At 38.4% G+C, this 57,671-nt stretch carries 49 protein-coding genes and 1 tRNA gene (2 of these 50 cut by a window edge); 33 read left to right on the top strand and 17 right to left on the bottom strand.

The window, feature by feature from the left end; genetic code table 11:
* Positions 1-664, bottom strand: partial view of a hypothetical protein gene (locus CHU_RS08545; RefSeq protein WP_011585134.1) — the 5' portion only. It extends 89 nt beyond the left edge of the window; 664 of the gene's 753 nt are visible here — the first part of the coding sequence; its start codon is at positions 662-664; its stop codon lies beyond the left edge, outside the window.
* 363 nt (positions 665-1,027) lie between these two features.
* Between CHU_RS08545 and CHU_RS08540 the strand changes: the two genes are divergently transcribed.
* The 7 genes from CHU_RS08540 (at position 1,028) to CHU_RS08515 (ending at position 8,479) form a co-directional block, all read left to right on the top strand.
* On the top strand, positions 1,028-2,068 hold the full coding sequence (locus tag CHU_RS08540) for an acyltransferase family protein (protein WP_011585132.1): 1,041 nt from the start codon (positions 1,028-1,030) through the stop codon (positions 2,066-2,068).
* Between the two features lie 173 nt (positions 2,069-2,241).
* The gene (locus tag CHU_RS19550) at positions 2,242-2,388 is read left to right on the top strand and encodes a hypothetical protein (protein ID WP_177254157.1); all 147 of its coding nucleotides are present in this window, start codon (positions 2,242-2,244) and stop codon (positions 2,386-2,388) included.
* 94 nt (positions 2,389-2,482) lie between these two features.
* The gene (locus CHU_RS08535; protein ID WP_011585130.1) at positions 2,483-2,797 is read left to right on the top strand and encodes an HPF/RaiA family ribosome-associated protein; all 315 of its coding nucleotides are present in this window, start codon (positions 2,483-2,485) and stop codon (positions 2,795-2,797) included.
* 179 nt (positions 2,798-2,976) lie between these two features.
* Complete coding sequence (locus CHU_RS08530) at positions 2,977-3,537, top strand: NADPH-dependent FMN reductase (protein ID WP_011585129.1); 561 nt, start codon at positions 2,977-2,979, stop codon at positions 3,535-3,537.
* A gap of 261 nt (positions 3,538-3,798) precedes the next feature.
* Entirely contained in the window at positions 3,799-4,551 is a 753-nt protein-coding gene (locus CHU_RS08525) for a hypothetical protein (RefSeq protein ID WP_011585128.1), read from the top strand.
* A gap of 174 nt (positions 4,552-4,725) precedes the next feature.
* On the top strand, positions 4,726-7,182 hold the full coding sequence (locus CHU_RS08520; protein WP_041932286.1) for a DUF2339 domain-containing protein: 2,457 nt from the start codon (positions 4,726-4,728) through the stop codon (positions 7,180-7,182).
* A gap of 7 nt (positions 7,183-7,189) precedes the next feature.
* Entirely contained in the window at positions 7,190-8,479 is a 1,290-nt protein-coding gene (locus CHU_RS08515; protein WP_011585126.1) for a hypothetical protein, read from the top strand.
* Between the two features lie 71 nt (positions 8,480-8,550).
* Here CHU_RS08515 and CHU_RS08510 read toward each other — a convergent pair whose 3' ends face one another.
* Together CHU_RS08510 and CHU_RS08505 are read right to left on the bottom strand one after the other, a co-directional pair.
* Entirely contained in the window at positions 8,551-9,465 is a 915-nt protein-coding gene (locus CHU_RS08510) for a glutaminase (RefSeq protein ID WP_011585125.1), read from the bottom strand.
* A gap of 132 nt (positions 9,466-9,597) precedes the next feature.
* Positions 9,598-10,863 carry a hypothetical protein gene (locus CHU_RS08505; protein WP_011585124.1) on the bottom strand — a complete coding sequence of 422 codons (1,266 nt, stop codon included), beginning with the start codon at positions 10,861-10,863 and terminating at the stop codon, positions 9,598-9,600.
* Positions 10,864-11,055: 192 nt separating this feature from the next.
* Between CHU_RS08505 and CHU_RS08500 the strand changes: the two genes are divergently transcribed.
* A complete protein-coding gene (locus CHU_RS08500; RefSeq protein ID WP_011585123.1) occupies positions 11,056-11,850 on the top strand; it encodes a hypothetical protein in 795 nt (264 codons plus the stop codon).
* Positions 11,851-12,116: 266 nt separating this feature from the next.
* Here CHU_RS08500 and CHU_RS08495 read toward each other — a convergent pair whose 3' ends face one another.
* The 3 genes from CHU_RS08495 to CHU_RS08485 form a co-directional block, all read right to left on the bottom strand.
* Positions 12,117-13,853 carry a hypothetical protein gene (locus CHU_RS08495; RefSeq protein ID WP_011585122.1) on the bottom strand — a complete coding sequence of 579 codons (1,737 nt, stop codon included), beginning with the start codon at positions 13,851-13,853 and terminating at the stop codon, positions 12,117-12,119.
* 68 nt (positions 13,854-13,921) lie between these two features.
* The gene (gene mtaB, locus CHU_RS08490) at positions 13,922-15,238 is read right to left on the bottom strand and encodes a tRNA (N(6)-L-threonylcarbamoyladenosine(37)-C(2))-methylthiotransferase MtaB (protein ID WP_011585121.1); all 1,317 of its coding nucleotides are present in this window, start codon (positions 15,236-15,238) and stop codon (positions 13,922-13,924) included.
* A 49-nt stretch (positions 15,239-15,287) separates the two neighbouring features.
* Positions 15,288-17,048 carry an LTA synthase family protein gene (locus tag CHU_RS08485; RefSeq protein ID WP_238379377.1) on the bottom strand — a complete coding sequence of 587 codons (1,761 nt, stop codon included), beginning with the start codon at positions 17,046-17,048 and terminating at the stop codon, positions 15,288-15,290.
* 318 nt (positions 17,049-17,366) lie between these two features.
* On the opposite strand from CHU_RS08485, the gene CHU_RS08480 reads away from it, so the two are divergent.
* From CHU_RS08480 to CHU_RS08445, 8 genes are all read left to right on the top strand, one after another.
* Positions 17,367-19,541 carry a glutamine synthetase III gene (locus CHU_RS08480; protein ID WP_011585119.1) on the top strand — a complete coding sequence of 725 codons (2,175 nt, stop codon included), beginning with the start codon at positions 17,367-17,369 and terminating at the stop codon, positions 19,539-19,541.
* 243 nt (positions 19,542-19,784) lie between these two features.
* Positions 19,785-20,804 (top strand): glutamine synthetase beta-grasp domain-containing protein, encoded by a 1,020-nt coding sequence (locus CHU_RS08475; protein WP_011585118.1) that lies wholly within the window; start codon positions 19,785-19,787, stop codon positions 20,802-20,804.
* 218 nt (positions 20,805-21,022) lie between these two features.
* Positions 21,023-21,397 carry a SnoaL-like domain-containing protein gene (locus CHU_RS08470; RefSeq protein ID WP_011585117.1) on the top strand — a complete coding sequence of 125 codons (375 nt, stop codon included), beginning with the start codon at positions 21,023-21,025 and terminating at the stop codon, positions 21,395-21,397.
* Positions 21,398-21,487: 90 nt separating this feature from the next.
* Positions 21,488-22,213 carry a T9SS type A sorting domain-containing protein gene (locus CHU_RS08465; RefSeq protein WP_011585116.1) on the top strand — a complete coding sequence of 242 codons (726 nt, stop codon included), beginning with the start codon at positions 21,488-21,490 and terminating at the stop codon, positions 22,211-22,213.
* 89 nt (positions 22,214-22,302) lie between these two features.
* The gene (locus CHU_RS08460) at positions 22,303-22,995 is read left to right on the top strand and encodes a helix-turn-helix transcriptional regulator (RefSeq protein ID WP_011585115.1); all 693 of its coding nucleotides are present in this window, start codon (positions 22,303-22,305) and stop codon (positions 22,993-22,995) included.
* A gap of 79 nt (positions 22,996-23,074) precedes the next feature.
* Complete coding sequence (locus tag CHU_RS08455) at positions 23,075-23,491, top strand: DUF1761 domain-containing protein (protein WP_011585114.1); 417 nt, start codon at positions 23,075-23,077, stop codon at positions 23,489-23,491.
* 44 nt (positions 23,492-23,535) lie between these two features.
* Complete coding sequence (locus tag CHU_RS08450) at positions 23,536-24,117, top strand: YdeI/OmpD-associated family protein (RefSeq protein ID WP_011585113.1); 582 nt, start codon at positions 23,536-23,538, stop codon at positions 24,115-24,117.
* Positions 24,118-24,304: 187 nt separating this feature from the next.
* On the top strand, positions 24,305-26,191 hold the full coding sequence (locus CHU_RS08445) for a hypothetical protein (RefSeq protein WP_049755507.1): 1,887 nt from the start codon (positions 24,305-24,307) through the stop codon (positions 26,189-26,191).
* A gap of 140 nt (positions 26,192-26,331) precedes the next feature.
* On the opposite strand, the gene CHU_RS08440 is transcribed toward CHU_RS08445, so the two are convergent.
* Positions 26,332-28,098 carry a cellulase family glycosylhydrolase gene (locus CHU_RS08440; protein WP_011585111.1) on the bottom strand — a complete coding sequence of 589 codons (1,767 nt, stop codon included), beginning with the start codon at positions 28,096-28,098 and terminating at the stop codon, positions 26,332-26,334.
* Between the two features lie 307 nt (positions 28,099-28,405).
* Between CHU_RS08440 and CHU_RS08430 the strand changes: the two genes are divergently transcribed.
* The 5 genes from CHU_RS08430 to CHU_RS08405 all read left to right on the top strand — a co-directional run bounded on the left by CHU_RS08430 (position 28,406) and on the right by CHU_RS08405 (position 31,619).
* Positions 28,406-28,834, top strand: coding sequence for a DUF6157 family protein (locus CHU_RS08430; RefSeq protein WP_011585109.1), 429 nt, complete (start codon positions 28,406-28,408; stop codon positions 28,832-28,834).
* 53 nt (positions 28,835-28,887) lie between these two features.
* Complete coding sequence (locus CHU_RS08425) at positions 28,888-29,238, top strand: hypothetical protein (RefSeq protein WP_011585108.1); 351 nt, start codon at positions 28,888-28,890, stop codon at positions 29,236-29,238.
* 147 nt (positions 29,239-29,385) lie between these two features.
* Positions 29,386-29,760, top strand: a complete 375-nt coding sequence (locus CHU_RS08420) for a hypothetical protein (RefSeq protein ID WP_011585107.1) — start codon at positions 29,386-29,388, stop codon at positions 29,758-29,760.
* A gap of 358 nt (positions 29,761-30,118) precedes the next feature.
* On the top strand, positions 30,119-30,559 hold the full coding sequence (locus tag CHU_RS08410; RefSeq protein WP_011585105.1) for a hypothetical protein: 441 nt from the start codon (positions 30,119-30,121) through the stop codon (positions 30,557-30,559).
* 70 nt (positions 30,560-30,629) lie between these two features.
* Positions 30,630-31,619 carry a hypothetical protein gene (locus tag CHU_RS08405; RefSeq protein WP_011585104.1) on the top strand — a complete coding sequence of 330 codons (990 nt, stop codon included), beginning with the start codon at positions 30,630-30,632 and terminating at the stop codon, positions 31,617-31,619.
* Between the two features lie 53 nt (positions 31,620-31,672).
* On the opposite strand, the gene CHU_RS08400 is transcribed toward CHU_RS08405, so the two are convergent.
* Positions 31,673-34,105, bottom strand: a complete 2,433-nt coding sequence (locus tag CHU_RS08400) for a DUF5686 family protein (protein ID WP_238379376.1) — start codon at positions 34,103-34,105, stop codon at positions 31,673-31,675.
* A gap of 14 nt (positions 34,106-34,119) precedes the next feature.
* Positions 34,120-36,426 carry a patatin-like phospholipase family protein gene (locus CHU_RS08395; RefSeq protein ID WP_011585102.1) on the bottom strand — a complete coding sequence of 769 codons (2,307 nt, stop codon included), beginning with the start codon at positions 36,424-36,426 and terminating at the stop codon, positions 34,120-34,122.
* Between the two features lie 143 nt (positions 36,427-36,569).
* On the opposite strand from CHU_RS08395, the gene lepA reads away from it, so the two are divergent.
* The 3 genes from lepA (at position 36,570) to CHU_RS08380 (ending at position 40,202) form a co-directional block, all read left to right on the top strand.
* The gene (gene lepA / locus CHU_RS08390; protein WP_011585101.1) at positions 36,570-38,360 is read left to right on the top strand and encodes a translation elongation factor 4; all 1,791 of its coding nucleotides are present in this window, start codon (positions 36,570-36,572) and stop codon (positions 38,358-38,360) included.
* Positions 38,361-38,592: 232 nt separating this feature from the next.
* Positions 38,593-39,465, top strand: coding sequence for a bifunctional 5,10-methylenetetrahydrofolate dehydrogenase/5,10-methenyltetrahydrofolate cyclohydrolase (locus tag CHU_RS08385; protein ID WP_011585100.1), 873 nt, complete (start codon positions 38,593-38,595; stop codon positions 39,463-39,465).
* A gap of 155 nt (positions 39,466-39,620) precedes the next feature.
* The gene (locus CHU_RS08380; protein ID WP_049755505.1) at positions 39,621-40,202 is read left to right on the top strand and encodes a 7-carboxy-7-deazaguanine synthase QueE; all 582 of its coding nucleotides are present in this window, start codon (positions 39,621-39,623) and stop codon (positions 40,200-40,202) included.
* Here CHU_RS08380 and CHU_RS08375 read toward each other — a convergent pair.
* A complete protein-coding gene (locus tag CHU_RS08375; protein ID WP_041932284.1) occupies positions 40,199-41,485 on the bottom strand; it encodes a hypothetical protein in 1,287 nt (428 codons plus the stop codon). The genes CHU_RS08380 and CHU_RS08375 overlap by 4 nt on opposite strands.
* Positions 41,486-41,612: 127 nt before the next feature.
* Here CHU_RS08375 and CHU_RS08370 point away from each other — a divergent pair, with 127 nt between their 5' ends.
* Positions 41,613-43,544 (top strand): OmpA family protein, encoded by a 1,932-nt coding sequence (locus CHU_RS08370; protein ID WP_238379375.1) that lies wholly within the window; start codon positions 41,613-41,615, stop codon positions 43,542-43,544.
* Between the two features lie 37 nt (positions 43,545-43,581).
* On the opposite strand, the gene CHU_RS19545 is transcribed toward CHU_RS08370, so the two are convergent.
* The gene (locus CHU_RS19545) at positions 43,582-43,731 is read right to left on the bottom strand and encodes a hypothetical protein (protein ID WP_011585096.1); all 150 of its coding nucleotides are present in this window, start codon (positions 43,729-43,731) and stop codon (positions 43,582-43,584) included.
* Positions 43,732-43,916: 185 nt separating this feature from the next.
* Here CHU_RS19545 and CHU_RS08365 point away from each other — a divergent pair, with 185 nt between their 5' ends.
* Both CHU_RS08365 and CHU_RS08360 read left to right on the top strand, forming a co-directional pair.
* Positions 43,917-44,288 carry a hypothetical protein gene (locus CHU_RS08365; RefSeq protein WP_011585095.1) on the top strand — a complete coding sequence of 124 codons (372 nt, stop codon included), beginning with the start codon at positions 43,917-43,919 and terminating at the stop codon, positions 44,286-44,288.
* 100 nt (positions 44,289-44,388) lie between these two features.
* Positions 44,389-46,311 (top strand): OmpA family protein, encoded by a 1,923-nt coding sequence (locus CHU_RS08360; protein WP_011585094.1) that lies wholly within the window; start codon positions 44,389-44,391, stop codon positions 46,309-46,311.
* Between the two features lie 88 nt (positions 46,312-46,399).
* Here CHU_RS08360 and CHU_RS08355 read toward each other — a convergent pair whose 3' ends face one another.
* The 6 genes from CHU_RS08355 to CHU_RS08330 all read right to left on the bottom strand — a co-directional run bounded on the left by CHU_RS08355 (position 46,400) and on the right by CHU_RS08330 (position 51,725).
* Entirely contained in the window at positions 46,400-46,645 is a 246-nt protein-coding gene (locus tag CHU_RS08355) for a hypothetical protein (RefSeq protein ID WP_143144046.1), read from the bottom strand.
* Positions 46,646-46,754: 109 nt separating this feature from the next.
* Positions 46,755-47,450, bottom strand: coding sequence for a helix-turn-helix transcriptional regulator (locus CHU_RS08350; RefSeq protein WP_011585092.1), 696 nt, complete (start codon positions 47,448-47,450; stop codon positions 46,755-46,757).
* A 622-nt stretch (positions 47,451-48,072) separates the two neighbouring features.
* A complete protein-coding gene (gene clpX, locus CHU_RS08345; RefSeq protein ID WP_011585091.1) occupies positions 48,073-49,308 on the bottom strand; it encodes an ATP-dependent Clp protease ATP-binding subunit ClpX in 1,236 nt (411 codons plus the stop codon).
* Positions 49,309-49,427: 119 nt separating this feature from the next.
* Complete coding sequence (locus CHU_RS08340) at positions 49,428-50,117, bottom strand: ATP-dependent Clp protease proteolytic subunit (protein WP_011585090.1); 690 nt, start codon at positions 50,115-50,117, stop codon at positions 49,428-49,430.
* Positions 50,118-50,213: 96 nt separating this feature from the next.
* Entirely contained in the window at positions 50,214-51,554 is a 1,341-nt protein-coding gene (tig, locus tag CHU_RS08335; RefSeq protein ID WP_011585089.1) for a trigger factor, read from the bottom strand.
* 89 nt (positions 51,555-51,643) lie between these two features.
* Positions 51,644-51,725 (bottom strand) — tRNA-Leu (locus CHU_RS08330).
* Positions 51,726-51,986: 261 nt separating this feature from the next.
* Here CHU_RS08330 and CHU_RS08325 point away from each other — a divergent pair.
* From CHU_RS08325 to CHU_RS08300, 6 genes are all read left to right on the top strand, one after another.
* The gene (locus CHU_RS08325) at positions 51,987-54,185 is read left to right on the top strand and encodes a RelA/SpoT family protein (RefSeq protein ID WP_011585088.1); all 2,199 of its coding nucleotides are present in this window, start codon (positions 51,987-51,989) and stop codon (positions 54,183-54,185) included.
* A 39-nt stretch (positions 54,186-54,224) separates the two neighbouring features.
* Positions 54,225-54,722, top strand: a complete 498-nt coding sequence (locus CHU_RS08320) for a Fur family transcriptional regulator (protein ID WP_011585087.1) — start codon at positions 54,225-54,227, stop codon at positions 54,720-54,722.
* A gap of 67 nt (positions 54,723-54,789) precedes the next feature.
* Entirely contained in the window at positions 54,790-55,131 is a 342-nt protein-coding gene (locus CHU_RS08315; protein ID WP_011585086.1) for an STAS domain-containing protein, read from the top strand.
* A gap of 4 nt (positions 55,132-55,135) precedes the next feature.
* The gene (locus tag CHU_RS08310; RefSeq protein WP_011585085.1) at positions 55,136-56,431 is read left to right on the top strand and encodes an adenylosuccinate synthase; all 1,296 of its coding nucleotides are present in this window, start codon (positions 55,136-55,138) and stop codon (positions 56,429-56,431) included.
* Between the two features lie 173 nt (positions 56,432-56,604).
* Positions 56,605-57,516 (top strand): cation diffusion facilitator family transporter, encoded by a 912-nt coding sequence (locus CHU_RS08305; protein ID WP_011585084.1) that lies wholly within the window; start codon positions 56,605-56,607, stop codon positions 57,514-57,516.
* A gap of 45 nt (positions 57,517-57,561) precedes the next feature.
* Positions 57,562-57,671 carry the 5' portion of a sterol desaturase family protein gene (locus CHU_RS08300; protein WP_041932282.1) on the top strand. The gene runs 601 nt beyond the window's last position, so the window shows 110 of its 711 coding nt (coding positions 1-110); it begins with the start codon at positions 57,562-57,564; the stop codon falls past the right edge of the window.

Below are 57,671 nucleotides of genomic sequence, written 5' to 3'. Positions count from 1 at the left end.
TATTCATGTATTTTTTAAAGTCTATTCCGCCGGCTTTAAATAATTTTTTATGTGCAGACCAAACCAGCAGTGACGTAGAAAAAAAGAAAACCGGGTACATGATGCGGCTGAGACAGCGTGAGAGAACGGACTTTTTATTAAACAGGATTGTCATGCGTTCCGTTTGGAAGTCGATGTGATAGGCTTCATCAATTAAAATGTCTGTACAGATTTGCCTTAGTAGCGTGCATTCGGTTGCATTTTTCAGACACTGATAAAAAACCTGCGCGGCGCTTTCAACCGTTATTACTGCCAGCGTCCAGATCTCCATATTCGTATTGAAATAACGGATTTTTCTAAACAAGCTATCTCCCCAGTCTTTTTTGATTCTTGGTTTATCAATAACATCCAGGTACCGGCCTAAATTATTGCCATGCTTTTGTTCCTCTTTTATAAAAAGTTTTACCGCATCGATGTAATCCAGATCACCAATGTGGCTTGCATATAAGGTGGATGCATGGATCAGATGGGCACCATCTGATGTTTCACCCAATTGCCAGGCTTGCAGAGAAGAAAGGACAGAGGCTGTTTCTGCTTCTGTTATTGCAGGAAACAAGTCCCAGTTTATCCGTTGATGTAAAGCATTCGCTTCAAAATGCGCGATCCATTTTTTACTTGTTTTCATTTTTCAGTCGGTTTTTATAAAATATAAAGTACTTTGTATTTCAAAGTAAATGTATTATTTTTACGATTCAAAGGAACAGGTAAATAAATCTAAAAAATAAAAGCCGGGAGCATATAGTGTTTTCGTATGGATATATTTAGGCGTTATTAAATTTCATCTTTTGTGTATGGGTAAAATAAAAATTCCGGTTGTTTTTGAAACTGTTTTCTATGTAGAAATTGGAAAGAAGTATGGGTAATTAAGCGTAACAGATTCGGTTTAATTTTCTGAATTTTATATAAGAGATGCATGAAACTTCTCTTCACATGTACCCCAAAGCTTTTTCATGCAGTATATTTGTGAAGAAATCAAAAGAAACAGACAATGAGACCACATTATCCGATCCTTGACGGACTGCGGGGAACGGCAGCGCTTCTGGTTGTTATTTTCCACCTCTTTGAAGCATCGTTTCCTGTTTACACAGACAACCCAATGCATCACGGCTATCTGGCAGTAGATTTCTTTTTTCTGCTATCCGGCTTTGTAGTGGCTTATGCATACGACGACCGCTGGGAGTACATGTCTGTTATTGATTTCTTTAAAATACGGTTTGTCCGTCTGCATCCGCTCGTTATGTTAAGTGTGGTAATCAGTGTGCTTGCTTTCGCACTGGATCCTTATAATAATTCAGAACAGATACCTGCATTGAAGATTATTGGTGTAACGCTGCTTACTTTTACCTTATTGCCAACACCGGATCTTCGCGGCTGGGGCGAAACACATACCCTCAACGGTCCGCTGTGGTCGCTGTTTCAGGAATACATGGCAAACATATTCTATGCGTGGTTCGGACATCGCATCGGTATAAAGTTGTTGTGGGGGCTCGTACTTATAAGCGCTTGTGTATTGACCGCAACATCTATTCATCATGGTGATATCGGTACGGGCTGGAGTTATGAGACGTTCTGGATCGCCTTTGTACGTATGGTATTTCCATTCTTAGCTGGCATCCTGTTATTCCGTTCCCGTAAATTAATTCGCATTCCGATGGCGTATGCCATTTGTTCTGCATTGCTCTTTTTTCTTTTCAGCCTTCCGGTGTTTGCGTATAACGGCCTTTATGATGCGGTGTGTATTATCTTTGTTTTTCCATTTATTATTGCTGCCGGTGCAGGTGGCACGATAAGCGGTAAGTGGGCGAAGGTATGCAAATTCTCCGGCGATATTTCGTATCCGATTTATATTATTCATTATCCATTTATATATATTTATACGTCGTGGGTTGGAATAAAAAAACCTGCGCCGACGGAGCTCTTTGCGGTTGGTTCAGGACTTTTTATACTTTTTATTGTGCTGGCGTTTGCTGCATTAAAATTATATGATGAGCCCTTCAGAGCGTGGCTTAAAAAAAGAATATTAAAATAATAATCTCCTGAGTTCCTATGTAAAAGAGTAAGAAACAGGATTATTCAGAAATGCATTAATTTTTTTTACATTATTTTATCAGAAGTTTATATAAATCGCATATTCAGCTTATTAGATTTTTGTTTTCAGAAATAAAAGAACATATTGGTTCTATGAACTAACCGATTTATTCTATGGAACCAAATAAAAATAGACAGACTGCACCCAAAGCACAGGCTGGGAAAGGCTCAATGAGTGAAGCAAAAACCAACGAGGATTTTAATAAGAAGGCACCTAAGGAAGATGACCCGCAGCTTAAGATTAAAAAGGTAAAAAAATAAGCCTGTATAAATTCTTTCAAAAGGGTACAACCGAAAGCCCGCTCCTCCCGTACAATATTATATATTAAATAGACTAACCAAATTCTTCAATACCATGACTATTCAATTCAACACAGACAAAAACGTTGCAAGTAACGAGCGTACTGCAAATTATTTAAGTTCAATGATATCAGATTCGTTGGATCGTTTTAGTGAACACATTACACGTATTGAAGTACACCTGTCTGATGAAAATAGCAGCAAGGAAGGTGGAGATGATAAACGTTGTGTACTTGAAGCAAGAATGGAAGGTAAGAAACCATTTGCTGTTACAAATAATGCAGATACAATTGAGAAAGCTGTAAGTGGCGCGATAGACAAGCTTACAACAACACTTGAGAAAAATTTAGAACGCCAGCGAAGCTACTAACATTCGTAGTAATTATAGATGATAACGTCCGGAATTTTTTATGAAATTCCGGACGTTTTTTTATATACAGCATTGTATAATATTTTATCTTGTATTTATATATTTTTAGACAGGCATGTTGTTTATGTGCAGTAAAAAAATGAACTTAAGGATAAACAAAGTAAAAATCAGCATACTATATGAGTAACATTATTATCCTTTCTTCAAGTGTACGTACAGGAAGAAATAGCGACCGGGTTGCCTTATACTTCAAAAAATATATGGAAGAAAACAACCTGGCCAATGCAGAGATTGTGGATCTGAATGTATACCAGTTTCCGATATTTAATGAACGGTTAAAATTTCAACCAAATCCGGCACCTCAAACACTCGAGTTTGCGGAAAAAATTAAATCATCCGATGGTATAGTAATCGTTACACCGGAATACAACGGCGGTTATCCGGCAGCCTTAAAAAATGTAGTGGATCTGTTGTATGATGAATGGCACCGCAAACCGACGGCTATTGCTACGGTATCTAACGGCGGTTTTGGCGGCACGCAGGTTATCACTTCGTTACAGTTCTCTTTATGGAAAATGAAAGCATGGACGGTGCCTGCTATGTTTCCCGTACCAAAGGTTCAGTATGCCTTTGATGAACAGGGAAATGCTACAGACAAAGCTGCTACAGATAAACGGGCAGATGCTTTTATTAAAGAATTACTCTGGTGCATAGAAGCAACCAATAGAATGAAAAGCTAATTATGTAAAGCGCAACTTAAAAACAGCACCCATAGATTTGACGCGTTTGGCAAATTTACAGATGTAAAGATCGGATAGAAACATCTAGGAATCTGCATCAAAATTAACTTAAAGACAGGCCTGAACAGCAGCGTTCAGGCACCCTGTTGATTTCTGTCCTATTTTTTTGACAATTTATTTCTGTTCAAAACCATTAATTTATAGCAAAATTATAGTATCTTAATACTGTAATTTTTACTGTTGAATTAACTGTTTTAACCGATGAAACATTCTTTCTTTTTATTTTTTACTACACTTATTCTAGTGTTTTCGTGTAATAAAAAAACAACTGAATCAACTGTTGTTACAGATTCTGTAGAAGCAGCAGAAAATGATCGCTATTTTGAAATGGCAGATTCTTCTGTTTTTCACATTGGTGACCATGTATTTGAATTGACAACTATCTCAAAAGCAGATTTTGAAGCGTTACCGGATCTGTTTAAAAATATGGATACATCTGAAACAAATAGAATGCGTGCCTATGCATCCGTTGTTTCCAGAAAAGGCGATTCGCTTGGTATCACATGCGCCAACAATAAAATTATTTATATGATAAATAATAATGATGAAGATGATGATGCATTCGCTAATTATACATTTCTGAAAGATATGCCAGAAATAAATCAATGGCTGTTGATGGGTACCTATTATGAAGCATATGGTTATCTGTTGATTGATAAAAATTCCGGTGATTTTACTGCATTGTATGGCATGCCCGTTGTTTCTCCGGATAAAAAATACATCATCACATTTAATCAGGATCTGCAGGCAAACTTTACCTTTAATGGTTTTCAGTTATTTGAAATGAAACAATCAAAACCGGTATTGATCGGAGAGAAAGAATTGTATACCTGGGGACCTGATCAGGTTAAATGGAAAGGTGCCAACACATTGCTTATACAGCAGGCGCAATCTAATTTCACAGATCCCGAACAGGACCTAAGTACAACCTATGCAGAAATGAAAATGAAATAATTCTGTTCTGGAGATTCAATCATTTGTATGGAATAATTTTGTATTTGTATGTTAAATATTTTAAATATTTAACATACAAATACTTATATGTGTGTATGTACAAAGGATAAAAAATGAAAATACTTTCACTCCAATTTAATATCTTTAGCACTTTAACGTATTAAAGATATTGATATGGATGGCTTTTTAATGGGTTTACTTTTTGTTGGATTATTTATCTGCATTTTTATTTTACTTAGCCGAACCGGCACACTTGTAGAAAATACAGAAGCATTACAAAAGAAGCTGTTGTTAATGGCAAAGGAACTTTCAGACCTGCGCAATGAATTAAAACGAAATACATTACCGGATGATCTTCTGAAGCCTCAGCAGTCCCACGAGCAAAAGGTACCTGAGATTGTTACACCTCCCATTACAATCATTGAAACCCAAAAAGAGGAAACGATTATTCCGCCGATAGAAACTACAATTGATGATAAAAAAGAAACAACGCCGGTAGAAACTCAGGCTGTTGTATCGTATACACATAAAGCGGATCAGCCAAAGCCGATTCCGGCACCTAAACCTGTTGCGCCGCCAAAGCCTAAAGAACCCGGCTTCTTTGAGCGTAATCCGGATCTGGAAAAATTCATCGGCGAAAATCTGATCAACAAAATTGGTATTGCTATTTTGGTTTTGGGTATCGGTTTCTTTGTGAAATTTGCGATTGATCAAAACTGGATCAATGAAATAGGCCGTGTGTTTATTGGCATTGTATGCGGAGGTATTCTGATTGGGTTTGCGCATTACATGCGCAATACATTCCGGTCATTCAGTTCGGTGCTTGTAGGCGGCGGTATGGCAATCTTTTATCTTACGATAGCTATCGCTTTCCATGAATATAAATTAATGCCTCAGGCCATAGCTTTTGCAATCATGGTTATCATTACCGTTTTTGCTGTAATGCTTTCCATACTATACGACCGGAAAGAACTTGCTGTACTGGCGATCATCGGTGGCTTCGGCTCACCATTTATGGTGAGTACAGGTTCCGGCAATTACCAGGTGTTGTTTACATATGTGCTTATTTTAAATATCGGTATGATCGTTCTTTCGTACTTCAAACGATGGAACATTATCAACGTGATCTGTTTTATATTTACCGTACTGTTGTATGGTGGCTGGCTGGTGGATACATTTACCTTAAGCTACAGCGAAGAACCCAAACCACATATCGGTGCACTGCTTTTCGGAACACTGTTTTATCTGATATTCTTTGCCATGAATATTATAAACAATGTAAAAGAAAATAAAGCCTTTCTGCCGTTTGAATTAACAATCTTGATTTCAAATACTTTTTTATATTACAGCGCCGGAATGCTCATTCTGAAAGGGATACACGATGGCTTATATCAGGGTTTGTTTACCATTTTAATTGCCGTATTTAACTTCGTATTTGCCTATGTCTTATTTAAAAATAAGAAGGTCGACAATAACCTGGTATACCTGTTAATTGGTTTGGTACTCACGTTTGTGACACTTGCAGCACCTATTCAGCTGGAAGGAAATTACATCACCTTGTTCTGGGCTGCTGAATCTGTATTGCTGTTATGGCTGTCACAGAAATCAGGCATACGTATTATGAAAGTGGCATCGTTCATCATTACAGGATTAATGATCATCAGTCTGTTGATGGACTGGAACAATGAATACTGGAGCGCTCCGGGAATCCTTGCTTTATTTATCAATAAAGCTTTTGTTGCCAGTATCATGGTGCTTGCTTCGTTAGGAGCAACCATCTTTTTATTGAAAAAAGAAACGGATACGAAACTGTTTCTGGATCTGGATATAGCTTTATACAAAAGCGGTTTAGAATGTGTTGTTTTTCTGCTTGCTTATCTGGCAGGTCTGCAGGAAGTATATTTTCAGTTTGAATCGCGGTTTGTACTGGAAGCAGGTATAACGGAGATTACGCCGATTTATACCGGCTGCTATAACATCCTGTTTATTTTAGTGTTCTCGTTATACGCACAATATAAAAACGTATCCTGGCTGTTGATTTTTCCAGTAATCGGATGTGCCATTATTTCATTCTTCTATCTGATCTATTACAACGAGGTCTATACAGATGTACGTGATGCGTACCTGCAGAATACACCTGTATTGGCTTTCCATTACTATTTTCATTATGTAAACAATCTGCTGTTATTGCTTCTTTTAATAAACATATTCAGCATTGTTAAACATTCCTGCGATAAAAATTCAAAACAGTTTTCATTCTTTTTATGGTTCGGCTGCTTTATGGTGATCTATATGCTGAGTGCGGAATTAGAAAATATTGTTTTGGTTGCTTCTTCTAAAACAGGCGAAGAACTGTATCAGGTAACACATCAGATTTATAAAGTTGGCTTCCCGATCTTATGGGGGATTGCGTCCTTTGCATTGATGGTGCTGGGTATGAAATACAAAGTAAAAACACTGCGTATCATTTCCTTAACCATCTTCGGGTTGACCTTATTGAAAATGTTTATATTCGACATACGTGAAATGTCTGAGGGCGGCAAGATCGCAGCCTTCATATGCCTGGGCGTGTTGTTGCTGGTTATATCATTCATGTATCAGAAGTTAAAGAAAATCCTTACGGAAGAATAAGTATACCATGAGAAAAATTGCATTGACTGTTTTTTTGATTGCAGCTGTTTCAGGCATGTTACTGGCTCAGCAGAATTATCGCTGGAAGGCTACGCTGGCAGACAGTGTAACTGCAGATGGATTTTATAACATTGTTGTAACGCCTGAAATAGGAGCGAAGCTGCAGGATGGTTATGCAGATATCCGCATTGTAGATGCATCAAACCAGGAAGTTCCTTTTATTCAAAAAACAGAAGAAGCAAATTTTTCAGATACGCGCTTTAAAGAATATCCTATTGTTTCAAATGAGATCATTGATAAGTGCTGTACAAAACTTACCATTAAAAATCCTGCGAAGAAACCCATCAACAACATTTGCTTTGTTCTGAAGAATTCAGATGCGGTTAAAGTTTATCAGATTCTCGGAAGTGATGACAGTATTAATTGGTTTGCTGTAAAACAATTTGATGTATTTTATAATCAATATAGCGAAACGGACACCAAAGTGGTTAGTTATGTAAACTTCCCGCTGACAGATTATCTGTATTACCGGTTTGACCTTACTGACCGTGGTTACTGGGATGAAACACGATGGAACTTCTGGCATCAGGACCGCTGGAGCTATCCGGTAAATGTATTAAAAGCGGGTTATTACGAAACATATTTAAAAGAAGGGATCTATCAATCTGTACCTGCACCTGCTATTGCGCAAAAAGACAGCGCAGCAGTCAAAACAAGTTTTATTAAAATCTCTTTTGCAGATAATTACATTATTAACAGAATACGTTTTCATGTAACGGGTCCGCGCTATTATAAACGTTCGGTTACAATTGCACGCAAAGAAACAGATGTTCAGCGCAACAAGATCTATTATAATCCGATTGGTACAATTGAACTGAATTCGTATTCGTTGAATGAATTTGATTTTTCTTTTTTCCGTGAAAAAGAATTTTACCTGATTATCGAGAACAACGATAACCGTCCATTAAAAGTAGAGCAGGCAGAAGCCTGGCAGCTTACGCGTTACCTAAAAACATATCTGGAGAAAGGCCAGCGGTATGCGCTGATCTATTCGGATTCAGCGGATACGGCACCGGTGTATGACCTTCAGTATTTTGCAGACAGTATTCCGGTTATTCTACCAACCCTGGCGGTTGAAAAAACAGACAGGCATGTGCCGGCTTTAAAAGAGATCATGATTGATAATCATACGAGTTGGTATGAAAGCAAGCTTGTGGTGTGGCTTTCAATAATAGGATTGATTGCTATATTATCGTTTATGTCGTGGAAGATGCTCAATGAAATGAAGAAAAAATAAGTAATAAGTAATAAGTAATAAGTAATAAGTTTTTTAAATGACGTTTTTTCTTAAAATTTAAAACTTAAAACTTAAAAAATCGTTTTCCCGGTATAGTTTACAAACAGTTCCAGCGCCTTTGTTCCCGCAAGTGAATTTCCGGATTCGCTTAAGCCCGGCGACCATACTGCAATGACCATTTCTCCGGGTACAATGGATACAATGCCGCCCCCGACACCACTCTTAGATGGTAAGCCTACACGGTAAGCAAAATCTCCTACAGAATCATACATGCCACAGGTTAACATCAGTGCATTGATACGGTCAGAATTCTTTTTAGTAATAATTGTTTTTTCTGAAGTTGGTAAAACACCTTCATTCGCTAAATATAAAAACGCTTTGCTTAAATCAGTACAGCTCATTGCCAGCGAACATTGATGGAAGTACACATCCAGAACATCACGTACTTTATTTTCAATATTACCAAAGCTTTTCATGAAATACCCCATCGCAAGATTTCTGTTTCCTGTTTCTCGTTCCGATTGAGCAACTACATAATCATAGCTGATTGAATCATTCATACTAACCATACGTGTGAATGCAAGAATAGCTTCTTTGGGATCATCGAAATGGGAATATACAAGATCAGTGATCACATGGGCACCTGCATTGATAAAAGGGTTGCGCGGAATGCCCTGTTCAAGCTCCAGTTGTATCAGTGAATTGAATTTACTTCCTGATGGTTCTCTGCCAACACGTTTCCAGATGTTTGTATCATCTAAGGAAACAGCCATGGTGAGCGTTAATATTTTCGAAATACTCTGAATGGAAAATTGCTCCTGCGCATCACCTATGGTCGCTGTAATGCCATCTATGGTGTGTATAGACATGCCAAACTTAGAAGGATTGATTCCTGCGAGAGCCGGAATGTAATCAGCAACTTTACCCTGACCTAAATAAGGTTGTATATCGCCCTGTATTTGATTCAGTATGGCCTGGTAATTCATGCGGATGATTCGGGGTATTTTTAAATTAACATTTATTTATAACCGCAAAGTACGCGAGGAGAATCGCAATACTGCAAACTATTCTCGGTATACTATCGTCTAACAACTAGTACCATGGAACTGGAGACTAAATCAAGTTTTCTGCTTTTTCTTTTTCGCGGCAGGGAAGAGCACATTGTTCAAAATAAGCCGGAAGCCCGGAGAGTTTGGGTGCAGGTTCAGATCCGTTGGTTCTTCGCCTACGAAATGCTGGTAGTCTTCCGGATCATGACCACCATAAAATGTCCACGTACCTTTACCGTATGTACCATGTACGAATTTCGCTTCACCGATTTCTTTGTTTTCACCTAAAACAATTACTTCCGGTTTAATCAATGATTTTTTAAATCCCGTTGTTTGCCCCATAAAACCATGTACCGTACGTGTATGGCACTGTGTAAGCATGGTCGGGATCACATCCCATTTAGCAGAAAAATCAAACAGATTAAAGTAATCATTGTTCTCCGTGAGCCCGCGTTCAGGGGGATTGTTATCAATATTGGAGTATTCGTATTCATACGGATCAGATTTTAATTTGAAGTTCTGAAAGGCAAATGTTTTGCTGAAGTCCAGTCTGCTCGAGGCATTGGGTGTTGCAGGGTCACCGTCATACATTGATTCGCAGATGTCAATACCTTCTGCCGCTAAAGCAATATCATACGTATCTGTTGCAGAACACATAGCAAACATATATCCGCCGCCGGCACAGAAATCACGGATCTTTTTTACAACGCCTAATTTTAATTCAGATACTTTGTTAAAGCCCAGACGTTTTGCAGAAGCCTCATATTCCCGCTGCTGCTGCTGATACCAGGGCTGATTGCGATACATGGAATAAAACTTTCCGTATTGGCCTGTAAAATCTTCGTGATGCAGATGCAGCCAGTCATAGGTAGGAAGTAAATCACCAATGATTTCATCATCATAAATAACGGTATATGGAATTTCAGAATAGGTGAGTACCATGGTCACCGCATCGTCCCAGGGGAGTTTCGTTTTGGGAGAATAAACAGCAATTTTGGGATACTTTTCCAATTTTACCACATCCATATTTATTTCAGGTTTACTGATAAAGGCCTGAATATTTGCATAATCCGCATCAGAGATAATTTCATAGGAAACCCCACGGATCACGAGTTCATTCACGAAAGCAGGTGTATACGTAAAGGCAAAACTTCCTCCACGGTAATTTAATAGCCAGTCTACTGCAGCATCTTTTGTAAGCACCCAATAAGCAACACCATATGATTTTAAGTGATTGGACTGCGACTCATCCATAGGTACAACTATCTGATTGGCACTTGAAGAAAATGCTATCGAAAGAATGAATGCGAATATGAATAGTAACCTGTGTACCATGAAAGTCGAAAATTTTATACAAGTTAGCCTATAATTAAAGTACCTCCAAAAAACTTTTTGGTAAATTAGAATAAGTAAAAATGTGCATAATCTTTATAAATTATTGTTTTTATAGCTTGTAAATAATGTAATAATTGACAATATTTGCTGAGGTCAATTTAATTTTTTATAAAACTAATCCTTACAAGGAAAATGACACATATTAAATTAGTAAGTAAATTATTATTATCTGCTATAGTCCTTTTTAGCGTATTTACGTCTCAAGCTGGAATATTGACAATATCAGGTGTTTATCAAGGTAAAAACCTATATGTTCAGAACCCATTTGCAGGTAACATGCGTGATTATTGCACAAATGATGTTTATGTGAATGAAGTGAAGAAGGAATACAATGTTGCCAGCAGCGCATTTGAAATAGATTTATCTTTCATGAAAATCGGTGATCCGGTTACCATAAAAATTACGCATAAAGACGATTGCAAACCTAAGATTTTAAATCCGCAGGTTATTCAGGCAACAAGTGCTTTCTCAATCAGTTCATTTTCAGTTGATCAGGATCATATTTTGTGGTCTACAAAAGGAGAGCGTCCTAAAGGTAAAATGTTTGTTGAGCAAATGAGATACAATACATGGGTAATTGTAAAGGAATTAAATGGCTTAGGTAATTCATTGATGAATTCATATCAGACAGAATCATTCCACCATTCAGGTGTAAATCAATACAGAATCAAATACCTTGAAGTAGATGGTCAGATCAAATATTCTTCAACAGTAGAATATACATCAACATTAGCTCCGGTAACATTCTATCCGCATCGTGTTACAGATAAAATTACCTTATCAAGACCGGTTGAGTATGAACTGCAGGATGCGTTTGGTAACGTTATCAGAAAGTCTAAAGGTAGTGAAATTGACATTGCGACTTCTCCAACAGGTGTTTACTACCTAAACTGCGATAACCAGACGTTCAAAATATTCAAGAAGTAATTTACTTCATTATCCATAAAAAAAGGCTTCCGTTATCAACGGAAGCCTTTTTTTATGGATAATGGATTTTTGTATGTGAGGCATTTAGAAGTATTTTTGTCAGACAATTACTGTTTCCAGAATGCCTAAAAACATCAATAACCAGTGAAGATGAATAGATAGCAAGAACTACGTAAAACTATACGTAATACATAAACACATGTTTCTTATTACCATAGGCTGTTTAATACCCTAATAAGCTAATATGAAAGGCTGTAAATAGAAATCTATCTCAACTTTAAAAACCGTAAACGCATATTCTTCAGATCACATCCTTGCTCGGCGGTCTTTACTTCAAATCCTATCGTTTTTATGGTTTCGTCATTAGGTATAATAAATTCATAATTATAAATACCTGTTTGCCAATCATTAAACTTTCTTTCCGGAAAATGTAAGAGATTGGCGTCATTCCAATAGAGATTTTTATTATTGGTTGAGTCTTGTATCCACAACACCAATTTAGAGCGGTTATCGGTTTTAAAATCATCGTAAGCCAATGCTTGCACAATACGCACGTTGTTAAAATCAGGGATCTCGGCGCTATTGATCTTTAGGACCAGATTGGTGGTATTTTTAGTTGTATAAATATCTCCTAACGCTATTTCCTTAACAAGAGCATAGTTGTCATAATCATATTCTTTTTGCCATAAAATACCTCTAAAGGCATCATCTGTTTCTAAAAACACTTTCCAGTATTTGTTCTTATCCATTTCATACCAATGAAGTATGTTTTCTTTATACTGGTACGTTTGAATAATATTGACTGGAATCGTTATCAGGCATAGTACCACACAAATACTTTTTGAGAGCATTGACGCTTCATTTAAAAAACAGGCAAGTAAAATGAAAAACAAGGGATAAAAATCAATGTATGCCCTGAGTCCATAACTTGCTCCATAATACCATGAATGCCAGGATGAAAGAATGTAGGTTAGGATCACAAAAAACGTGAGCCAGGTGAAAAATAAATAGTAATTGCGTTTAAACAGAAATAATCCCAATCCGGATAAACAGATAAATAATACCGGCGTATATACAAATAAGCCTTTCTTATAGCTAAATAAAATATCGATGAATTTTGGATTTGTAAAGTCAAAACCTTCGCCTTGGTATGAATAAACAAAGAAATGTCCTGTTTGAAGGTACCAAAGAATACATTGAATCGAAAAAACTCCAATTACAAGTAATAGACCAATAAGTAATTTTTTATACTGGGAAAAGAGCAGCATTGTTCCTGTTCTTAAATTTTCAGCCGAGCCTGCTAAAAAAGGAATAGCTAAAATAATGAGAAGATTAATTTGTCTTAGCAGCAAAATTAATCCTAAAAACACACAGGTAATAAGAACATACTTTATTTGATGTGTTTTAAAATACTGAATAGTAAAATAGCAGAACGCTGTTATCGCAAACAATGAATACACATGACTAAAGCCTGCATCATAATTTACATAATTGATCAGTAAAGTGGCCTGGGCAACCAGTACCTGTGTTAAAATAATAATGTATGTCTTAATGGAATATGTTTCTAGAATTTTTTTCAGGAAAATAAGACTTAAAAACAAATACGTAAGTGCAGCAAAGAAAATAGACCGGTGAAAAACATACTGATATCCATCCATATCGTTGTTCTCAAGATCGGCATTGAACAGTAGCGTATAGGTGAAGAAGGGGAGTTGCAGGATAGCTGTTCCGCACGGATATTTGTTGACTTTAAATTTTTCGTAATCGTTATACGGGCGGTTATTGATACGGTTATACAGTTGCGGATTTTGATCTTTGGGAGCAGATAATCTCACCAGATCATGATGAATAAAAATCGACGGAAGGTAATCATAATAGCCTTCAGCATCCGCTTTTATTGTTGTTTTAGTGTTGCCTACAAATTTGTTTATTATAATAACGACAGAAAAAATAATAAGAAGTTCAACAAGAAATAATTTTATTAAATTAATAAAGGTATGCATACGGACAGATTAAAATTTAAACGAAACAGAATTATGCCCGGGAGCAGGGGCATAATCCCTGAAAATATTTATGAAACAACTTTTTCCCAGACAGGCTCAATCTCTACCAATCCTTCGGTGTTAATTGTTTTTAATTTTACTTTTTTGAGTTCATTTACCCAAAGCGGATCGTAAGCAGTTACGACTTTTACGTAATTGTTTGTAAAGCCAAACATGCTGCCATTTTCTTCTTCTGCTTCAAATAATACGTCGGCTGTTTCAGTAATGTGCTGCTCGTAGAAAAAACGACGTTTCTTTTCAGATAACGTTCTCAGCATGGTGCTGCGCTCGCTGCGGTCTCTGTTGGGCCGTTTGCCTTTCATGGTAGCAGCCAGTGTATTGGCACGTTCAGAGTAGCTGAATACGTGTAAATAAGAAATATCCAGTTCGTTGAGGAAGTTATAGGTTACGTTAAAGTCCTCATCTGTTTCACCTGGAAAACCTACAATCACATCCACACCGATACAGGCGTGCGGCATCACTTTTTTGATCGCTTCAACACGTTCCGCATACAGCTCACGTTTGTAGCGGCGGCGCATCAGTTTCAGGATCTTATCATTACCCGACTGAAGCGGAATATGAAAATGCGGAACAAAACGCCTGGACGTAGAAACGAATGAAATGATCTCGTCTGTAAGTAAATTCGGTTCAATGGAAGATATCCGGAAACGTTCAATGCCTTCAACCTTATCCAGTTCTTTGATCAGATCCAGGAAGCTTGTGGTACGTGTGCCACTGATGATGCCATAATCACCAATGTTTACACCAGTTAATACAATTTCTTTTACATCTTTTGCGGCAATCTCTTTAGCCGTTTTAACAATATTTGCAATGGTATCACTGCGGCTGCTGCCACGCGCCAACGGAATGGTACAGAAGCTGCACGAATAATCACAGCCATCCTGTACTTTTAAAAACGTACGCGTACGATCATTAACCGAATACGAACAATAATAATCTGTTGCATGTGCAATGTCGCTGGTATAGATGGTTGCTTTGTCCTGTTTGTCAAAATTCCCAAGCAATTCAAACAACTTAAATTTTTCAGAAGCTCCTAAAACAGCGTCAACACCGGGTATCTGGGCAATTTCTTCCGGTTTTAACTGTGCATAACAACCAATAATTCCCACAAAAGCACCCGGCGAATAACGGAGCGCTTCTTTCACAACTTTCTTACATTTTTTATCGGCATGGTCGGTTACCGAGCAAGTGTTGATGATGTATACATCAGCCTTTTCATGGAACTCAACTTTTTCATATCCATTCTCTGTAAACATACGGCCAATGGTCGATGTTTCAGAGAAATTCAATTTACAGCCTAAGGTATAGAAAGCTACTTTTTTCATGGGGGAATCTGTATCGCTATTCAAAAGCTACATACGCAGCAAAGGTAGCTTATTTATTGTAAAAATCCTCCATTAAAATCTGAAGGAACGCTTGTCCCTGTGTAAGGAATTTGGAATCAAACAATCCCTTTTTTGTTTCAAGTTTCTGACTGTTAAGATTGTATTTAAAATAGGTGTCATTATTCTGCACCATTGCAAAACCATCGTTATACGAATACCAGGCCATCCGTTTTGTTGTATCCTGCAAGTATATAGGAGCTGAAAATGTAAAGGCTTCCGGGTTTAGTTTAAGGTAAGAAGCAATCGTGGGAGCCAGATTGATCTGCGAATATGTTTTTGTAATGGTTTTGTGCGTTTTTATTGCACCGCCCAGCCATAACATCGGAATTTTAAATTCACTTGGATTGTGCGTGGCATACTCACTTCCCGGTAACACGTGTCCGTGATCGGCTACAACAATGATCCAGGTATTGTTCCACCAGGTTTGTTTTTTCGCTTTCTGTATAAAGTCAAAAAAACACGAATCGGTGTAGTGATGTGCATTTTTAAACTGTGCAGTTTTTGAACTACCTGTAATGACAGGTTTTACAGGCACATCATAAGGCTCATGGCTGCTTAGCGTAAACAAGGTATAAAAAAATGGTGCGGCAGTTTCCGTATTGGTTTCTATTTCTGAAAAAAGCCGTGCAAAGGTAGCTTCGTCGTGCGCGCCCCATTTGGCTCCCCATGTTTCTTTCGGGAAATCAGATTTGCCCAGCACCTGGTCAAAACCGTTGTAATTCATATAGGACCGCATATTGGCAAACTCCAGTTCACCGCCATACAGGTAAGTACTTTGGTATCCTGCAGCCTTAAGCTGTTGGGTAATGAAAGGTAGTTTCCGTGATTTGCCCGGTTCTGTCATAATCGAAAAGTCCGGTTGTGCGGGATATGCGCTTAAGATAGCCGCAAGCCCTTTATCACTGCGGTCTCCGCTGGCATAAAAGTTTGAAAAATAAATGCCTTCCGTAAGCAGCGCATGCAGGCGTGGTGTTACGGTATCGTTCAAAACTTTTGCTGTAAGGCTTTCCCAGACAATAATAATAATATTCGGGCGGGAATTAGTCAGAATCGTGTCTGCTTCCAGCTCCTGTTGCCGCAGCATTGCTGCCAGCTGTTTTTCAGCCTCGGCAGATTCAAAAAAGTGATACCGGCTGAGATCCGGGCCGTTTTGCTCAATCACTGACCGCGCCAATGTCCACGCCGGATTCAGTGCTGCCTGGTTCAGCAGATTATTGGTAGAATAATACGCAACACTTTCATTATTGGGAATCTGTTGTAAGCCGCCGCGGATAGGGATAACAAGTGCGGCAGCAAGCAGCAGCATAAGAGGCAGCATCCAGATTTTCAGCTTCGAAAAGGTATAGGGATACAGAAATTTTTTATAGGATTTATAGCCAACATAACTTGCAATGAAATAGAAGGGAAGCAGGATTACCAGAGGAGACGACATGGCTGAACCGATCATTTCTCCTGTTGTGCCTGTATAGCGGAACAGCGTATTATCTAAGCGGAAACCCCAGAATGAAAAAAGCTCTGCATCAAGTGTATAAATAAAGGCAAGCAGTATAATCCAGACAGTACTATATATAAGTAAACCGCTACGTATTTTTTTTTCAGAAATGTTAAACAGCAGCAGAACGGGTAATAACGCTGCCGGCAGAATCGTGATATAAGAAGCAAATGAAATATCTAAGGTAAGTCCATATATAAAAGCTAATAACGTTTCTGATACAGGAAGTTTTGCAACAGGCTTAATGTGATAGATCAAAAAAAAGCATCTGCCTGCCAGAAAAAGCAGCATCCAGAAAAGCAGGTAGCGGAATAGAAATAAAGTAAGCTTTTTCAGTTTAGTATAAATAAAAGAGTTTAATCATCAAAAATAAGCAGATTTGAAAACAATACACCCATGAAATGCTGCAATTAGTTTTACCATTCATTTTTAGCTTCTTTTTTGAATAGAGAAGTAGGTATTTTTCCTGATTTTTGGTAATTATCTCCAAATAATTGGGTGTAAAGGGTTGAAATAAGGGGTATTTTTTTAGTTTTGGGTTAGAATTTTAACCCCATCTGTTAATTATCTTATATTATGGCGCATTTACGTTTTAAAGCATTAGAAACTCTTAATGATCGGCAACCTGTTAAAGTTGTTCCACCATCCAATAAAATATCTGACTACTATGGTGAAAATGTATTTGGGGTTGATGCAATGAAACGATACATCTCTTCCGATGCTGTAAAAGTCGTTTTGTCCGCGATTGAAACAGGAGAGAAAATAGATGCTGTAACGGCAGATGCTGTTGCTGCAGGTATGAAATGCTGGGCCATGGAAAAGGGCGTAACGCATTATACACACTGGTTTCAGCCATTAACGGATGCAACAGCAGAGAAGCACGATTCATTCTTTGATCTGGATGAAAACGGCAAAGCGCTGGAAAAATTTAAAGCAAGTGCATTGGTTCAGCAGGAGCCGGATGCGTCCTCGTTTCCAAACGGTGGTATCCGTTCTACGTTCGAGGCACGTGGCTATACTGCCTGGGATCCTTCATCTCCGGCTTTTATCATGGGTGGTACGTTATGTATTCCTACTATATTTGTTTCCTATACAGGTGAATCCTTAGATAATAAAGCGCCTTTGTTAAAATCATTGGCCGCAGTTGATAAAGCAGCAACAGAAGTATGTCAGTTTTTCGATAAAGACATTACCAAAGTAACGGCAACACTTGGGCCGGAGCAGGAATATTTCTTAGTAGATGCTGCCTTGTTCAATGCACGCCCGGACCTGCTGATGGCAGGCCGTACCGTGTTTGGTCATGCACCATCACGCGGGCAGCAATTAGACGATCACTATTTTGGATCTATACCTCCACGTGTAAATGATTTCATGGTGGATTTTGAAATTGAAGCGCTGAAGCTTGGTATTCCCGCACGTACCCGTCACAACGAAGTTGCTCCCGGACAATATGAAATGGCGCCAACGTTTGAAGAATGTAATTTATCCTGTGATCACAATCAGTTAATTCGTGATCTGATGCATAAAGTTGCTGAGAAACACGGTTTAAAAGTATTGTTTCATGAGAAGCCGTTTGCAGGAATCAACGGAAGCGGTAAACACAATAACTGGGCGCTGAGCACCAACTTTGGCAAAAACTTATTGAGCCCGAGCAGCAAGCCGAAAGAAAACTTAATTTTCTTAACCTTCCTGGTGAACGTAGTAAAAGCAGTAAATGATTATGCAGATCTATTGCGTGCATCTATTGCTTCGGCTGGTAACGATCACCGTTTAGGTGCTAACGAAGCGCCTCCTGCCATCATCTCAGTTTTCTTAGGGACACAATTGTCTGAAGTGCTGGATGAGCTTGAGAAAAACGGAAATGTGCGCATCGATAAAGGAGATAACATGTACATGAAATTAGGGATCAACAAAATTCCTGAATTGTTATTGGATAATACAGACCGCAACAGAACGTCTCCGTTTGCTTTCACGGGGAATAAATTTGAATTCAGAGCCGTTGGGAGTGCAGCAAACTCTGCTTCACCTATGACCGTTTTAAATACCATTGTAGCGGAAACGCTTGTGCAGTTTAAGCTGGATGTAGATAAGCAGATTGATAAAGGTGTGAAAAAAGAAGTTGCCGTAGCAAACGTACTGCGTGATTATACACTTGCTTCCAAGAAGATCCGTTTTGAAGGCAATGGCTACAGCGATGAATGGGTTAAAGAAGCAGCGAAGAGAGGCTTGAACAATGTAATGACAACACCGCAGGCGCTTGATTTCTGGATTACACCAAAAGTTAAAAAATTATTTGAAAAGCATGGTATTTATTCCGAACGCGAGCTTGAAGCACGTTACGAGATCATGCAGGAAAATTATATTAAAAAAATTCAGATCGAAGGCCGTGTAATCGGTGATCTTGCCATTAACCACATCATTCCTACAGCGATTGAATATCAGAATAAATTAATTCTGAATGTGAAAGGATTGAAAGATATTGGTCTTGAAAAAGAAGCGAAGCCGGTAATTGAAGTAATTAAAGAAATCTCAAAACACATCAATGCCATTCAAACGGATGTTGATGCCATGACCGATGCACGTAAAAAAGCAAACATCATCGAGCACATGCCTGAAAGAGCAAAAGCATATTGCGATAAAGTAAAACCATACTTCGAAACGATCCGCTATGCAGTAGATAAACTGGAGCTGATTGTGGATGATGAGATGTGGCCGTTGCCGAAATACAGAGAACTACTATTCTTACGCTAAGAATAGTATTGTTCTAATTTTAAACAGGTATTCTGTTAAAAGGATGCCTGTTTAAATTGCATTTTTCTCATGAAAAATTGTCTATAAAGCATTTTGTGAGCGTGAAATGAAAAAGTTTTAACATATGTTCAAAAATAGATGCCGGTTGAGTGTTAAAACATTAGTTTTTTCCAAATAGAGGTTTAAATTTGCATCATAGTATTTACAATTCATATTAATTATCTATAAACAAGTTCAATTTCGATGGCAAAGGTAAAGTCAAAATTAGAGTACATCTGGCTTGATGGTTACAAACCAACTCAAAGCTTACGTAGCAAGACTAAAATTGAAGAGAATTTTAGCGGTAAATTAGAAGACCTGAGCAACTGGTCATTTGATGGTTCTTCAACAGAACAAGCAAAAGGTGGTTCTTCTGACTGTTTATTGAAACCAGTATTTGTTTGCCCGGATCCTCAGAGAAAAAACGGTTATTTAGTAATGTGTGAAGTATTGAATGCTGATGGTACTCCGCACCCTACAAATGGCCGTGCTCAGATTGAAGATGATGACAATGATTTCTGGTTCGGTTTCGAACAGGAATATTTCTTATATGATTTATCTACAAACATGCCGTTAGGTTTCCCTGCTGGTGGATATCCAAAACCACAAGGACCTTACTACTGTTCAGTAGGTGCACAGAATGCTTACGGTCGTGAGATCATTGAAGAGCATTTGGATGTATGTCTTGACGCTGGCTTGAACGTTGAAGGTATCAACGCTGAGGTAGCTGCAGGTCAGTGGGAATTCCAGATCTTCGCTAAAGGTGCGAAACGTGCCGGAGATGAAATCTGGGTTGCTCGTTACTTATTAGAAAGAATCGGGGAGAAATACGGTGTTTATGTTAACTACCACTGTAAGCCGCTTGGCGACCTTGACTGGAATGGTTCAGGTATGCACGCGAACTTCTCTAACACATTATTAAGAACTGCCGGAAGCAAAGAAGTATTCGATAAAGTATGTGAAGCATTCCGTCCGGTTGTTAAAGAGCACATCGAAGTGTACGGTGCACACAACGAATTACGTTTAACTGGTAAGCACGAGACTGCAAGTATTCATGATTTCAGCTACGGTGTATCTGATCGTGGTGCTTCTATCCGTATCCCGGTTTTAGTTCCGGCAAAAGGCTGGAGCGGTTACTTAGAAGATCGTCGTCCGAACTCTGCGGCTGATCCATACAAAGTTGCTGCACGTATCATCAAAACAGTTAAGCCGGTTCAGCGCTAATCTGTTTGAAGATCTTATATTTAAAAAGTCCCCCGATAGTTAATCGGGGGACTTTTTTTGTTCTGTGGAATTAGATTTTCACCGCGACCTGTCGCAAACTGACCACGGTTCAGGTGCGCCATACTGTCCAAATCATCCCGTCACAAAGTCCATTTTACACCCAGCTTACTAATTCTTCAGCCAATATCTTTGTGTGGTAAACCTATGATACAAATCTTATGACATCTGTTAAAACGAATACAACGCAAGACATTGCCGCACGCTTCTATGCACTGGCAAAAGAAGAAAAATGGTTTGAGATCCAAGACGAACTTTTTGCCGAAGAGGTAAAGAGTATTGACCCTGTCAACTCACCGTACATGGGGTACGCCGAAGGTAAAGCAAACGTGCGTAAAAAAGGAGCGGACTTTGTAAAAAAGATCCGGGACTTTCATGGAGCTACCACAAGTGCGCCTGTTGTGGCGGGCAATCACTTTGCTGTAGGTCGTGAAATGGACGTTACCGTGGAGGGATTCGGACGAATTCAGCTCAACGAAATTATGCTGTATGAAGTGAAAGACGGCGCTATCATCTCCGAGCAGTTTTTCTATTAAAGATTGAAATAGCAGCGCGTAAATATAAAAGCGCAATTATATTCACCGCTTTTTTTCTATATTTATTTCACATACAAAACATACACTTTTATGATGAAATCATTACGCACTATTTCTTTGCTGACAGGATTTTTTCTATTTCTGTCGTTGATCTGTGTAAACACGCTGCAGGCCTGTACCGGCATAGACCTGATCATTACAAAAATTACCTTTACATCTCTTGAGTCTGATACCTATACATACACGTATGAGATTAAAAATATCGGTACGGAATCTGTGCCGATAAGTGAAATCTCCCTGCAGAATTATGTTTCTACAGATGCGCAAGGCACAAATACAAAAGCAGCCGGAGGTTCAAAAATTGATTTCAACGGAAGCGCAGGGATTATTGCCGCAGGAGCTAGTTATACAGGAACGATGGGTGCCTATCCGAATGCAGTGGGAAATTATCCGTTACATGCATATCCTTATTTAATCGTAGATGTATTCATTTATCCCGGAACTGAATGCAATAATACCAACAATAGAATTACCGGTAAAATTGAAGTAATCACAACAGATAATCAAAAGCAACACATCGCCGATGCTGCTGTCAATTGGAATACAGATACCAAAAGTTTTTTAGTAAATCACTGGTCTGGCCGCAAGGCTTCTTCTATATTACACTATAATGTATTTAATACATCAGGTGCCTTATTATTATCAGGCAATACGTCTGAAGGACAACCAACCCCGCTGTCTGCCATACAAAGCGGCACATACATTATTTATCTTTCAGATGGTGAAAAAGTTTATTCAAAGAAAATTATTTATTGATCGGCCAGAATCTGATAGGTGAATGTTGCAATAAAGCGGCATAAAGTGCCACTCAATAAGGTATCAGCCTCTGATAATAAAATCTGACAATGATTGATAACGACACAAAACGTCTTTCCCGGCTCACGGCAATCATAACCCAATTGCAAACCAAACGGCTGCTGACAGCCACTGAGTTGGCAAACAGGTTTTCTGTCAGTGTCCGGACCATTTACAGAGATATCAGAGCACTGGAACAATCAGGCGTTCCCATCCTTACCGAAGAAGGCAAAGGATATACATTAATGGAAGGTTACCGGATACCTCCTGTAATGTTTACCGAAAGCCAGGCCAATGCATTGATCCTGGCAGAGCAGCTTGTACTGAAAAATAAAGACGCTTCTTTCGTTCAGCATTATTCAGAAGCTATTGATAAAATTAAAGCTGTACTGGGCCACCCGATCAAAGATAAGGTAAACCTGCTTGCTGAACGGACGCGTTTTGATCAAAATACAAATCGGGAACGGAACAGTAAAGATTTGTCTGATTTACAATTTGCACTGACTAATTTTTACCTGACCCGGATTGAGTATATTAACGAAGCAGAGGCACAAACCGATCGGCTTATTGAACCCTTTGCTTTGTTAAGTACGCAGGAAAACTGGTTGTTAGTAGCGTGGTGCCGCCTGCGTAACGAGTTTCGCTATTTTCGCCTGGATCGAATTAAAAAGCTTGAAATCCAAACCGAAAAATTCAATCCGCATAACCTGACCTTACAGGAGTTTTTCGATAAATACCATTAATATTTCATACCCCTGACATAAGGCTGTCATCCCACTGCGTTAGTTTTGTATCATTATAAACGTTTAAAAAACTAAAAAAATGATTCATTTGTTTTCAGCGCTTAACTGGATGAGCATCTTAGCCGCATTTGCAGGTTATTTCTTTCTTGGTCCGCTTTGGTATATGTTCCTGTTTAAAAAGCAATATGCCCGATCTCTGGGCAGAGAAAATCAGCCGCAGTCAAAACAGGCAGCAACCTATATCGTGGGGCCGGCAGTATGTTCGCTTATTATTACCATCACAAGTGCTTTATTCATGCATGCGTTGGAGATCAATTCCTACACCGCTGCGCTGGAGTTTGCCTTTGTTGCTGGCCTGGGTTATTTAGTTACCAATACCATAAACATAGCAATCAACCCCAATATACCACGGCCGATGCTTTACGGCGCTGTTAGCGGAGCATTTCATCTGGTGGGTATTGTTGTTGCATGTACGGTACTATATGCAATGAAATAATTCTTTATAGCAAACGGGCAGTTTTTTAATAATCATCAAATGAAATGGAAAAAGAACCGGTAGAACTGTTTTGTCCGGCTACTCAAAAGGAGTGGCGGAAATGGCTGCAAAAAAATCACCATTCAAAGGAATCTGTCTGGCTCGTTTGCTATAAAAAACATGCAGTTAAACCAAGTATTCCCTGGAGTGCCATTGTAGATGAAGCCTTATGCTTTGGCTGGGTAGATGGTAAACGGAAATCGATTGATGCCGATTCGTTTATGCAATTTTTATGTAAGCGTAAACCAAACAGCACGTGGTCAAAAGTAAACAAGGAAAAAGTACAGCAGCTGATTGCTGCTGAGTTGATGACTCCGGCTGGCTTGGAAAGTATTGAAACAGCGAAAAGAAATGGTTCATGGAAAATACTGGATGAGGTAGAAGCATTGATCATACCGGAGGATCTGGAGAAAGCCTTTAAGGCATATTCTGGTTCCAAAGCATTCTTTTTAAGTTTAAGTAAATCGGTTCGGAAAACACTGCTGCAATGGCTTGTGCTTGCTAAACGGGCAGAGACCAGACAAAAACGCATAACCGAAATAGCGGAACATGCCGGTGAAAAGCTGAAACCTAAACCGTTCAGATAAATACAATTGTTGCGTTTATTTTTTAGCGGTGTAGAATAATGGCAGTGTTTATAATAATTACCGGAGATATTATTTATAGCTGAGATTAAATAATATCTTCATGCTATTGTACTGTGTTATTTATTCAATGGGAATAGTTTTTTCTCCATGCAAGACAGATTACGCTATTATATTTCTGAAGATATTTATGATACCTATACGCATCTTTCTTTTTGTATCCCTGGTTCTTTTTTGTTTTACAAGCTACGCGCAAAATACGTTTAATCTGAAAAATCCGGGTGAAGCAATAGCAACAAAATGTGCTACCTGTTTGCAGACATTAAAGATGATGCCGCCTGAAGTTCAAATGGGCGTATCAATCAGTGAGACACATGAAGTATATTTTCTGATAACAGATCCTGTATGGTTTTCAAAACTGTTCCGTACGTCAGCCGATGGTATAGCTATTGATTTAGTAAGCAAAGACCAATATGTATGCGGCGGAAAAAATAAAACAGAAACTTCCTGGGCTGGCAAAGGTACGTTGTTAGAACCAATGTACCTGACCAAACTTAAAGCAAATGCATTTACACTTCCGAATGGATATTATGCCGTAAAAATAGGTGAGGTGCCGCCAATACTTTGGGGAAAGGAGATTGAAGCAAATGTACTGCTGATTCAGAACTACTATTTGTGTCAATATAAGACCTTTTATCAGCTGCCTACCTTCGGCTGGGGTTTATTAGACATGGGCCTTTACCTGAATAAACTTGTTTTCAAATCCGATAAAGATTCAAATAAAACATTGTATCAACGGGTGTTTCAAAAGGAATTTAAATTTGTTGTGCCTTTTGAAAAAGGGAAATACGAGTATTCTGCTGCCGATGTAAAACCCATTTTTGATTCCTTAAACCTGGTTGACTATGATATCAAATCCATTACGATACGGGCATATTCTTCTATTGAAGGTCCAAAAAATGTGAATATTGACCTGCAGCAGAAAAGAGCACAGAGCATTGTTACTGCTTTACAGGGATATCAGAAATCGACCATCAGAATGGATATTCATGCCTCAGAAAATTGGGTAGAATTTTTACAGGATATTAAAACAACAAAGTATGCTGCTTTTGCTTCGCTTACCAAAGATGAAATCAAAGCAAAGTTGACAGACAAAACAATCATGGCGGAGCTGGAACCTATTCTTAAAAAACACCGCAAAGCAATTTTATATATTGAACTGGATAAAAAGAATCCTTATCTGAATACCGATTCGGAACAACTGGTAAAACAGTTTAACGCTTCACTCACAGATAAAAATCTGCAGCGCGCGTTGGAGATACAAACTGTATTGTATGATCGCTTGCGCAGTGAAGCCGCTGAAAATTATGCAAACCGGATGGAAATCCCCAGGAAAACGGAATTTAGTATACTGCTCAATAATAAAGGCATCTTCAGTTTTTTAGTAGATATGGATGCGCAGGCAGCCTTAAAACAGTTTCAGGAATTGTCCAGGCTTTTCCCCAATGAAGGACGGTTCCGGTATAATATATGTGTGCTTAAATTTCAGTTATGGCTTGAAGGTACGCTTACAACCAAACCCGACGATTTTAAAATTGAAATCTACAGCCTCAACAAGTATGGCATTCCTGCTACACTGATTAACCGCATGCTTGTAAATTATTACATCATTCGGGGCGATCAGTATATGCAGTTGAAAGATTACATCAATAAAGATAAATGCTTAACCAGCATTCAGGCTATTTATAAAAACCTTATCATGACAGATGATGATATGGTAAGCCTGGCACAGTACTTTTCGTATTATGCAAAATACGATTGGGCTACGGCATTGTTAAAACCTAAAATCAATACCATTGATGTGGATGAAGAACTGTTGTTCTATTACATTAATCTGACCATATCCGATCCGTTTTATACAGACAAACCTGAATACAGAAGCATCATGTTAAATGCCATCAATATTAATCAGCAGCGCTACTGCGCAGCCTTTAATTCCATCGAAAAGCAGGGGATTACCTTTCAGCTGCTGGAAGATGATTACCTGAAGAAAACCTATTGCGAAAACTGCCAGTAAGCACCAGATTTGATTTAACGAGTTCCTTGAAAACATACATAAAACAATAAACTCAGCTGTATATACATGCAGCTGAGTTTTATTTTTACTTAATAATGAGTTAATTATATATGATTTTGTAAACGCTTTCTATAACCAGGCTATTTCTTTTTCAAATGCAGTGCTTCAGCCATTCCCGGCAGTAATTTATAGTCTGAATCCATAATACCAAACCATACCTGCCACGAAATATCCATCTCTTCGAAAATTTCTCCCATGGTTTTAAAGTACGCGTTCAGGTCTTCGATTTTAGCTGTGTTCGGTAAAGCTCCCCATTCATTGCAGATCAGCGGAACATTATATTCATATGCCCAGTTTTTTACTTTCGCCAGCCTGTTTTTGATAAACTGTTTATTTCCTTCCTGATAATACCTTTTTGCCAGGTCTTTTACCCAGGCCGGTGTACCGTCTACAATACCAAAGTCGCGGAACTCTGTAGACCAGCGTTCAGGTGAATACGGGAACGGAATGTTTTTCATGGTGCCCATATTGGCCCATGAAGCTCCCTGATGTGTAAACAAGAACGGATCGTACATATGGAAACAGTAGATTACATACGGATCTTTTAACGGCTTATTTTTAATTAATTCGTCTAAGCTATACCATTTTGTATCGCCGAAAATAATCGGACGTGTTTTATCCACCCGGCGTATAGAGTCAATCATCATTTGAGCAAGTAATGTCCAGTCTGTCTGATCAATGTATTCGCCTTCCGGTAAACTTAAACAAGGTTCGTTGGTTAATTCAAAAAACAAGTCTTCACGTTTCTCTTTAACAAAATGCTGTGCCACCACACGCCACAAAGAAGAAACCGCTTCTCTGAATTTTGGATCCTTGGAAGATGCTCTGTTGTAGCTTCCATCATAGGCATGATAATCGATTGTTAAGGAAAGTCCATAGCGTTTGGTCCAGATATTCATGGAGTCCATCAAGGTATAGAGCATCGGTTCTATTTCTATTTTCTTTTTGGTGCCATTCAATACATTTAAGCGATCTACTACATAGAGGTCCAGATCAATCGGGAAACGGATACCCAGCAGCCCCTGTTCGGCCTGCAGCTTAATAATTGCTTCATTGTATTTCCAGTCTTTTGGATTGGCAGAAGTAATTTTATTTGCTTCGGCCCAGCTGGCAAGATTCAATCCTTTGGTTAAATACTTTTTCGACAAATCGTTTAACGGATTTGAGACATTTCCTTTTACCGCAATGGGTGAAGGTATTTCAGCCGGAAGGATTTCCATATTATGCTGTTTAACATAGGTGATTTGTTTCACAAAACGTATATCATCCAGCTGAAAATTGCCGGATGTCTCATCCAGGTTCCAGATTAGTTTGATGGAGTTGTCCAGATTCAGTGGAACTTTCTTACCCCAGCCTTCCTGATTTAACATGGAAAAATCAATGGTAACAAAGGTCCATACATCGCTTGCCGGCACCCGCATTGAATAGAAATCATAATCGGTAACTTCAGCGGTTTCAACCCGCACTTTGTGTGCCACGCCTTTATGCCAGTAAGAGATACCTGCAAAGGAAGCAGGGTTTATATTATTGGGAACAGATTTAGCAACACTGGTTGCAAATGCAAAATAGGGATTCCATTGATAGTTCCCTTTTTCAAGGATAACGTCTACCTGAAACATACCTGCAGACTGATAGCCACCTGTCTGAACAAATGCTTCTTTCTGCCAGGCGGTCTGTTTCAACCGGCTTTTGCCACCATTAGGATTATCATTAAAGCTATACCAATAGCCGCCTAAATTATTTTGCGTATTGCCATCTTCAAAATCTTCAATCAGGAGTGTAGGAGATTGCGCAGCTGCGTGAACAACATATAAAAAAAATACAGGTATCAGGTGTAGTATTTTCATAATCAGGTTAGATAAATATCACTTAATCTAAGTAGAATTATAGAAAAAACCTCCTATTATTATACTTTCATTCACAAACCTGGCAATCAGATATGTCGAAACGGTATATCTGAGAAAACAGGATCATGGCACAGCATGCATTATTGCAGTTTGGATTTTATTGATTGCGAAACCTCCTATAAAAATAATTCGTTCAGGGAATATGGTTTAAAGAAAAACCGATTATTATTATACTGGTTTGTGAAAATCAATATTCAGGCTTTAGTATTACTGAAAACGGATACAACATTATTAAAAAAACAGAAATATGATACTGCCCGATAAAACCCATACAACAAATTATTCAGACACCTTTATTGAAGTGGCAGATGATTGTAGCGTTTCAGAAGGAAAAGTACCGGAAGTTAAAAACGATAAAAAAACGATCGCTTTCAGACAATTTGAAATGCTATCAAAGAATCCTTATAAGTACACTTCGGACGATGTATTGTTTCAGGTGTATGCAGATAAAAACGATTTAATTAAAAGTGAATATGAAGCAGCACGGAAGGCGTTTTTCTCAAAAGGGCAGGCATGTTTCAGAGCTTCTCCGTTAACAAAACAGTTTGGGTTTGGTGTACATGCGGATAAAAAAGGTAAAATAGCTTTATATGGAATGGAAACGGAGGAATACCAAAAGTTTGTCCGCGACCCGGATATCAAAAAAGTTAAAGCAATGCGCACTTCTAAAAAGTAATGCCATCATACAGTAAAGATCCGGCTACATACTTATAAATAAATGTTACGCTTATGACACTGGAAGAAGTTAAAGAGATCCTGACAGCATCGCATAAAAATCTTGGTGAACGCAAAGCAAAAGTAGGGCACAGAATATATCTGGAACATGTGCAGCAGGACGCGGTGCATAATGCCTGCCTGGCTATTTTAAAGAATAACGATAGTAAAAAAGCTTCCGAATACGCAACTCTTTTTACACAGGCAACGAAAGATCTGGTAGAGATTTATACCGATAAGGAAGCTGCTGCTGATAAGAGAGACATAGAAAAGAATGTGCAGTGGAATGCGATGTGGGAAGAACTGCAGCGTTATTTTAGCGAAGTTCATGGAATAGATATAGGTGAACGGGATGTGTTTTATTGATTCCGAAAAAACGAATTCGATAAAGTTATCAGAACAGGATTGATCATTTATTTATAATTCCATAACAAATACCGGATTGCGAAATTCCAGGATAATGCTTAAACTGCATACGCTTTCAAACATTGTAACCCACTAAAAAATAATATAATGGACATCAGCAAATACACAGAAGTTTACAAAGGTACACGCGGTATTTATGTACAGGTAACACGTTACGGAGCTTTCGAAAATAATCAGGCATTGGTGCGTGTAAGCAATTTTGACCATCCATGGAGTGAGCATATTTTTTTATGCGATACAGCTTTTAATTCCAACGATATGTCCGTAAGCTATACAACGCAGATTGATGGCAATGATTACGTGTTGATGCGTACAACAAAGGAGTGGGGAGCAATCTGGTTATTAGGGGGCTATTCATTCGATATCAATTATGTAGAAACATACGTAGATCATATGGAAGGTAGAAATGATATTGTAAACGATTACCACAATTCACATTTAACAGGTAATCCAAGAAAATAACGATGAACCAACATATACAAAGCCTGTCTCTGCTTCGGCAGCCGACAGGCTTTTTTTTCGTACTACGATCAGAAGTAAGCACAAGCAATAACGGTACAGCCAGAGCTTTGCGTTAGCAACAAAAGACACCAGCGAATGCTTGCGCCAGCAAGACCTTGCGGTTAACATGAATTGAAATTCCGATTGGAACCGGCAGATAGTAAGGGAATAAGTATTTTTAAAACAGCAATATGGAATCGCATTTGAAACATACTGTAAACAGGTGCGTAGGTACCTGTAAACACAATAAATAAAATGCGTTTAAACATCCTGGTAATGTACACCGTTTAAAACATATCAATAAACATATGTTATTTACATGCACCGTTTAACATTAACGCCCAAACATTATAAAAGCGAAGCGCCTCAGCGACCTGAAAGACGATACCTGGATTTTGTTGTATCCGGGCAGGCACTTTCACAGTTTGTCTTGCCTGAACTGGATCTGATCGGAGCATTTGGCTGGATGCCGAATAAAGCAGAAGAACATCGTCAGCTGGATCAGTTTGAAGGCATATTGCTGGCAGATCTGCAATCCGGCCGGATCAGCTTGTATGTATGCGCCCATTGCGGAGACATTAGCTGCGGAGCCATAACAGCGCGTATTGAAGTTACAGATACAACTATTACATGGAAAGACTTCGGATATGAAACAGGTTATCAGGCACCCGAATTAATTGCGTATACACACATTGGTCCTTTTATATTTGACAAGCAAGACTATATAAATGTATTGGAAAAGATTCGTGTTGAAATATGATGGATATTATTACCTTCAATAGATTGATTATAGAATCGGACCCTTTTTATTTTGCCACTGTTTTAGTTATATGAAAAAAACAATCCTGCTTCCTGTATTTTTTTTATTGATGGCTGTGTCAGCGGATGCACAATTCAATGCCGTTTATCTTGATCATATTGGTTTATACAACAGTCTTTCCATTGATTCTGCTTCAGGACTTATTGTTATCGGCAGGGCAGCTCATGCAGACTACATGCGAAATGAAAAACAGCTGCAGATAAAAGGAACACGCGCGTTTATTCAAAAAAATCCGGATGTGATCTTAACCTATACAGGCGTCAGTGATTATGCGGGTATGTTGTATGTATATTCTTTTGAAGGAGAACTTAAAGAAGAAATTCCGTTTAAAGGAGTTATTTCTGCGCTGACTGCAACGCCGGGGCAACATGTGGTATATCTGACAGTAAATACCAAGATCGATGCCTTGTCATCTGAAAGCGCTGTTTATTCTTTTGATATAAGTACACGGCAGGTCAGGCTGGTATTTCTTTCCGGCGTTTATGAGCTTACATCCATCTCTTTGCTGCAAGGCAATAGATTAGGTATTTCCGGTACACAAATGAATTACATTATTTTACTCGATGGAAAAGTAATCAAAGAAATTCCAGCACCACACCGCAGTTTTTCAAAAGCGAACAGGCAACACAATCTGTTTATGATTTTACAGGAATTCAGTGACGGAAGTATTCTTGAATTCTATAATGCTGATGGAGAAAAACTTCGTACGATAGACTATAAACATAAAAAGAAACCCTTTCAGGGAACCAGAAGATGCAGGGAATGCAAGACAAAAAACGCATCGTTTGAAGATTATGATCTTTCTCCGGATCAACAGCTGTTACTTGCCCGTGATCAGTATAATCAGGTGTTTGTACTGGATGAACATATTAAATTAAAAATGTCTTTTGAAGATTCTCAGGACTGGTGCTTTCTTACATGGGTAAGCAATACCGAATTTATGTACCTGGATAAAAAGACAAATGAAATTAAAAGGAAAACACTGCAAAAACAACAGTGAAGTATAGTAACATTTCCTTTTTACCTTCCGCATCAGGCCTTAAGCTTTCCGCCTTACGATCCCGGCGATAAATTCAATGAGAATTTAAACACCGCGTTATCGGATGTTTTAGGATATTGGTATTCACCATATCTGAAAAATACACCGGCTCCAATACCCATTTTAAGACCTGATAATTTCAATACTACTATATTGTTAATAAATGCGCCCGTTTCTTTGTAGCCTTTGCTGTAATCTTTCATTTGTGGTCCTGCATGGTATTCCGGATGTGACAGAAATCCCCAGCCGATGTTATAGATAACCATGAAGTTTGGCATAAAGAACCGGCTGCGGTAATACATTCTTCCAAAATCATGGCTTAAAAATAAACCATAATACCGGTCAGCAACAAATTCATTATAGCCCATCGTTTCAAAACTATTGTGTACCACCACACCAGCGCTTTTACTGCTGCCTTTACCTACAAACAATTTACTGTAAGGCGCATACCCTGAAGTTGCACCGCCAACCATCTGTATACCTGTTTTACCCAGATCTACAATTTTAATAAACTGATCAATCCGGAATTCATAGCGGGTGTACGTAAACGGCTGATTGCTTATTTTAAAACCTTTGTCAATATTGAAATACAGAATAGGATATTTGGAAAGCTGCTTAATAATTTCATCGTTTAAATGTATTTCCTGTTCTCCAAACGCATAACGAATACCATTACTCCATTCAAAATAATTGATCGATTCAAATGCTTCTCCTTTATACACATAGTTATAATTGGGCAACGTATGCTGATAGGAAAAAGACATTTTATAATCGAGATAGGTAATCGGATGAGCCTTAAAATATACCATCAGATTTTTTGTGTAATCCATATAGGTAATAAGTAACCGGCGCAATGTTTCACTGGAATATTGGGGTGTGTCAAAGGCCTGTTGCTGCCCGCCGGCTTCCTGCAATTCATTACTGAAGCTGATGCCTGCCGCACATTTTTTAGGCAGATACAACATCCTTTCTACACCCAGGCCGTATTTAAATTTAGTATCACCAAAACCATAACCAACAAAGGCTGAGAATTTCCAGATTTTAGAGAACCTGTAATTGGTTGTTCCGCCAATACCGATGCGGAATCCCTCAGCCCGGTTGTGATTGAGTATTTTATTCAGGTCAAAGTTAACATAACCTACGGTGAGCTTTCCGAAATAAATATTTTGCCCCAGGTTCAGAAACTTTTGCAGCAGCAATGGGTTGATTCCATTTTGAAAATAGGTATAGGTATTTTTATCCGTCAGCGTAGCAGGTGTTTGCCGCATTTGATTCCAATAGTTGGTATCTTTTTCAATGTCTTCCTCTTTGTAGGATAAGATGCATTCATTGAACTGACAGTCTTTGAAATTTTTATTTGTCTGATAAAAATGATACCACGTAGAAGATTGAATAATAGGAGACAAGCCGCCTACATCTTCGGTTCCGCGCAGATAAATGGTTTGTCTGTCGGGGAACAGTTCATGATCAATTGTTTTGTATTGTACGGTAACTTCTGTCAGGCCTTTATTCTGAAAGGCTGGAGACACAAGCACGTAGCGTACGGAATAATCATTGGCATGTATCAGCATCAGGCCTTTTAACGCGCTAAAGTTCTTACTGGCTTTGGGCGCAAAGGCGATCGAAAAATATTTTCCGTCTTTTAAATAAAGAGTATCTAAGATCTGATAATTATACCGGTTTATACTATGACTCTGCGCCAGCGGACTGATATATTTTTTACCCGCTACTTCCACAAAATTATCATACACATTAAAATGCTGCAGGTGTGTACCCAGAAATGCTACACCCGGAATCCGGATACCGGAACTCATCAATGCATCAATGTTTTCCAGCTGATTCTGACTGTTTAATATTTTTCTGGTTGCAACACTTTCCAGAATGTACAAATGCTGATTCCCTGAAATGTCATCAATTTTTAACCAGCCATTTGCACGTAGTTTCTTCAACAGGTCATTTACGTGACTGTTATTGCCAACATCAATAGTGAGTTTATTATAGGTTTGATATTGTATCTGTTTGTGCTTATTGATATTGTTTTCGGAGGCAAGATTAATTGTATGCTTAATAATATCAAGTGTAGCCGCATTGGTAGGCGGCAAGGGAGGAAAGAGCTGAAAACGGTTTAATCTTACCTGCATCGTATCTCCCGGGATAGGACCTCCCGTAATTTCTATTTCAACGGTGCGGTGTAAAAAGCGATTGAATATAATTTTACTTCCAGCTGCCGGATGCGGCATGCTGAAGGTGCCATCTATGTTGCTGATGAATTCATTGCCCGAAGGAAAAATAGTGATATGTACAAAGGGTAATACCTGATTTGAAAAGGTTTCTCTGATCTGACCTCTTAACGTATCTGTCTGTGCAAAAGAATGACTGATACCTTGCAGAAGCAGCCACACAGATAAAATATATTTCAGCAGGAAGAAAAGATGTTTGCGCACCATCAAAAATACAAGAATTATTGGCTCAATAAAAATTGCAGTCGTTTTATTGACGATTGATTATTGGGCTCCATAATTGTATTGTAAATGCTTTCTTTTTCCTGCAGGGTCAAATGCCAGCTCAATGCAGCACGGCCGCTTTTAGGGTCTTTTGCTGATTGTTTATTTTCCGTTGAAAGGAACTTATTCATAACAGGAATGTATTCAAATTCAACAACTTCTAGCGGGCAGTTTAACCAGGAAGAAGCATATTCAATTAAATTATCATTATTGAAATCCTGATAATCACTCCAGTTATTATATAAACCACCAATCGGAGAAATGATTTTTTGAAACACCGAACCCGGTGCCTGAATTTCTACTTCCTGGTTTTTTTCTGAATCACGAATGTTAATAAAAATAACGCCGCTGGTATTAGCACTGATCCAGTCTTTAAATACATACAAAAACGATGTAGCGTCTTTTACACCAAAATTGTCGGATAAGCCTGCATCCATGATTTCCATGGCCGGTTCACTTGGCAAATCTACATTGGGCGTAATGTATGGGAATGTAGCACTCATACGCAATGCACTCATAAAATGCAGATCGTTTGCATCCTGTTCCTCAAAAAACTTTTTGAATTCGATCCCTTTTAGTTTTTGTCTGAAATTGGTTGAACTGGTTGATGTAGTTGATGCCGTTGTCATGTATGAAATATTCAACGGTGAAATATATAATTTACGCCCATCATTAATAATCGTAGGGGATAGGATCAGCATCGGAATCTGTGCTTCCTCTTCCGGTTTTTTGTAATCGGAGATCCGCTTGTAAAGCACATAGTTGGTATTTTCATGTAACTTCTGTTCAAAAGCATAGCCACGGTCCTTATAATATTCATGATTTCCATCGGTAAATTTCTGAAACCTGAAAAACAGATCGTTAACAACCATACTGAAAACGATCGGATTCAATACGTCTTCTGAAATATCACTTAAATATTGAAATTCATGAGGGCTTTTAATTTTACCCTGCGCTTTTAATAAACATAATTCCCTAAAATAACTAGCTCCGATAATGCCGCCTGAAGCCCCTGTCATTAAACGTGTCTGTTTAAACATAGCACCATTTGTCATGCTATCTGCATATTGCAGCGTACGTAATGTCCACACAGCAGCGCGTTGTCCGCCGCCGCTGCTGCAGATAAAAATGATCTTTGGTTTTGCACTGTCCGGAAACTGACTTCGCCATTTATTCAATATGGTTATCGTCTGCATTTTATCTTCATTATATGTTTGCTGATTGCTTAAAGCTTTTAAGCGATCCATATTATAGACTGCATTTTTTTTGCTGTAATTGATCCCGAATACCTGATAGGTAGATTGTATCAATTTTTCCTTCAGTAAAACATTGAAAACAATTAAAATAAGAATGAGGGTAGAAATGGCCCAGCCTCTTAGCCAGTAAGAGAATGCACCGGTAAACATTACAATGATCGAGAAAAATAAAATACCACTGGCAGCTGCCGGTATCTGAAAGATCGGATTGTCGCGGAATAAACCCAGGCTGATGATTAACGTGATCAGAAAGATTTCAACAATAACCGCATTCAAATGGTTTTGATCAAAGATCAGCATCATCATAGAACGGTCTAAATGTTCATGCGTGGGTGTTTTAGCAACCTTAAAGTTTAAGGTGATAAAAGAAGTGATGTGGTATTTATTTTTTATTTTTTTTGAATGAAAATCTTTTAAAACATTCACCCGGTTGATCGTACTCCTCTTTAGCGTTTTGTTTACAGATAAGGCTAGTTCTTTAAAAATGTCTTTATTGGTTCTGCTGAAATATAAAAACAGAATTACAATAGTGAAGAGTTGTCCGCTTATTAAACCGGATACCTGACACACTATATCCCAGGAAGATTTTAAACTGTAGTTAAATTGAAACTGAACGACACAGGCAATATAAACCACCGTAAATAATAGCGGCATGGTGCTGTTGTTGAGACAGAAAGTAGAAAATGGTTTTGGCGTTGCTCCTAAAAATGGGAACTTGTAACTATCTAATATGTATATAGTTATGTGGTATGAAGTAATGAAAATCCCCAGCGATACTCCAATAATAAAGAAACTCTTGAAATTCGTTGCTGATAAATATTCCGGGTCCAGAAACAGGTACGGAATACCGATAATATCACCAAAATTACGCGTTATAAAACCCAGCAGAATGATCCAGATAAAAAGTAAAATCTGATTTTTTTTTACATTATTAAAAATCAATTGAACCGCAAAAGAGTGATATACTTTTTGAATCCATTCCCCAAATGGGTTTTTTGGCAGGTTCATTTATGATTTTGTGGTTTAAAAGTTGAAGGATATAATTTCAATAATACGTATTTGTTTTAATCTAATCAAACGAGAGATTGCGTGGATAAGATACACGGTTTTCTGCGTTTAAATGATTAAATTTGCACAAGAAGAGTAGGTAGATGGAAAACATTCGTAATTTCTGCATTATTGCACATATTGACCACGGTAAAAGTACCTTGGCAGACAGACTATTAGAATTCACAAGTACAGTATCTAACCGGCAGATGCAGGCGCAGGTATTGGATGATATGGATCTTGAAAGAGAACGCGGCATCACGATTAAGAGCCACGCGATCCAGATGAATTACATCTATGAAGGACAAAAATATGTTTTGAACCTGATAGATACACCCGGTCACGTCGATTTTTCTTATGAAGTATCCCGATCCATTGCGGCCTGTGAAGGTGCATTACTGATTGTTGATGCTGCACAGGGTATAGAAGCACAGACAATATCAAATTTATATTTAGCTCTGGAAAATGATTTAGAAATCATTCCGGTGTTGAATAAGATTGATTTACCCGGTGCCATGCCGGAAGAAGTAAAAGACCAGGTGGTTGAATTGTTAGGTTGTGACCGCGACAGCATCATACCTGCCAGCGGTAAAGAAGGAATCGGTATTTTTGAAATTCTTGCAGCCATTATTCAACGTATACCGCCTCCTAAAGGAGACCCGAAAGCTCCGTTACAGGCATTGATATTTGACTCTCAGTTCAATTCATTCAGAGGTATTGAAGTTATGTTCCGTATTTTCAACGGTACCATTAAAAAAGGAGATAAGGTTAAATTCATAAACATCGGCAAAGAATACTATGCGGATGAAATTGGTGTATTGAAATTACAGCAGGAACCGCAGCTTGAAATGAGTGCGGGTAATGTAGGGTATATCATTTCAGGGATCAAAGAAGCGAAAGATGTTAAAGTAGGCGACACCATTACACACGTAAGCAGACCGGGAGAACCGATTCAGGGTTTTGCAGATGTGAAACCAATGGTATTTGCCGGTATCTATCCGGTTGAAACAAGTGAGTTTGAAGACTTACGCGCAGCTATGGAAAAGCTTCAGCTGAATGACGCTTCTCTGGTGTGGGAACCGGAAACATCCATCGCTCTCGGTTTTGGCTTCCGTTGCGGATTCTTAGGAATGCTGCACATGGAGATTGTACAGGAGCGCCTGGAACGTGAATTTGATATGACAGTGATCACAACTGTTCCTTCGGTACAGTTCAAGGCTTATCTTACAAAGGGCAATGAGATGGTTGTAGTAAATGCACCTTCTGATATGCCTGAACCAACTACATTGGATTACATCGAAGAACCCTACATTAAAGCACAGATCATTACCAAGGCTGATTTCGTTGGCCCTGTAATATCCTTGTGTATGGATAAACGCGGTATCATTACCAATCAGACATACTTAACATCGGATCGGGTTGAATTAACATTCGAGCTTCCGTTGGCAGAGATTGTATTTGACTTCTTCGACAAATTAAAAACCATTTCTAAAGGCTACGCCTCTCTGGATTATGAACTGATCGGTTTCCGGGAATCCAATGTAATTAAACTGGATATCATGCTGAATGGTGAGAAGGTAGATGCCTTGTCAGCGATCGTTCACCGTGATAAAGCCTATGATTGGGGCAAACGGTTGTGTGAAAAACTGAAAGACCTGATCCCGATGCAGATGTTTGAGATTGCAGTGCAGGCTGCAATCGGACAAAAAATCATTGCCCGGGAGACAGTAAAAGCAATGCGCAAAAACGTATTGGCAAAATGTTACGGCGGTGATATCTCCCGTAAAAGAAAGCTTCTTGAAAAGCAGAAAAAAGGGAAGAAACGTATGCGCCAGGTTGGTAACGTCGAGATTCCGCAGGCAGCCTTCATGGCAATCCTGAAACTGGATCAATAGTCATTAGGCCTAATGCTTAACGCTAAAAGCTTAATGCTTTTCGTCTGTTAACATTGATTGCCTTTCATGCTGTAAGTTACTAAGCCGTTGTTGGTGTTTCCGCTATCTTTAATCTTAGATAATGAGCAAATAACAACGCGGAGCACCAACAACAGCTGAAGATAAATTTAAGTACTACTATTAAAGTTTAGAGCATTAGCCTTAAGCTTTAAGCCTTACGCATTAAGCATCTATGCAATTACTAGACGGTAAAATCACTTCCGATCAGATCAAGGAAGAACTGAAGACAAAAGTTGAAGCTATAAAAGCTAAAGGTGGTAAGATCCCGCATTTAGCTGCTGTATTGGTAGGCGATAGCGGTGCTGCTGTTACCTATGTGAATGCAAAGGTGAAAGCATGTGAACTGGTTGGATTCAAATCAACACTGGTTAAACTTCCTGAAACAATTACGGAAGCTGATTTGCTTGCGAAAGTTGCAGAAATAAATGCAGACAAAGACATTGATGGATATATTGTTCAATTGCCTTTACCCAAACACATCGATGAACAAAAAGTAACGGAAGCCATTTCTCCGGATAAAGATGTGGATGGCTTTCACCCGACAAGCTTAGGCCGGATGGTGTTGAATTTACCAACCTATCTGCCTGCTACACCTTACGGCATTATGCAGTTACTGGAACGCAACGGCATTGAGACTTCCGGTAAACACTGCGTGGTAATGGGCAGAAGTCATATTGTTGGCTCTCCCATGAGCATCTTGATGGCGCGTAATACCAACCCCGGTAACGCAACGGTAACCATGGTGCATTCCCGCACAAAGAATTTAAAAGAACTGACTCTTCAGGCAGATATATTAATTGTTGCCATCGGTAAGCCGGAATTTGTAACAGCGGATATGGTTAAAGAAGGCGCGGTTGTAGTGGATGTTGGTATCCACCGTATTGATGATGCTACAAAAAAATCCGGGTTCAGATTATTGGGAGATGTGAAGTTTGATGAAGTTGCTCCCAAAACTTCGTATATTTCGCCTGTACCGGGCGGCGTAGGTCCTATGACCATAGCTTCACTATTAATGAATACACTGCAGGCAGCGGCTTTAAAATAAATAGAGCTTATCGTCTAAGACTTGGTTCGAAACCTCCAGGGATTAAAATGCACAATTGATTTTAATAATTCTAACTATTGAAATCCTTAGAGGTTTAGACAGCCATAAACATATATATATTGCACATTTCTACATCCATACAATCCTTGCCTGTCATGGAATCCTTTTACACCATCCAGGGGGAAGGGCATTACCAGGGCAGAGCAGCGTACTTTATCCGCCTTGCAGGTTGCGACGTGGGCTGTCATTGGTGTGATGTAAAAGAATCGTGGGATGCTTCCCAGCATCCGATGCAAACCATTGAACACATGGTTGCCGAAGCGTCAGCCTTTACCGGCCGTATCGCTGTGATTACGGGCGGAGAACCGTTAATGCATGATCTCACAAACCTTACGGCACAGTTAAAGCAGGAGGGGTTTAGAAACCATATTGAAACAAGCGGGGCACATCCGTTATCAGGCGAATGGGATTGGATCTGTCTGTCACCGAAAAAGTTTAAAGCGCCGTTACCATCTGTTATTGAAGCCTGCGATGAATTAAAGATTATTGTATTTCATTCAAGTGATATTGAATGGGCCAAAACATTTTTACCCAAACTTAAAAAAGGCTGCAAGCTGTTTTTACAGCCTGAATGGTCGCGTCAGGAAGAAATGCTGCCGCAGATTATTTCTTTTGTGAAAGAAAATCCGGAATGGGAAATTTCGCTGCAGATCCACAAATTCATGAATATCCCTTAGTTTCCGGCTGATATTTTAAGATCTATTTTTACGGTATTTTTAAGGATATACGTGATCCAGATCAGCAGCGCAGGCACCAATACATTAAACTGCCTCGGATACGCACTGAACAGGGAGCTTAACACTAAATAGCACATTGAAAAACCAGCCAGTATCTTTATTTCCACCGGTATTTTTTTCAAGTTCCATAAAACCGCAATACACGAATATACCAGCGCCAGCAGCAAAACGGAATTGATATAAATACGCACTAACGTAGCAGGGCTTTGAAAATAATACGAAGCTGGAAAACCAAATAATAACCGGCCAATGTTGGCAAACCAGTTTTTAATATATTTCACCGGATTGGTTTTAATATGTTCAATAGCCATGTGTTTAAACAACGCATCTGCTTCAAGTACATCTTTACACGCATTGATCTGTTGTATATCCGCAGCATGATTTACAGCAATAAGATCTGCATTGCAGAACGTTTCCGAACAGTTGGCTGTAAAGGTATTGTTGTTCCAGTCGCCGTATTCATGAGCATCTAACGAGGTCATCCAATACAATACTTTGCCCCCTTCACTGCTCAAATAAAAAAACTTACCTGTTAACGAATAAGTATAAATAATATATGGGGTAATGGTAAGAAGTGCAAAGGAGAAGATACAAACGATTTTTAACATCAGGTCAGAATGTTTGCGCAGCACATAACAGATGCCTGTGCATACAAGTAAGATCACTAATACATACGCAAAGATCACTTTAGTAAGAATTAAAAAACCAAAGGTGAAACCTGCCGGTAACAGAGTTTTGTAAGTAAAGCCCGGTGTTGAATAAATACGGATAAGCTGATAGCTGAAAGCACTTATTAAAAATGCTGTAAGGCATTCGGTAAGTATACACGGCATCTCCTGGTAGGCAAGAATATTCAAACCCCAGCATAATGCTGCTATACAGGCTGCCTTAAAGGAAAGCGTTACTAGCTGTATGGCCTTAAATAAAAACACTACAGATACATAATATAAAACAGCATTAAAGAGTGTAATAAAAATCAATGGGGTACTCAATGCTGCAAATGGCATCAGCACAATCGGATAACCGGGACCGTTAATCAAGTCAATATGCGGATACGCAGGAGAATAAAACCCTTGCAGCAGGTTTTTTGCAAACTGAATATACCGCATTTCATCTCCTTCCATCTGATCGGTATGAAAATAACATACGTAAGCGGTGTACAGGACAAGGAGCGGTAAAAAAAGAGCAAACGGTGAATAATCTTTTATTGATCTGATCTGCATGTAAAACAATGAAATAGTATTGAAAAACAAGATAGTTACTATTTTTAATATTTTAGACAGGATACGGCTGACAGAAATTAATTTTCAGTAAGTTTAGCTATATTAGATATGTGTTTAACCTTAATATATGAGTTTTAATAAAGTAATCAGCATAACTATTTGCATGGCGTTGTTTAGTGTTTTTTCAGTTGCACAAACCACTACCTATCATACAAAAAACAAGAAATCAATCTCCGCGTATCAGGAAGCCGAGCTCTTACAGCAGCAGCGCAGATGGAACGAAGCAATCAATGTGCTTGATGCTGTTATACAAAAGGATACAGGCTTTGTAGAAGCGTATTATAAAGTCGGGTCTATGTACATGGCTATGGGAAATAAAACAGCTGCAGCACGATATTTTTGTAAAGGAGCGGATCTGGACCCCAGTGTTAAAGCCTTTGCCGGAGCGTATTTTACAGCAGGGGAATTATCGTATAATGAAGGGGAGTATGTACGTGCGAAACGCTATTTTGGCTATGCACTAAATGTTCAATCCGGCGATAAAAAAATTAAAGAGCAAACTCCTGTATATATTGCTAAATGTGATTTTGCAATTGATATGATGAAACATCCGGTAGATTTTAAACCGGTATTAATGACACCGCCTATCAATACTGCCTTCGCGCAGTCTCATCCGGTACTTACCGCGGATGGTAAAACACTTTATTATACCACACTATCCGGTTTATCCAGGCAGGATGATGAAAATATCGTTACTTCTTCTTATGTAAACGGCAAATGGTCTGAACCTGTCTCCATATCCGATAACATCAATTCAAAAGAAAATGAAGGAACGTGCTCCATCTCCATGGATGGAAATTCCCTGGTATTTGTAGGTTGCGGCAAAGCAGACGGATTAGGATCCTGTGATATTTACATTTCAAAAAAAGTAAACAATGTATGGTCTAAACCAACAAATTTAGGGCCTGCAGTAAACAGTACTTCCTGGGATTCGCACCCGAGTTTATCGGCAGATGGCCGAACCTTGTATTTTGTTTCAGCACGTAAAGGAGGGTTTGGAAAGGAGGATATTTATGTGACGCATTTGGATGAAAAGGGTATCTGGTCGCCTGCACAAAATGCAGGATCATCAGTAAATACAAGCGGTACAGAATTTTCGCCATTCATCCATGCCGACGGCACAACCTTGTATTTTTCATCCAATGGTTTATTAGGCATGGGGGGGCTGGATATTTTTTATACAACCGGCAACGATACAACCTGGGCTGTACCAAAGAATATCGGTTATCCATTAAATACCTACGCCAATGATGAAACGTTATTCATTACCGTAGATGGCGCCAAAGGATATTACTCCAGATTTGATGGTACAAATGTTAACTACAACAGCAGAATATTTTTGTACGAGTTCGATGTTCCTCAATCATTAAAGCCGGGCAGGATAAGTACGTTTGCTAAAGGCCATATTTATGACAAGCAAACAAAGAAGCCATTGGGCGCACGTGTTGAATTGGTTGATATTGAAACAAACACAGTCACACAGGCTGTTCAGTCAGATAGTATTACAGGTGAATATACCATTGTTATTACAGAAGGAAAGGAGTATGCCGTATATGTAAACAGAAATAAATACTTATTCGAATCACTGAACGTTAATTATAAAAATCCAACGAGTTTTGATGCACTTACATTGGATATTTATCTCACACCTATTATATCTGGTTCACACGTAACACTCAATAATATTTTCTTTCAAACCAATTCATATCAATTGGAAGAAAAATCAATCAGTGAATTGAAAAAGCTTATTAATTTTATTCAGATTAATCCCGCACAACGCGTTGAACTGGCCGGATACACCGATAATGTTGGTACAGCAGAGGCTAACCTGAAACTGTCAGCTATGCGTGCAAAAGCCGTTTATGATTATTTAATACAACACGGAATTAAACCAGCAGGAATTACGTATAAAGGATATGGAGCCGCTAGTCCTGTAGCAGATAATAATTCAGAAGAAGGGCGTCAAAAAAACAGACGGTTGGAAATAAAAATATTATAAAAGAAAAAAGGGCGATTGTTACATCGCCCTTTTTATATTAATGTTGAAAATCAAACATGTAGCCAGATTTTTTCTTTTTAGCTTTTTTATGGCTTTTATGTTTACCGGCAGGCTTTCCAGGTGTAGCGGATGCACCAATCGCTGATAATGCAAATACTACTGTTAATATGTATACGATTTTTCTCATCATTTCTAGTATTTATGCTACTAAAATAGCAATATTTTACTTAATAACATAATTTTATTGGTATTTTATTTTATAATCCTGTAAAAACTTAACATACTTTTGTAAACTTTATACCATTTCATTCGTTACATTTATATATTCAATGTTATTAAATTGTTAATTCATCATTAAATAATTGTAAAGCCATGAAAAATATAACGTCTTTATTCATCTCTGCCCTTTTAATGATAACAGGTGCATTTGCTTTCAATCCAACGGCTAAAACAGTTTCTAAAGATAAGAAGACTGCTGTTAGTCAGCGAATAAACACACTTATAGGTAATCCAACGCATTTATTAAATGGCGCAAATCAATCCGTGATGATTTCATATGATGTAGATGCGAATAATGTCATGCATATTAAAGATGTTTCAACTTCTAATGCTGAATTAAAAGAATACATCACAAAGAGATTAAACGGTAAGAAATTTAAGAATGTTCAACTGGCAGATATGCAAGGGGTTGTAAAAGTGCATTTTGTGACAAGAAAAGAACAGAAATTATATCTACAATATTAGATTTATCTAATTATTAGTCACTTAAAAGAGTCTCTGTAAAAGAGGCTCTTTTTTTTGTCTCATATTTATATTAACTTGTATTTAAATTAGTTGAATTGAGATGAAAAAATATCTGTTTTTGGTGTTGTGTTGTCTTTTTTACGGACAAGTTTCTGGACAGGTAATTCCTGGAAATTATGATAAAAACATAAAGAAAGGTAAGGAACATATTGACATGGAAGAGTATCATCAGGCGCTTCCCTTTTTTCTGGAAGCCTGGAAAGTAGATACCACCGATTATAAACTGGCATTCAATATTGCAAAATGCTATTTCCAGATCGGGCATGAATTAAATGCCTTTCCATACCTGGATAATGCTAAAGTAGGAAGTAAAGACCCCATTATAACTTTTTATTACGCACGTTGTTTTCATTTACAGCATAAATTTGAAGCAGCCATTGCTTTATACCGCGAATACCAGCAAACATTAGATGCAGACGAACCTGAATATTTTGAAATGCATCAATATATTGCGAACTGCAAAAATGGTATTGAGTTAGTGAAAACCCCTGTTAAAGTAAAAATACGAAACCTTGGCCCTGTAATTAACTCTCCATATCCGGATTATGTACCTGTAATTTCTGCCGATGAAACAGAGTTGCTGTTTACATCCAGAAGGCCTAGTACAACGGGTGGTGGTAAAGACCTCGAAGATGGTTTTTATTTCGAAGATATTTACCAGTCAAGCAGATTAAACGACACACTTTGGTCTGAACCTGTTGACATCGGTAATGGCATCAACACCGAATCACATGACGCCTGTGTGGCCCTATCTCCGGATGGTATGGAACTGATCATGTATCGTCATTCCGGTACAGACGGTGGTGATTTATATTCGAGTACATTAAAAGGAGAAGTTTGGGAAAAACCTCAACGCTTAGGCAACACAATCAATACACCTTACTGGGAGCCAAGCGCATCTATTTCAGCCGATGAAAAGGCAATCTTCTTTACCAGTAACCGTAAAGGTGGTTTGGGTGGTACAGATATTTACATGGTTCGTATGAAAGACAACGGCGATTATGGCCCGGCAATTTTATTAGGCCCGTCTATTAACACAATTCATGATGAAGATGCGCCATTTATTCATGCAGATGGCAAAACATTATATTTCAGCTCTAAAGGCCATAAATCTATGGGCGGCTACGATATCTTTTATTGTACCATCGATATTGAAACAGGTGAAATCCTGACTACGCCTCAGAATATCGGATACCCGATCAATACAGCAGACGATGATGTATTTTTTGTGTGGTCTGCAGATGGTAAAAGAGCCTATTTCTCTTCTGAACGGGCTGGTGGCTACGGAGAAAAAGATATCTATGTATTAGAGCGTGAATCGGCTCCTAAAGCACCAACAGTACTGTTTAAAGGACAGATTGTTGCCTGCGACGATCATCACCCGGTTACGGCAACCATTTTTGTAACAGATTTACATACACAGAAAATTGTAGGCGTATACAATTCGAACAGCTTTACAGGAAAATATACAATCTCATTACCAGCGGGTAAAAATTACGGCATTTCAGTAGAAGCTTCGGGATATCTGTTTGAATCTAAAAATATTAACTTCCCAAAACAGGATGGGTATATTGAACTGATAGATACTATTTGTATGAATAAATTGAAAGTAAACACGTCAATCATTCTTAGAAATGTATTTTTTGATGTAGATAAAGCCACACTGAGACCGGAGTCTGTTCAGGAATTAGATAAACTCGTGGATATATTAAGACACAATCCGAATTTGAAAATAGAATTGTCAGGACATACCGATTCAGATGGTAATGACGACCACAATATGGTTTTATCCGACAACAGAGCAAAGGCTGTGGTAGATTATCTGATTAAAAAAGGCGGAATTAACCCAAACAGATTAACCTGGAAAGGGTATGGGGAAACGAAACCAATAGAACTGAACGATACGCCTGAACATAAGCAGCAGAACAGAAGAACAGAAGTGAAGATTCTAAGCAATGAATAAGTTCTGATTGGATCTATAAAAAAGCCTTCTCTTTAATTAGAGAAGGCTTTTTTATTAGGTTTTTCTAAATAAGTTAGAGCACCGTTGCTTAATAGTACGTTTGTGGAGCCTTAGCCTTTTTCTTTCTGCTCTGATTCTCATATTCCAGGTTATCCTTACTTCTTCTGGACGGCTGGTATTTATCTAATTCTTTTCGTTTACTATGGTGCTTTTTATAATGTTTTTTTAATTCTTCCTCACTTTCAGTATTATATAAAAAGTCACTGTTCTCAAGAGTAGGGTTTTGATTTTTATGTTTAATAATCTTGACCTTCTTTTCAGATTGGGAGGCCATACGTTTTTCCTTTTCAGATTTACAAGAACATATGAAAAGGAAAATAATAAAAATTAAACTGTTGAATCTGAGCATTTTGAATATTTTATTTGAGAGTTGATTACGGATATTATTGTGGATTAAATGTCTCAAAAGTATTATCAGAATAAAAGAAGACAATTTTTACGACTTTTTTATCATTTTGAGTAGATTTTTCTGTAAAAAAAGCAGTTTCAGCGGGAATAACGGGTGTTGGTGCAGCTGCCGGAGGTGGGATTTGAGGCGTAACCGGTGCAGCAGCAGCTGGCTGAATCACTGGTGATTCAGGAATGGTTACCGGAGGGATCAGAGGTACAGAAGCGGTTATTTGAGGTTGTATCAAAACTTCTTCTCGCTCAAGCGCAACATGCTGTACAGGTGGTTCCGGCAATGCTACCGGTGCAGGAGCAGTTTGTGCATAAACAACTTTAGCGGGCTCACTAAAAGCTGATTCTTGTTCCGCAGTAATTAATTCTGTAACCGGTTGTACGGCTGTCTCTGATTTAAATTTTTCTGCAGGTATGGGCTCTGTAGGCGCTACATCTCCTTTAATATCGAATAAATCTAATTGCTTCATCGGTCCTGTTCCCATAATAAGCCAAGTAGGGTTGATGTCTGAAAAATTGTTTAATATCTTCTGAATGAAATCCAGACTGGGTTTATTTCTTCCTGAGACTAAATGCGACATACTGGAGCGCTGTACATCGATTTTATCAGCAAATTCGGAGGCTGTGAGCCCATAATCCTTTATCAGTACAAGGACTCGCTCTACAATTGATTCTTCCATGTTGTAAATTCTATTTACAAATGTAATAGTTTTATATGTTACTTTTGTAACTTTACCTATGTTTATTTAATATATTGATTTACAATTATATACATATACAGTTTACAAATGTAATTACAAATGTAAACTGTAATTACATTTGTAAATTACAGTTGTAATTAGCTTGAATACGTGCTGTAAACACTGTTTGTAGGGCAGTCCTAAATAAAAAATTAAGCCAAATGAAGCAGTAAATTATCCTGTATATTATTGCTGTATAATTAATAAGGTATTCTTAGTTAAAGTAAAAAACTAACCTGTTTTCAGGCTTTCACAGGAATGTAATTTTACCTCCAGGCAAAAAAGACTTTAATATGGCCTCGAATAGATTTTTTACAAATGTAGGCGAGTTATTCAGGCCAAATTAACGCCCCCTTTACATCTAAAAATGCTGCTGTTGATGAAATGTATGTGCAACTGCAAATAAAAGCAGATATGGTGTATTGGATTGATGTTACTAATAAATAAGGTGAATATGGTCGTATCGTATAAATGCTCAGGTTGTATCATTTATAAGATGCTTAAAAATAAAAAAGCTCTGAAGATTGTCCTCAGAGCTTTTCGATAAGATAAATTATATAGATTAAGCCGCTTTCAGCTTTCTGAATTTAGAACGATCCAGCTTTTCTTTGGCATATTCATAGTTTATCACAAAAGATGCCTGTTTGATTTCTTCTGATGGAAGATCAAACATCGCGTCTGTCATGATAGCTTCACAGATAGAACGTAAACCTCTCGCACCCAATTTGAAAGCCATGGCTTTTTCTACTATAAATTGTAAGGCTTCCGGTTCAAAGGTGAGTGAAATACCTTCCATATCAAACAGTTTCTTATACTGCTTCACAATAGCATTTTTAGGCTGTGTCAGAATTTCTAACAGCATTTCTTCATTCAACGGATCCAGATAAGAAACTAATGGCAAACGGCCTATAAGTTCCGGAATTAACCCGAATGTCTTTAAATCTAAAGCGGTTACATATTGAAGCAGATTCTCCGCATCAATATCGTCTTCGTCATCTTTAGTTTTAAAACCGATCGGTTGTGTATTTAAACGGTTTGCAATAATACGCGCAATACCATCAAAAGCACCTCCGCATATAAAAAGTATATTTTCTGTATTTATGGCAATCATCTTCTGGTCAGGATGTTTACGCCCGCCTTGTGGTGGAACGTTTACAATACTGCCTTCCAGAAGTTTTAACAATGCCTGCTGAACACCCTCGCCGCTAACGTCTCTGGTGATCGACGGATTGTCGCTTTTGCGCGCAATTTTATCAATCTCATCAATGTATACAATACCACGCTGTGCAGCGTCTACATCGTAATTTGCTGCCTGCAGCAAACGGGTCAGGATAGATTCCACATCTTCACCTACATAACCGGCTTCCGTTAATACGGTAGCATCGGCAATGCAAAACGGCACCTGCAATATTTTGGCAAGGGTACGGGCAAGATAAGTTTTTCCGGTACCGGTTTCGCCAACCATAATGATATTTGATTTTTCGATCTGAACATCATCATCTTCGTTTATTTTACTCTGCATAAGCCGTTTGTAGTGGTTGTATACCGCTACAGACATTACCTTTTTCGCCTCATCCTGTCCAATAACATATTGGTCTAAATGAGATTTCATTTTTGCAGGTTTAATCAAATTGAATTTAGGCGCACCCTCAGATTTGCCTTTTTGTTTTAATTCTTCTTGTAAAATCTGGTATGACTGTGTTATGCATTTATCACACATATTTGCATGTATGCCTGTAATCATTAACAGTACATCCTTTTTCGGTCTCTCGCAGAAGGAACAGGTTTGTTGAGCCACGTTTAATCAGTTTATTTTAAGATCTTTTGACGCGTAAATCGCTGTAAAAGTAGTAAAGCTTAAAGATACAATCTTTAAGCTTTACTTATAGGTTACGTGTAATAATTATCTAAGGATAATTATTTTACCAATACTTCATCAATGATGCCGTATTCTTTTGCTTCAGCAGCTTTCAACCAGTAATCACGGTCTGAATGCTTCTCGATCGTTTCAATATCCTTACCCGAATGTTTCGCTAAAATTTCATAAAGCTCACCCTTCAGTTTCAATATTTCACGTGCGGTAATTTCAATATCAGATGCCTGTCCCTGAGCACCACCCAATGGCTGGTGAATCATAATTCTTGAATGGGGAAGAGCGGAACGTTTTTTAGCCGCGCCGCCGCATAATAAAACAGCACCCATAGAAGCTGCAAGACCAACACATGTTGTAGAAACATCCGGATTGATATAGTGCATGGTGTCATAGATCCCTAAGCCTGCATATACAGAGCCTCCCGGACTGTTAATATACATCATGATATCTTTCTTAGGATCTACTGATTCTAAAAACAATAGCTGTGCATTTACTACATTGGCTACATAATCGTCAATCCCTGTTCCAAGGAAAATAATACGATCACCCATTAAACGAGAGAAAACGTCAATAACTGTTGCACGCATCTGGCGCTCTTCAACAACATTTGGCGTCATACCTACGATATAATTTGGCGCAATGCTTTGAATCTGATTGATATAGCTGTCAACGGCAAGGCTGCTTATTCCCTGATCTTTTACAGCAAATTTTCTGAATTCGTTCTGATTGATCATTCTGGTTTGTTGTTTAATGGTATACGTTGTACAAATGTAAAAAAAAAGTCCTTTTAACAAAGGACTTCTTTACGTTGTAACACAAAACGTGAATAATTAGTTTGCCTGTACTAATTTTTCAAATTCGTCTACACTTATTTTTTTAGTTTTGAAATTTAATTTTGACTCAATGAATTTAAGCACTTTTGTATAATATACTTCTTCAAATGTACGGTTATAATTCTTTCCGTTTTCAGATGAAAGGTAATTATCCGCAAGCTTATTCATTGTCTCATCCATTTCTTCAGACAGGGAAGTCAAGCCTCCGAACTGCTGCATGAATAACTCTTTTGTGCGTGCAATAACTTCTGAATGCTCAACTTTAATGTCGTTATCTTCACCGATCTTGTTGCGGATTAATAACCATTTCAGATCATCCTGGTACAGATTGAAGTCTTTATCAATTTGTTCCGGAGTCATTTTACCTTCGTTGTTGATCAATAAAAAACGCTTTAAAAACGCTTCAGAAATTTCAACTTTTGTGTTGGCTAAGAATTCTTTACGTACTTCTCTTGAAACTAATACTTCAGCTTCGCGATTATAGTTTTCACGGATCGTTTCTTCCAGTTTCTGGTTGAATGCCTCTTCGCTTGTAACTACTCCCGGGCCAAATATCTTGTCAAAAAACTCCTGGTTTAACTCCGCAGGAAATGAACGGCGGATACCTGTTACCGTGAAAGAGAATTTGCCTGAAGTTGTTTCAGCTTCTTCTTTCGTTAAACCCGTAACGTGTGCTATAGAAGATTTTTCGGTGAATGCTTTATCAATATCGAATTCAATTACATCGCCGGTTTTTTTACCCGTAAAATTTTTCAATTCTGCGGCAGCAATCTTATCAGAAGGGATCATTGTTTCCGTAGAGAAATCGGTTGTTAACGATTTCATCGTTCCGTTGATGTAATCACCGGATTCAACAACTTCCGCTTCATCCATTTTACCTTGCTGGCGACGGATATTGTCTAATGTTTCTGCAACGCGTTTCGGATCAACTTCGATTTCGTATTTCGTAACAGATACTTTATCTGATAATTCATACTTAAATTCAGGAATTAAACCTAAATCATAGGAGAATTCATATTCTGATTGATTATCCCAGTCAATTTTGGATGCCTTATTCTGATCCGGCAGCGGATAACCGATAATGTTTAATTTTTCTTCTTTAATGTATTTACCTACAGATTCAGAAAGTAACTGATTGATTTCATCTACTTTCAAACTCTTTCCATACATTCTTTCAACAACACTCGTTGGTACTTTTCCTTGTCTGAAACCTTTCAAAGAAACTTTTTTACCATATTCTTTCAGCTTACTCTGAACTTTTGGCTGATAGTCATCTGCTTTGATGGTTACTTTCAATGTAGCTGAAGTAGCGCCTTTTTTGTCTAATACGATTTCCAAGGTAATAGAATGTTTAAGTTATCAATGAATTAAAATACAAAACCCTCGCGCTTATACAGGCGAGGGTTTGAAACATGTTGGTGTTTGTGTGCGGATGGAGGGACTCGAACCCCCATGCCTCGCGGCGCTAGATCCTAAGTCTAGTGCGTCTACCAATTTCGCCACATCCGCTTTTTTAAAATCAATGTTCTCGTTTGAACATTTCCTCGTGAGGTATCTCTCATTTGGGAATGCAAACTTAGAACTTTTTTTTGATATTGCTACTATCCGGTGAAAAAAAATATTTAATAAACGAAAAATAAAAATCAGGCTTATTTTTATTAAATAGAACTTTCTTTACGTATAAGCATGTTCAAAAGTACGGTGGCAGTATTACTTGCAAACACTTATCCTTTGAATAACAATTAAATAAAAGATTTAGTCTGCGCATTTATGGTGGTTGATGTTGAAAAGGAGAATAAAGAAATAATAAAAAGATACCGTGCATTGCTTCATGCAGCAAAACCTATTTTAAAAGATGGGGATGCTAAAATTATAAAAAAAGCATTTTTTACATCGGTACAGGCGCATAAAGATATGCGTCGGAAATCCGGTGAGCCATATATATATCATCCATTAGCAGTTGCTCAGATTGCAGTTGAAGAAATTGGTTTGGGTACAACATCCATCGTTGCGGCCTTGCTGCACGATGTGGTAGAAGATACACACCTGGAACTGAGGGATCTGGAAAGGGATTTTGGCCCAAAGGTTGCTACCATCATCGACGGGCTTACTAAAATCTCCGGTGTCTTCGAACACGGAAGTTCGCAGCAGGCAGAAAATTTCAGAAAAATGATCCTTACACTTTCAGAAGATGTACGGGTTATTCTGGTAAAGCTTGCCGACCGTTTACACAACATGCGTACATTAGAAAGCATGCCGCGTGATAAACAGCTGAAAATTGCTTCGGAAACCATGTATTTATATGCACCTCTGGCGCACCGCCTGGGTTTATATGCCATCAAATCTGAACTTGAAGATCTGTATTTAAAATATACGGATACCGACCGCTATAATTTTATAGCCGATAAAGTTGCCAAATCAGATGCTGCACGTGAAAAAACAACAAAAGATTTCGCAGCTCCTCTGGAAATACCACTCAAACGTGCCGGCCTTAAATTCAAAATCAAAGGGCGCACAAAATCTATTTATTCCATTCATCAGAAAATGCAGCAGCAGAATATACCTTTTGAAGAGGTCTATGATTTGTTTGCCATCCGCTTAATTCTGGAAGCCGATCTGGCCGAAGAAAAAAGTGTTTGCTGGAAAGCTTATTCAATCGTTACCGATTTTTATAAACCAAATCCGGATCGCTTAAAGGACTGGGTGAGTACGCCAAAAGCAAATGGCTACGAATCGCTGCACACAACGGTTATGAGTAAATCCGGACAATGGGTGGAAGTGCAGATCCGTACCAGGCGTATGGATGATATTGCCGAAAAAGGATATGCGGCACACTGGAAATACAAAGAAAATAAAACGACGACTAAAGAGCACGGTATTGAAGACTGGATCCGTAAAGTTCGGGAACTGATTGAAAATAACGACTTCTCAGCCATAGAATTTGTCAACGAATTCAGACAGAATTTATTCAGCGAAGAGGTGTTTGTGTTTACACCTAAAGGCGATTTAAAAACGCTGCAATTCGGCGCAACAGCACTGGATTTTGCCTTTGAGATCCACACAAAGATCGGCGAACACTGTCTTGGCGCAAAAGTGAACCAAAAACTGGTACCGTTGAGTTATCAGTTAAATAACGGCGACCAGATTGAAATATTAACCTCAGGCAAACAAAAACCTTCAGAAGATTGGCTGAAGTTTGTTGTTACATCGAAGGCCCGTACAAAAATCAAGGAATCGCTTAAAGAAGAAAAGAAGATTATTGCACAGGATGGTAAGGCAATGGTAGAACGTAAGCTGAGCCATTTGAAAATACCATTGAATAATGAAACAATCAACAAAATGTTATTACTCTTTAATGTGAAAACACCTTTAGAGTTTTATTATAATGTTGCTAAAGACATTATTCCGCCCAGCCAGCTGAAACGCTTAAAAGATCCGGAAAAGAAACCGGAACCTTCCAAACGTCCGGTTGAAGTAGATCCGGATAAAAAATCAACATCGGTAAAAGTTTCCGATAAAGATATGGTTTTGATCGGTGACGGCATGGACAAAATCGATTACAACCTGGCAAAATGTTGTAACCCGATTCCCGGAGATGAAGTGTTCGGCTTCGTAACGGTAAGTGAGGGCATCAAGATCCACCGCACCAATTGCCCGAATGCAGTAGAATTAATGTCACAATATGGTTACCGGATTGTAAAAGCAAAATGGACGTCTCAGAAAGAACTTGCTTTCTTAACCGGGTTAAAAATTGTAGGTGCCGATCGGGTAGGCATTATAAACGATGTTACCAAAGTGATCTCCACACAGCTGAAAGTAAATATCCGTTCTATTACCATTGACACCGACGATGGTATCTTTGAAGGTACCATGATGGTATTTGTAAACGATACAGAACATCTGAACACCCTCATTTCCAAGCTAAAAGAAATTTCAGACATTATTAGCGTGTCTCGTATAAACAGTTGATTTGGAATAAGAATCCCTTTATTCGTATATTTGATACTTATGTCAGCACCAGAGGAGTTATTATCGCAGGTAAAAAAAATATTTACTGCGTATCTTGAAAATAAAAGTTTGAGGAAAACGCCTGAAAGATTTGCCATTCTGGAAGAAATCTATTCCAGAGTTGGACATTTTGATGTAGAGAATTTATACATCAGCATGAAAAACAAGAACTACCGCGTGAGCAGAGCAACCGTTTACAACACGCTTGATATTCTTGTTGATTGCGACTTAGTTACAAAACATCAGTTTGGTAAAAACTTAGCACAATACGAACGTTCATACGGCTATCGTCAGCACGATCACCTGATCTGTACAGATTGCCACAAAGTAGTTGAATTCTGCGATCCGCGTGTATACAACATCCAGACAATGGTAGGAGAGCTGCTGCATTTTAATGTATTGCACCATTCACTTATCCTATATGGTGCGTGTACAAACTCTACCTGCGAAAACAAAAAAAATATTGATCCTGCCAAGAGCAGAATAGTAGGGGAATAAGTAAATAATATTCAAACATTTTCCTGTTGACATTAAAATAAACCTGATTTATAAATCTGAATAATACATGAAATACAATACTTATATCAAAGAAAACATATTGTTCCTTCAGCTTGAAGGCGATTTGATAGGTGAAAGTAATGGCTTGGAACTAATGGATTTAGTTAGTGAGAAATTAAATGAAAGTATCACACGTTGTGCAATTGACTTGTCATTGGTACGCTATATGAACAGTAGCGGTATTGGTGTATTAATTACGTTGTTAACGAAGTTCAGAAACAAAGGTGGAGAATTGGTTCTGATCAATCCTTCCGAGCAGATCAAAAAATTATTGATCATCACAAAATTGAACTCAATATTTGTAATTGTTGAGACAGAAGCAGAAGCATTAGAGAGATTAACAAAATAAAGAAATGGCAGTTGATGTATTATTAGGGTTGCAGTGGGGCGACGAAGGTAAAGGTAAAGTTGTAGATGTGCTGGCACCTAAATATGATTATGTTGCGCGTTTTCAAGGCGGACCTAATGCAGGACACACGCTGATATTTGATGGACATAAAGTTGTTTTACACCAAATCCCATCTGGTGTGTTTCGTTCAAACATTACCAATCTTATCGGTAATGGGTTGGTATTAGACGTAATCGCTTTATTCGAAAAAGAAATCGATAAGCTTGAAGCGTTTAAACTGAACCTGAATAAGAATTTATTTATCTCTAAAAAAGCAGCCTTGATTTTGCCTTCCCACGTAGAGCTGGATAAAGCCTATGAAGCAGCTAAAGGCGCTGGAAAAATTGGTTCAACATTAAGAGGAATCGGACCCACATATACAGATAAAGTATCCAGACACGGTTTGCGTGTAGGTGATATACTTAGTCCGGATTTTATGGACAAGTATAATAAACTGGTAGATCAGCACAAACAGATCCTGGATTTTCATAAGCACGATTATTCAGAAATGAAAGAACGTGAAGATTTGTTCTTCAAATACATTGATCGTTTGCGTAAAATGAATCTGGTAGATAGTGAATACTTCATTAACGATGCTATCCAAAGTAAAAAAACAATTCTTGCTGAAGGTGCTCAGGGCTCCTTACTGGATATTGATTTTGGTTCCTATCCATTTGTTACATCTTCCAGCACAATGGTTGCAGGTGCATGTACAGGTTTGGGCATTGCCCCGAAGCATATCGGTAATGTGTTTGGTATTTTCAAAGCATATTGCACACGTGTAGGTAGCGGGCCTTTTCCTACAGAATTACACGATGCAGTAGGTGAAGAAATCCGTAAGCAAGGAAACGAGTTTGGCTCTACTACCGGACGTCCGCGCAGATGTGGCTGGTTGGATTTACCAGCATTAAAATATGCCTGTATGATCAACGGTGTTTCACATCTGTTAATGATGAAAGCTGATGTATTAAATGCATTCGAAGAGCTTCAGGTATGTACGCACTACAAATTAGGCAATGGCGACATTGTAGATACACTGCCGTATGATATGTGTACCAATGATTTAACACCGGTATATAAAACACTAAAAGGTTGGAATCAGGATTTATCAAATTGCGAAACATTCGATTCATTGCCTCAGGCATTGTTAGATTATTCAGCATTCATTGAAGCTGAATTAGGTTTGCCAATCACATTGATCTCAATCGGACCAGATCGGAAAGAAACCCTGATCAAAGATTTCAGTTTTATCACGGCATAATTAGACTCAGAAATAATACAATAGTTAAGCTCGTTTTACTTTCTTCGGAAAGCAAAACGAGCTTTTTTTACTATACATGTTTAATCGTCTGCCATAGCCCATGGTTTTAACCGTGGGTTTATGATTTTGACAAAATAAACCGTAATTTAAATGTATCATAAACACCGTTTATTTTGGAACACAATCACACACATCACCACGATCATTCCATAATTCTGACACACGTCAATACAGCTTTTATCGTTGGTATTATACTCAACTTGTTATTTGTTGTCATTGAAGCCATTGTTGGGCTTTCAGTGCATTCCTTATCACTGCTTTCAGATGCAGGGCACAACCTGGCAGATGTGGCCTCCTTAGCACTATCACTGCTGGCCTTTCGTCTGCTGAAAATAAAATCAAATGAAAGCTACACCTACGGATATCGTAAAACATCCATCCTTGTTGCCTTGTTTAATTCCATGATATTAATCGCCTCCATCGGAGCCATCTTTTATGAAGCAGCACATCGCTTCTTCAATCCCGAACCCCTGCCAGGCCAGACCATCGCTGTAGTGGCAGGTATCGGTATTTTGATCAATGCCGCTACGGCACTCATGTTTTTGCGCCATAAAGAAAAAGACCTGAATGTGAAAAGCGCATACCTGCATTTAATGAGTGATGCACTTGTTTCCCTTGGTCTGGTTATTGGCGGTATAATCATGTTCTATACGCAATGGTTCTGGATCGATAGCGTATTAAGTATGATTGTTGCAATCATTATTCTGTTCAGTACCTGGAAGCTCTTAAAAGACAGTTTACGTTTGTCACTGGACGGCGTACCGGAATATATTCATATACATGAGATCAAAGAAACCGCGCTGAAGATAGCAGGAGTAAAGGACCTGCATCATATCCATGCATGGGCGATAAGTACAACTGAAAATGCATTGACGGCACATCTTGTATTAGATAAAAACACTACAATCGCAGATGAAAATATAATCAAGCGGGAATTGAAACACGAACTGGAACATAAAAATATTCATCATGTTACGCTGGAGACAGAACGTGAAAATGATCCCTGTGGAGCAGAAGTTTGTTAATTACATTTTTTGAAATAAATAACTGTATTCCCGATAACACTACTCATGCAAGATAGTATACTGGCAGCGCTTGATTATTTAAGTGCGTTGCATCCCGTCACGTTATTTCTACTGTTTTTAGCAGAAAATATACTGATAGCAGCAATATCCATATT

The sequence above is a fragment of the Cytophaga hutchinsonii ATCC 33406 genome, assembly GCF_000014145.1.
Taxonomy (GTDB): domain Bacteria; phylum Bacteroidota; class Bacteroidia; order Cytophagales; family Cytophagaceae; genus Cytophaga; species Cytophaga hutchinsonii.
This window is presented reverse-complemented; position numbering and strand designations above follow the sequence as displayed.

Bases quoted from the DNA above. Each gene is read 5' to 3' on its own strand.
- CHU_RS19545 (WP_011585096.1), bottom strand. From the start codon at position 43,731: ATGAGAAAAATCGTATACATATTAACAGTAGTATTTGCATTATCAGCG.
- CHU_RS08500 (WP_011585123.1), top strand. From the start codon at position 11,056: ATGACACATATTAAATTAGTAAGTAAATTATTATTATCTGCTATAGTC.
- CHU_RS08340 (WP_011585090.1), bottom strand. From the start codon at position 50,117: ATGATCAATCAGAACGAATTCAGAAAATTTGCTGTAAAAGATCAGGGA.
- CHU_RS08455 (WP_011585114.1), top strand. From the start codon at position 23,075: ATGATTCATTTGTTTTCAGCGCTTAACTGGATGAGCATCTTAGCCGCA.
- CHU_RS08325 (WP_011585088.1), top strand. From the start codon at position 51,987: ATGGTGGTTGATGTTGAAAAGGAGAATAAAGAAATAATAAAAAGATAC.
- CHU_RS08425 (WP_011585108.1), top strand. From the start codon at position 28,888: ATGACACTGGAAGAAGTTAAAGAGATCCTGACAGCATCGCATAAAAAT.
- CHU_RS08395 (WP_011585102.1), bottom strand. From the start codon at position 36,426: ATGAACCTGCCAAAAAACCCATTTGGGGAATGGATTCAAAAAGTATAT.
- CHU_RS08465 (WP_011585116.1), top strand. From the start codon at position 21,488: ATGATGAAATCATTACGCACTATTTCTTTGCTGACAGGATTTTTTCTA.
- CHU_RS08315 (WP_011585086.1), top strand. From the start codon at position 54,790: ATGAAATACAATACTTATATCAAAGAAAACATATTGTTCCTTCAGCTT.
- lepA (WP_011585101.1), top strand. From the start codon at position 36,570: ATGGAAAACATTCGTAATTTCTGCATTATTGCACATATTGACCACGGT.
- CHU_RS08450 (WP_011585113.1), top strand. From the start codon at position 23,536: ATGGAAAAAGAACCGGTAGAACTGTTTTGTCCGGCTACTCAAAAGGAG.
- CHU_RS08540 (WP_011585132.1), top strand. From the start codon at position 1,028: ATGAGACCACATTATCCGATCCTTGACGGACTGCGGGGAACGGCAGCG.
- CHU_RS08495 (WP_011585122.1), bottom strand. From the start codon at position 13,853: ATGCATACCTTTATTAATTTAATAAAATTATTTCTTGTTGAACTTCTT.
- CHU_RS08535 (WP_011585130.1), top strand. From the start codon at position 2,483: ATGACTATTCAATTCAACACAGACAAAAACGTTGCAAGTAACGAGCGT.
- CHU_RS08520 (WP_041932286.1), top strand. From the start codon at position 4,726: ATGGATGGCTTTTTAATGGGTTTACTTTTTGTTGGATTATTTATCTGC.
- CHU_RS08370 (WP_238379375.1), top strand. From the start codon at position 41,613: ATGAGTTTTAATAAAGTAATCAGCATAACTATTTGCATGGCGTTGTTT.
- CHU_RS08505 (WP_011585124.1), bottom strand. From the start codon at position 10,863: ATGGTACACAGGTTACTATTCATATTCGCATTCATTCTTTCGATAGCA.
- CHU_RS08420 (WP_011585107.1), top strand. From the start codon at position 29,386: ATGGACATCAGCAAATACACAGAAGTTTACAAAGGTACACGCGGTATT.
- CHU_RS08445 (WP_049755507.1), top strand. From the start codon at position 24,305: ATGATACCTATACGCATCTTTCTTTTTGTATCCCTGGTTCTTTTTTGT.
- CHU_RS08470 (WP_011585117.1), top strand. From the start codon at position 21,023: ATGACATCTGTTAAAACGAATACAACGCAAGACATTGCCGCACGCTTC.
- CHU_RS08365 (WP_011585095.1), top strand. From the start codon at position 43,917: ATGAAAAATATAACGTCTTTATTCATCTCTGCCCTTTTAATGATAACA.
- CHU_RS08320 (WP_011585087.1), top strand. From the start codon at position 54,225: ATGTCAGCACCAGAGGAGTTATTATCGCAGGTAAAAAAAATATTTACT.
- CHU_RS08350 (WP_011585092.1), bottom strand. From the start codon at position 47,450: ATGGAAGAATCAATTGTAGAGCGAGTCCTTGTACTGATAAAGGATTAT.
- CHU_RS08440 (WP_011585111.1), bottom strand. From the start codon at position 28,098: ATGAAAATACTACACCTGATACCTGTATTTTTTTTATATGTTGTTCAC.
- CHU_RS08430 (WP_011585109.1), top strand. From the start codon at position 28,406: ATGATACTGCCCGATAAAACCCATACAACAAATTATTCAGACACCTTT.
- CHU_RS08515 (WP_011585126.1), top strand. From the start codon at position 7,190: ATGAGAAAAATTGCATTGACTGTTTTTTTGATTGCAGCTGTTTCAGGC.
- CHU_RS08375 (WP_041932284.1), bottom strand. From the start codon at position 41,485: ATGCAGATCAGATCAATAAAAGATTATTCACCGTTTGCTCTTTTTTTA.
- mtaB (WP_011585121.1), bottom strand. From the start codon at position 15,238: ATGAAAAAAGTAGCTTTCTATACCTTAGGCTGTAAATTGAATTTCTCT.
- CHU_RS19550 (WP_177254157.1), top strand. From the start codon at position 2,242: ATGGAACCAAATAAAAATAGACAGACTGCACCCAAAGCACAGGCTGGG.
- CHU_RS08400 (WP_238379376.1), bottom strand. From the start codon at position 34,105: ATGGTGCGCAAACATCTTTTCTTCCTGCTGAAATATATTTTATCTGTG.
- CHU_RS08360 (WP_011585094.1), top strand. From the start codon at position 44,389: ATGAAAAAATATCTGTTTTTGGTGTTGTGTTGTCTTTTTTACGGACAA.
- CHU_RS08475 (WP_011585118.1), top strand. From the start codon at position 19,785: ATGGCAAAGGTAAAGTCAAAATTAGAGTACATCTGGCTTGATGGTTAC.
- CHU_RS08380 (WP_049755505.1), top strand. From the start codon at position 39,621: ATGGAATCCTTTTACACCATCCAGGGGGAAGGGCATTACCAGGGCAGA.
- CHU_RS08310 (WP_011585085.1), top strand. From the start codon at position 55,136: ATGGCAGTTGATGTATTATTAGGGTTGCAGTGGGGCGACGAAGGTAAA.
- CHU_RS08410 (WP_011585105.1), top strand. From the start codon at position 30,119: ATGCACCGTTTAACATTAACGCCCAAACATTATAAAAGCGAAGCGCCT.
- CHU_RS08385 (WP_011585100.1), top strand. From the start codon at position 38,593: ATGCAATTACTAGACGGTAAAATCACTTCCGATCAGATCAAGGAAGAA.
- CHU_RS08510 (WP_011585125.1), bottom strand. From the start codon at position 9,465: ATGAATTACCAGGCCATACTGAATCAAATACAGGGCGATATACAACCT.
- CHU_RS08525 (WP_011585128.1), top strand. From the start codon at position 3,799: ATGAAACATTCTTTCTTTTTATTTTTTACTACACTTATTCTAGTGTTT.
- CHU_RS08460 (WP_011585115.1), top strand. From the start codon at position 22,303: ATGATTGATAACGACACAAAACGTCTTTCCCGGCTCACGGCAATCATA.
- CHU_RS08530 (WP_011585129.1), top strand. From the start codon at position 2,977: ATGAGTAACATTATTATCCTTTCTTCAAGTGTACGTACAGGAAGAAAT.
- CHU_RS08405 (WP_011585104.1), top strand. From the start codon at position 30,630: ATGAAAAAAACAATCCTGCTTCCTGTATTTTTTTTATTGATGGCTGTG.
- CHU_RS08355 (WP_143144046.1), bottom strand. From the start codon at position 46,645: ATGGCCTCCCAATCTGAAAAGAAGGTCAAGATTATTAAACATAAAAAT.
- CHU_RS08480 (WP_011585119.1), top strand. From the start codon at position 17,367: ATGGCGCATTTACGTTTTAAAGCATTAGAAACTCTTAATGATCGGCAA.